58 protein-coding genes are annotated in these 55,403 nt (G+C 65.8%); 35 read left to right on the forward strand and 23 right to left on the reverse strand.

The window, feature by feature from the left end; translation table 11 throughout:
- The 3 genes from ABZ293_RS31680 to ABZ293_RS31690 all read left to right on the forward strand — a co-directional run.
- A partial coding sequence (locus ABZ293_RS31680) for an alpha/beta fold hydrolase (protein WP_355186651.1) occupies window positions 1-822 on the forward strand: 822 nt, incomplete at its 5' end.
- Between the two features lie 483 nt (window positions 823-1,305).
- Entirely contained in the window at window positions 1,306-2,292 is a 987-nt protein-coding gene (locus ABZ293_RS31685; protein ID WP_354957228.1) for an ATP-binding cassette domain-containing protein, read from the forward strand.
- 83 nt (window positions 2,293-2,375) lie between these two features.
- Window positions 2,376-3,158 carry an ABC transporter permease gene (locus tag ABZ293_RS31690; protein ID WP_355186814.1) on the forward strand — a complete coding sequence of 261 codons (783 nt, stop codon included), beginning with the start codon at window positions 2,376-2,378 and terminating at the stop codon, window positions 3,156-3,158.
- A gap of 228 nt (window positions 3,159-3,386) precedes the next feature.
- On the opposite strand, the gene ABZ293_RS31695 is transcribed toward ABZ293_RS31690, so the two are convergent.
- A complete protein-coding gene (locus ABZ293_RS31695) occupies window positions 3,387-3,722 on the reverse strand; it encodes an RNA polymerase-binding protein RbpA (protein ID WP_040691372.1) in 336 nt (111 codons plus the stop codon).
- Between the two features lie 293 nt (window positions 3,723-4,015).
- Here ABZ293_RS31695 and ABZ293_RS31700 point away from each other — a divergent pair, with 293 nt between their 5' ends.
- Window positions 4,016-4,342 (forward strand): hypothetical protein, encoded by a 327-nt coding sequence (locus ABZ293_RS31700; protein WP_354957229.1) that lies wholly within the window; start codon window positions 4,016-4,018, stop codon window positions 4,340-4,342.
- 19 nt (window positions 4,343-4,361) lie between these two features.
- Here ABZ293_RS31700 and ABZ293_RS31705 read toward each other — a convergent pair whose 3' ends face one another.
- The 3 genes from ABZ293_RS31705 to ABZ293_RS31715 all read right to left on the reverse strand — a co-directional run bounded on the left by ABZ293_RS31705 (window position 4,362) and on the right by ABZ293_RS31715 (window position 6,945).
- Window positions 4,362-4,904, reverse strand: a complete 543-nt coding sequence (locus tag ABZ293_RS31705) for a YaeQ family protein (RefSeq protein WP_355186653.1) — start codon at window positions 4,902-4,904, stop codon at window positions 4,362-4,364.
- A gap of 56 nt (window positions 4,905-4,960) precedes the next feature.
- Window positions 4,961-6,040 (reverse strand): hypothetical protein, encoded by a 1,080-nt coding sequence (locus ABZ293_RS31710; RefSeq protein WP_355186655.1) that lies wholly within the window; start codon window positions 6,038-6,040, stop codon window positions 4,961-4,963.
- A gap of 206 nt (window positions 6,041-6,246) precedes the next feature.
- The gene (locus tag ABZ293_RS31715) at window positions 6,247-6,945 is read right to left on the reverse strand and encodes a M23 family metallopeptidase (protein ID WP_355186657.1); all 699 of its coding nucleotides are present in this window, start codon (window positions 6,943-6,945) and stop codon (window positions 6,247-6,249) included.
- Window positions 6,946-7,128: 183 nt separating this feature from the next.
- On the opposite strand from ABZ293_RS31715, the gene ABZ293_RS31720 reads away from it, so the two are divergent.
- Entirely contained in the window at window positions 7,129-7,479 is a 351-nt protein-coding gene (locus ABZ293_RS31720; protein WP_355186659.1) for a metalloregulator ArsR/SmtB family transcription factor, read from the forward strand.
- Window positions 7,480-7,590: 111 nt separating this feature from the next.
- On the opposite strand, the gene ABZ293_RS31725 is transcribed toward ABZ293_RS31720, so the two are convergent.
- Window positions 7,591-8,577 carry a glycosyltransferase family 9 protein gene (locus ABZ293_RS31725; RefSeq protein WP_355186661.1) on the reverse strand — a complete coding sequence of 329 codons (987 nt, stop codon included), beginning with the start codon at window positions 8,575-8,577 and terminating at the stop codon, window positions 7,591-7,593.
- A gap of 200 nt (window positions 8,578-8,777) precedes the next feature.
- Here ABZ293_RS31725 and ABZ293_RS31730 point away from each other — a divergent pair, with 200 nt between their 5' ends.
- From ABZ293_RS31730 to ABZ293_RS31745, 4 genes are all read left to right on the forward strand, one after another.
- Complete coding sequence (locus ABZ293_RS31730; protein WP_354957235.1) at window positions 8,778-9,188, forward strand: VOC family protein; 411 nt, start codon at window positions 8,778-8,780, stop codon at window positions 9,186-9,188.
- 69 nt (window positions 9,189-9,257) lie between these two features.
- On the forward strand, window positions 9,258-9,836 hold the full coding sequence (locus ABZ293_RS31735; protein ID WP_355186663.1) for an HdeD family acid-resistance protein: 579 nt from the start codon (window positions 9,258-9,260) through the stop codon (window positions 9,834-9,836).
- Between the two features lie 126 nt (window positions 9,837-9,962).
- Window positions 9,963-10,322 (forward strand): Rv2640c family ArsR-like transcriptional regulator, encoded by a 360-nt coding sequence (locus ABZ293_RS31740; RefSeq protein ID WP_355186816.1) that lies wholly within the window; start codon window positions 9,963-9,965, stop codon window positions 10,320-10,322.
- Window positions 10,323-10,451: 129 nt separating this feature from the next.
- Complete coding sequence (locus ABZ293_RS31745; protein ID WP_355186665.1) at window positions 10,452-11,402, forward strand: amidohydrolase family protein; 951 nt, start codon at window positions 10,452-10,454, stop codon at window positions 11,400-11,402.
- 73 nt (window positions 11,403-11,475) lie between these two features.
- Here ABZ293_RS31745 and ABZ293_RS31750 read toward each other — a convergent pair whose 3' ends face one another.
- Together ABZ293_RS31750 and ABZ293_RS31755 are read right to left on the reverse strand one after the other, a co-directional pair.
- Window positions 11,476-11,745 (reverse strand): metal-sensitive transcriptional regulator, encoded by a 270-nt coding sequence (locus ABZ293_RS31750; protein ID WP_354957239.1) that lies wholly within the window; start codon window positions 11,743-11,745, stop codon window positions 11,476-11,478.
- A gap of 89 nt (window positions 11,746-11,834) precedes the next feature.
- A complete protein-coding gene (locus tag ABZ293_RS31755) occupies window positions 11,835-13,994 on the reverse strand; it encodes an MMPL family transporter (protein WP_355186667.1) in 2,160 nt (719 codons plus the stop codon).
- Between the two features lie 125 nt (window positions 13,995-14,119).
- On the opposite strand from ABZ293_RS31755, the gene ABZ293_RS31760 reads away from it, so the two are divergent.
- Both ABZ293_RS31760 and ABZ293_RS31765 read left to right on the forward strand, forming a co-directional pair.
- Window positions 14,120-15,748 (forward strand): FAD-dependent oxidoreductase, encoded by a 1,629-nt coding sequence (locus ABZ293_RS31760; protein WP_355186818.1) that lies wholly within the window; start codon window positions 14,120-14,122, stop codon window positions 15,746-15,748.
- Between the two features lie 39 nt (window positions 15,749-15,787).
- The gene (locus ABZ293_RS31765) at window positions 15,788-15,943 is read left to right on the forward strand and encodes a hypothetical protein (RefSeq protein ID WP_355186669.1); all 156 of its coding nucleotides are present in this window, start codon (window positions 15,788-15,790) and stop codon (window positions 15,941-15,943) included.
- 295 nt (window positions 15,944-16,238) lie between these two features.
- Here the strand turns inward: ABZ293_RS31765 and ABZ293_RS31770 are convergent, their stop codons facing one another.
- Complete coding sequence (locus ABZ293_RS31770; RefSeq protein WP_355186671.1) at window positions 16,239-18,185, reverse strand: glycoside hydrolase family 15 protein; 1,947 nt, start codon at window positions 18,183-18,185, stop codon at window positions 16,239-16,241.
- Between the two features lie 381 nt (window positions 18,186-18,566).
- Window positions 18,567-18,836, reverse strand: coding sequence for a hypothetical protein (locus ABZ293_RS31775; protein WP_354960772.1), 270 nt, complete (start codon window positions 18,834-18,836; stop codon window positions 18,567-18,569).
- Window positions 18,837-19,373: 537 nt separating this feature from the next.
- Between ABZ293_RS31775 and ABZ293_RS31780 the strand changes: the two genes are divergently transcribed.
- Window positions 19,374-20,123 (forward strand): GntR family transcriptional regulator, encoded by a 750-nt coding sequence (locus ABZ293_RS31780; RefSeq protein ID WP_355186673.1) that lies wholly within the window; start codon window positions 19,374-19,376, stop codon window positions 20,121-20,123.
- Window positions 20,123-20,854 carry a cache domain-containing protein gene (locus ABZ293_RS31785; protein ID WP_355186675.1) on the forward strand — a complete coding sequence of 244 codons (732 nt, stop codon included), beginning with the start codon at window positions 20,123-20,125 and terminating at the stop codon, window positions 20,852-20,854. The genes ABZ293_RS31780 and ABZ293_RS31785 overlap by 1 nt, the downstream gene beginning before the upstream one ends.
- 66 nt (window positions 20,855-20,920) lie before the next feature.
- Here the strand turns inward: ABZ293_RS31785 and ABZ293_RS31790 are convergent, their stop codons facing one another.
- Both ABZ293_RS31790 and ABZ293_RS31795 read right to left on the reverse strand, forming a co-directional pair.
- On the reverse strand, window positions 20,921-21,574 hold the full coding sequence (locus ABZ293_RS31790; RefSeq protein ID WP_355186677.1) for a nitroreductase: 654 nt from the start codon (window positions 21,572-21,574) through the stop codon (window positions 20,921-20,923).
- 135 nt (window positions 21,575-21,709) lie between these two features.
- Window positions 21,710-22,666 carry a LysR family transcriptional regulator gene (locus tag ABZ293_RS31795; protein WP_355186679.1) on the reverse strand — a complete coding sequence of 319 codons (957 nt, stop codon included), beginning with the start codon at window positions 22,664-22,666 and terminating at the stop codon, window positions 21,710-21,712.
- A 64-nt stretch (window positions 22,667-22,730) separates the two neighbouring features.
- On the opposite strand from ABZ293_RS31795, the gene ABZ293_RS31800 reads away from it, so the two are divergent.
- From ABZ293_RS31800 to ABZ293_RS31855, 12 genes are all read left to right on the forward strand, one after another.
- On the forward strand, window positions 22,731-23,864 hold the full coding sequence (locus ABZ293_RS31800; RefSeq protein WP_355186681.1) for an XdhC/CoxI family protein: 1,134 nt from the start codon (window positions 22,731-22,733) through the stop codon (window positions 23,862-23,864).
- 80 nt (window positions 23,865-23,944) lie between these two features.
- Window positions 23,945-24,835 (forward strand): xanthine dehydrogenase family protein subunit M, encoded by an 891-nt coding sequence (locus tag ABZ293_RS31805; RefSeq protein WP_355186683.1) that lies wholly within the window; start codon window positions 23,945-23,947, stop codon window positions 24,833-24,835.
- 2 nt (window positions 24,836-24,837) lie between these two features.
- Window positions 24,838-25,356, forward strand: coding sequence for a (2Fe-2S)-binding protein (locus ABZ293_RS31810; protein WP_051183382.1), 519 nt, complete (start codon window positions 24,838-24,840; stop codon window positions 25,354-25,356).
- Window positions 25,353-27,743, forward strand: a complete 2,391-nt coding sequence (locus ABZ293_RS31815) for an aerobic carbon-monoxide dehydrogenase large subunit (RefSeq protein ID WP_355186685.1) — start codon at window positions 25,353-25,355, stop codon at window positions 27,741-27,743. The genes ABZ293_RS31810 and ABZ293_RS31815 overlap by 4 nt, the downstream gene beginning before the upstream one ends.
- Before the next feature lie 25 nt (window positions 27,744-27,768).
- On the forward strand, window positions 27,769-28,662 hold the full coding sequence (locus ABZ293_RS31820) for an XdhC family protein (protein WP_355186687.1): 894 nt from the start codon (window positions 27,769-27,771) through the stop codon (window positions 28,660-28,662).
- Window positions 28,659-29,252, forward strand: a complete 594-nt coding sequence (locus tag ABZ293_RS31825) for an NTP transferase domain-containing protein (protein WP_355186689.1) — start codon at window positions 28,659-28,661, stop codon at window positions 29,250-29,252. Before ABZ293_RS31820 ends, ABZ293_RS31825 begins: the two co-directional genes overlap by 4 nt.
- Window positions 29,249-30,136: a MoxR family ATPase gene (locus ABZ293_RS31830; RefSeq protein WP_355186691.1), complete on the forward strand. Its 888-nt coding sequence runs from the start codon at window positions 29,249-29,251 to the stop codon at window positions 30,134-30,136. The genes ABZ293_RS31825 and ABZ293_RS31830 overlap by 4 nt, the downstream gene beginning before the upstream one ends.
- 13 nt (window positions 30,137-30,149) lie before the next feature.
- Window positions 30,150-30,800, forward strand: a complete 651-nt coding sequence (locus tag ABZ293_RS31835) for an SRPBCC family protein (protein ID WP_355186693.1) — start codon at window positions 30,150-30,152, stop codon at window positions 30,798-30,800.
- The gene (locus ABZ293_RS31840) at window positions 30,797-31,996 is read left to right on the forward strand and encodes a VWA domain-containing protein (protein ID WP_355186695.1); all 1,200 of its coding nucleotides are present in this window, start codon (window positions 30,797-30,799) and stop codon (window positions 31,994-31,996) included. The genes ABZ293_RS31835 and ABZ293_RS31840 overlap by 4 nt, the downstream gene beginning before the upstream one ends.
- A gap of 194 nt (window positions 31,997-32,190) precedes the next feature.
- Window positions 32,191-33,204, forward strand: a complete 1,014-nt coding sequence (locus ABZ293_RS31845; protein WP_355186697.1) for an alcohol dehydrogenase catalytic domain-containing protein — start codon at window positions 32,191-32,193, stop codon at window positions 33,202-33,204.
- A gap of 501 nt (window positions 33,205-33,705) precedes the next feature.
- A complete protein-coding gene (locus ABZ293_RS31850) occupies window positions 33,706-35,349 on the forward strand; it encodes an LCP family protein (protein ID WP_355186699.1) in 1,644 nt (547 codons plus the stop codon).
- 41 nt (window positions 35,350-35,390) lie between these two features.
- Window positions 35,391-36,338 carry an undecaprenyl-diphosphate phosphatase gene (locus ABZ293_RS31855; protein ID WP_355186701.1) on the forward strand — a complete coding sequence of 316 codons (948 nt, stop codon included), beginning with the start codon at window positions 35,391-35,393 and terminating at the stop codon, window positions 36,336-36,338.
- A 124-nt stretch (window positions 36,339-36,462) separates the two neighbouring features.
- Here ABZ293_RS31855 and ABZ293_RS31860 read toward each other — a convergent pair whose 3' ends face one another.
- The 3 genes from ABZ293_RS31860 to ABZ293_RS31870 form a co-directional block, all read right to left on the reverse strand.
- Window positions 36,463-37,113, reverse strand: coding sequence for a hypothetical protein (locus ABZ293_RS31860; RefSeq protein ID WP_355186703.1), 651 nt, complete (start codon window positions 37,111-37,113; stop codon window positions 36,463-36,465).
- A 542-nt stretch (window positions 37,114-37,655) separates the two neighbouring features.
- Entirely contained in the window at window positions 37,656-38,705 is a 1,050-nt protein-coding gene (locus ABZ293_RS31865) for an alpha/beta hydrolase (protein WP_355186705.1), read from the reverse strand.
- Window positions 38,706-38,821: 116 nt separating this feature from the next.
- Entirely contained in the window at window positions 38,822-39,706 is an 885-nt protein-coding gene (locus tag ABZ293_RS31870; RefSeq protein ID WP_355186707.1) for a LysR substrate-binding domain-containing protein, read from the reverse strand.
- A gap of 103 nt (window positions 39,707-39,809) precedes the next feature.
- Between ABZ293_RS31870 and ABZ293_RS31875 the strand changes: the two genes are divergently transcribed.
- The gene (locus tag ABZ293_RS31875; RefSeq protein WP_355186709.1) at window positions 39,810-40,526 is read left to right on the forward strand and encodes an SDR family oxidoreductase; all 717 of its coding nucleotides are present in this window, start codon (window positions 39,810-39,812) and stop codon (window positions 40,524-40,526) included.
- Between the two features lie 110 nt (window positions 40,527-40,636).
- Here ABZ293_RS31875 and ABZ293_RS31880 read toward each other — a convergent pair whose 3' ends face one another.
- The 4 genes from ABZ293_RS31880 to ABZ293_RS31895 all read right to left on the reverse strand — a co-directional run bounded on the left by ABZ293_RS31880 (window position 40,637) and on the right by ABZ293_RS31895 (window position 43,968).
- Entirely contained in the window at window positions 40,637-41,503 is an 867-nt protein-coding gene (locus tag ABZ293_RS31880; protein ID WP_355186711.1) for an SGNH/GDSL hydrolase family protein, read from the reverse strand.
- Window positions 41,504-41,505: 2 nt separating this feature from the next.
- Window positions 41,506-42,060: an MFS transporter gene (locus tag ABZ293_RS31885; protein ID WP_355186713.1), complete on the reverse strand. Its 555-nt coding sequence runs from the start codon at window positions 42,058-42,060 to the stop codon at window positions 41,506-41,508.
- A gap of 217 nt (window positions 42,061-42,277) precedes the next feature.
- A complete protein-coding gene (locus tag ABZ293_RS31890; RefSeq protein ID WP_355186715.1) occupies window positions 42,278-42,937 on the reverse strand; it encodes a TetR/AcrR family transcriptional regulator in 660 nt (219 codons plus the stop codon).
- Between the two features lie 302 nt (window positions 42,938-43,239).
- Window positions 43,240-43,968, reverse strand: a complete 729-nt coding sequence (locus ABZ293_RS31895; RefSeq protein ID WP_355186717.1) for a DUF2306 domain-containing protein — start codon at window positions 43,966-43,968, stop codon at window positions 43,240-43,242.
- A 144-nt stretch (window positions 43,969-44,112) separates the two neighbouring features.
- Between ABZ293_RS31895 and ABZ293_RS31900 the strand changes: the two genes are divergently transcribed.
- Entirely contained in the window at window positions 44,113-44,688 is a 576-nt protein-coding gene (locus ABZ293_RS31900) for a TetR/AcrR family transcriptional regulator (protein ID WP_355186719.1), read from the forward strand.
- 39 nt (window positions 44,689-44,727) lie between these two features.
- Here the strand turns inward: ABZ293_RS31900 and ABZ293_RS31905 are convergent, their stop codons facing one another.
- Window positions 44,728-45,327, reverse strand: a complete 600-nt coding sequence (locus tag ABZ293_RS31905; protein WP_355186721.1) for a TetR/AcrR family transcriptional regulator — start codon at window positions 45,325-45,327, stop codon at window positions 44,728-44,730.
- A gap of 91 nt (window positions 45,328-45,418) precedes the next feature.
- On the opposite strand from ABZ293_RS31905, the gene ABZ293_RS31910 reads away from it, so the two are divergent.
- From ABZ293_RS31910 to ABZ293_RS31920, 3 genes are read left to right on the forward strand one after another with little or no spacing between them, the layout of a single operon-like run.
- Window positions 45,419-45,856: a nuclear transport factor 2 family protein gene (locus ABZ293_RS31910; RefSeq protein WP_355186723.1), complete on the forward strand. Its 438-nt coding sequence runs from the start codon at window positions 45,419-45,421 to the stop codon at window positions 45,854-45,856.
- Window positions 45,849-46,670 (forward strand): NmrA family NAD(P)-binding protein, encoded by an 822-nt coding sequence (locus ABZ293_RS31915; RefSeq protein WP_355186725.1) that lies wholly within the window; start codon window positions 45,849-45,851, stop codon window positions 46,668-46,670. The genes ABZ293_RS31910 and ABZ293_RS31915 overlap by 8 nt, the downstream gene beginning before the upstream one ends.
- Window positions 46,670-47,881 carry an alpha/beta hydrolase gene (locus tag ABZ293_RS31920; protein ID WP_355186727.1) on the forward strand — a complete coding sequence of 404 codons (1,212 nt, stop codon included), beginning with the start codon at window positions 46,670-46,672 and terminating at the stop codon, window positions 47,879-47,881. Before ABZ293_RS31915 ends, ABZ293_RS31920 begins: the two co-directional genes overlap by 1 nt.
- Window positions 47,882-47,975: 94 nt before the next feature.
- Here the strand turns inward: ABZ293_RS31920 and ABZ293_RS31925 are convergent, their stop codons facing one another.
- Window positions 47,976-48,722, reverse strand: a complete 747-nt coding sequence (locus ABZ293_RS31925) for an HD domain-containing protein (RefSeq protein ID WP_355186729.1) — start codon at window positions 48,720-48,722, stop codon at window positions 47,976-47,978.
- 1 nt (window position 48,723) lies between these two features.
- On the reverse strand, window positions 48,724-49,515 hold the full coding sequence (locus ABZ293_RS31930) for an SDR family NAD(P)-dependent oxidoreductase (RefSeq protein ID WP_355186731.1): 792 nt from the start codon (window positions 49,513-49,515) through the stop codon (window positions 48,724-48,726).
- A 159-nt stretch (window positions 49,516-49,674) separates the two neighbouring features.
- Here ABZ293_RS31930 and ABZ293_RS31935 point away from each other — a divergent pair, with 159 nt between their 5' ends.
- The gene (locus tag ABZ293_RS31935; protein ID WP_355186733.1) at window positions 49,675-50,373 is read left to right on the forward strand and encodes a TetR/AcrR family transcriptional regulator; all 699 of its coding nucleotides are present in this window, start codon (window positions 49,675-49,677) and stop codon (window positions 50,371-50,373) included.
- On the opposite strand, the gene ABZ293_RS31940 is transcribed toward ABZ293_RS31935, so the two are convergent.
- Window positions 50,370-51,404 carry a hypothetical protein gene (locus ABZ293_RS31940; protein WP_355186735.1) on the reverse strand — a complete coding sequence of 345 codons (1,035 nt, stop codon included), beginning with the start codon at window positions 51,402-51,404 and terminating at the stop codon, window positions 50,370-50,372. The two genes, ABZ293_RS31935 and ABZ293_RS31940, sit on opposite strands and share 4 nt — an antisense overlap.
- A gap of 446 nt (window positions 51,405-51,850) precedes the next feature.
- Between ABZ293_RS31940 and ABZ293_RS31945 the strand changes: the two genes are divergently transcribed.
- Window positions 51,851-52,405 (forward strand): choice-of-anchor K domain-containing protein, encoded by a 555-nt coding sequence (locus ABZ293_RS31945; protein WP_355186737.1) that lies wholly within the window; start codon window positions 51,851-51,853, stop codon window positions 52,403-52,405.
- A 272-nt stretch (window positions 52,406-52,677) separates the two neighbouring features.
- Entirely contained in the window at window positions 52,678-52,839 is a 162-nt protein-coding gene (locus tag ABZ293_RS31950) for a hypothetical protein (RefSeq protein ID WP_355186739.1), read from the forward strand.
- Here ABZ293_RS31950 and ABZ293_RS31955 read toward each other — a convergent pair.
- Entirely contained in the window at window positions 52,833-53,624 is a 792-nt protein-coding gene (locus ABZ293_RS31955) for a GTP-binding protein (RefSeq protein ID WP_355186741.1), read from the reverse strand. The two genes, ABZ293_RS31950 and ABZ293_RS31955, sit on opposite strands and share 7 nt — an antisense overlap.
- A 155-nt stretch (window positions 53,625-53,779) precedes the next feature.
- Here ABZ293_RS31955 and ABZ293_RS31960 point away from each other — a divergent pair, with 155 nt between their 5' ends.
- The gene (locus ABZ293_RS31960; protein ID WP_355186820.1) at window positions 53,780-54,202 is read left to right on the forward strand and encodes an OB-fold domain-containing protein; all 423 of its coding nucleotides are present in this window, start codon (window positions 53,780-53,782) and stop codon (window positions 54,200-54,202) included.
- Entirely contained in the window at window positions 54,195-55,397 is a 1,203-nt protein-coding gene (locus ABZ293_RS31965) for a lipid-transfer protein (RefSeq protein WP_355186743.1), read from the forward strand. The genes ABZ293_RS31960 and ABZ293_RS31965 overlap by 8 nt, the downstream gene beginning before the upstream one ends.
- Window positions 55,398-55,403 lie beyond the last annotated feature (6 nt).

The following is a 55,403-nucleotide window of genomic DNA, read 5'->3' on the forward strand; positions in this document are numbered from 1 at the left end:
CTCGAGCCGATACTGCCCATCCGTGCCCGCACCGCCGCGAGCCGGGCTCCGCTGTTCTGTATCCATCCCGCGATCGGGCTGGCCTGGTGCTACTCGGGTCTGCTGGCGCACCTCGCGCCGAACCGTCCGGTGTACGGACTACAGGCGCCGCATGTCGCGGGTGCGGAAGGATTCGATTCGATCGGCGAGGCCGCGGAAAGCTATGTGGCGCATATCAAGTCGATCCAGCCGCAGGGGCCCTACCACCTGCTCGGCTGGTCACTGGGCGGCCTGATCGCGCACGAGGTCGCGATCCAGTTGCAGCAGGCCGGTGACGAGGTCGCGCTGCTGTCGATGATGGACAGCTACCAGCTCAGCGATGAATGGCTCGAACATGCGATCCCGACCGTCGCCGAGATCATCGGCGAATTCGGCAGCGACGCATTGGGCGACGACGTGGAGTTCGACCAGAGTATGAGCCTGCGCGACGCCGCGGAACTGCTGCGTTCACGCCCCGGCCCGTTCGCCGCGCTGACCGTCGAACACCTGGAGCGCCTCTATGCGGGCTACGCCAATGGCACCGTTCTCGCCCACGGCTTCCGCCCTCGCACCTTCAACGGCGACCTCCTGTTCTTCACCGCGGGTGATGATGAAATCAACCGCACCGATCCCACCCGGCGCGCCGCTGCCTGGCAGCCCTTCATCACCGGCACCATCCAGAATCACGACCTGCGCTGCAAGCATTCGGCCATGACGACACCGGAATCACTTGCCGTCATCGGGCCGGTGCTCAACGAACACCTCGAAGCCGCGGCGGCACGAGCGCGTGAGGCGCGACAGTGACTGTCGAGCGCGCAAGAGCCCACTCGGTACCGGAGGGTACCGAGTGCGGCTTCGGTGGCGTCGTGAAAAGACGCGAGTCGGTCCCGCGCACCGGGACCGGCATCGGCACGTACGGCAGCGCCGGTCATGGCGGCGTCGCGCGTCAGAGGCCGTGGCCGTGTGCGGCGGGTTTCGAACAAAATCCATCCTCCGGGCGTCCGGATGCTCGGACGGAACCCAGTGTTACCGAGGCAGATTCGTGCGAGATATCGCCAGCAATGTGCGGCCTTCGACACCGGCGCCCGGGGTCGGAGAAGGAGACAGCTGTGAGTGAGCGAGGTGAGCAATGCATCGGCCGTGGCGAGCAGCCCACAGTCAGGGCGGCGCTGGTGGAGATGCCGGTGTCGAACATCGAGGGAGAGGCATGAGCGAGCGTCAGCGAGTGAATCGTGCGCACAGCGCGCCATGGCCTACGACGGAGCCGAGCGCGAGCGAGGCGGAGTCGTGAGCCTTGCGGTCGAGGTGCTGGGCCTGGTCAAGAATTACGGTCGGGTGCGGGTGCTGGACGAGATCGACCTGCAGATACCGGCGGGGACGGTAATGGGTCTGCTGGGTCCCAACGGTGCTGGCAAGACGACGACGGTGCGCATCGTGACCACCCTGCTGCGGCCGTGTGCCGGTTCGGTGCGGGTCGCGGGTGTCGACGTCTTGCGTGATCCGGCAGCGGCGCGGCGGCGGATCGGATTGTCCGGTCAGTACGCGGCGGTCGACGCCAATCTGACCGGATATGAGAATCTGCGCATGGTGGCGCGGCTGTACGGAATGTCGCAGCGGCAGGCCACCTCGCGCGCGTCCGAATTGTTGAGCGCCTTCGGTCTGGACCACGCGGCGCATCGCCGCGCTGGCACCTACTCCGGCGGGATGGCGCGGCGCCTCGACCTGGCCGGGGCATTGGTCGCCCGGCCCGCGGTCGTGGTGCTGGACGAGCCGACTACCGGACTGGATCCGCGTGGGCGACTGGATATGTGGCGCGTCATCGGCGATCTCGTCGACGACGGCACCACGGTGCTGCTCACCACCCAGTACCTGGAAGAGGCCGATCTGCTGGCCGACCGCATCACGGTCATCGATCGCGGACGCGTCATCGCCAAGGGGTCGGCCGACGAGCTGAAAACCTCCATCGGCGGCGACCGGCTCACCGTCACCTTGGCCGCGGGTCAGGAGGTGAAGCCAGCGCTGACAATCCTGGCGCAGGTCGGCATCGGTGAGCCGACCCACGATCCAGGCGCGGACGAAGCCTCCATCATGGTCGGCGATGGCTCGCGCACCATGGTCGAGGCGCTGCGCCGGCTCGACGACGCCGGGGTGTGTGTGGTCGACGCCAGCGTGCGTCGGCCCAGTCTCGACGACGTATTCCTGTCCCTCACCGGCACCGCCGCGCGCGAACCCGAGCCGGAAACCGACGATGTACAAGAGGAGATCTTGTCTTGATGAGCACCGCAGTCGCGCGCGCCGAAGCAGAACCGACCGTGAAAACCGAATCCCCCCAGGAGATTCCGTCGCCGCACGCCCGGATCATCCGGGACAGCGCGATCGTCGCCTACCGCAATCTGCTGACCATCCTGCGCGTCCCGACCCTGCTGGTGACCGCGACGATTCAGCCGCTGATGTTCGTATTCCTGTTCGCCTACATCTTCGGCGCCTCACTCGGCGGCGGCCAATATCGGGAATTCCTGCTGGCCGGAATCTTCACCCAGACGGTCGCTTTCAATGCCGCCTTCACCACCGTCGGTCTGGCGGGCGATCTGGAGAAGGGGATTATCGACCGCATGCGCACCCTGCCCATGTCGCGGCTGGCGGTGCTGATGGGGCGCACGCTGTCGGATCTGGTGGTGAACATCCTGAGTCTGGCCGTCATGGTCGGCTGCGGCTATGTGGTCGGCTGGCGGATCAATGGCGGCATCGCCGACGCCGTATTGGCTTTCGCGGTGATCCTGCTGTTCGCCTTCGCCATGTCCTGGGTCGGCGCGCTCACCGGCCTGCTCTCGCCCACCGTCGAAGTGGCGCAGAGCGCGGGCCTGATCTGGTTGTTCCCGCTGACGTTCATCTCCTCGGCCTTCGTTTCCGCCGAGTCCCTCCCCGGCCCCATGCGCGCGGTTGCCGAATGGAACCCGATCACCGCGGTATCCGCCGCGGGCCGCAAACTGTTCGACAATGGCGCGCCCCCCAGCTTCGGCACGCCCACCGGTTGGCCCGCCGAGCACTGCATCGCATACGCCGTAGCCTGCTCGCTCGCCATCCTCATCGTGGTCGTACCGCTGGCCCTGATCCGCTACCGCAAGGTCGCCAGCAAGTAGTACCGCCCACCCGCTGCCGAGGCGACGCTGAGCGCGTCCGGATCGGCGGGACTGCGCTGACCTGGTCGCTGTCGACCGGTTCGGCACTCAGCCAGCGTTCATGGGCACGAGAAAGGCCGCTTGCATCGCTTGATGCAAGCGGCCTTCCTTTTGTCTCGAAAGGCTTCCGTGCGCAGGGCCGCTGGTCCGAACACCGTCCGGCTCGAAGCCCTACACCTGCGAAGGAACCTAGACCCGGCGCCGCGTCTTGAGCAGATCGAGGCGCTCCTTCAGCAGCTCCTCCAGCTCTTCCTTGCTGCGACGCTCGAGCAGCATGTCCCAGTGGGTGCGGGGCGGCTTGACCTTCTTGGTCTCCTGAGTGGTGCCCTCCATGAGGGTGCCCTCCTGGCCGTTGCGGCAGAGCCAGGTCGGGGGGATTTCGGCATCGTCGGCGAACGGGACGTCGAATTCCTCGCCGTTATCGGTCCGGTACCGAGCGATCCGTCGCGGGGCCAGGTCGTGGTCGCGATCGGTTTCGTAGCTCACCGCTCCGAGCCGACTGCCCCGGAGTACGCGATCTGCCATGGTGTGCCTCTCCCTGTGTGCTCGAGTCTTGTTGCGCTGCGGCCGCGTCCGTTCGGCGGACTCAGCCGGACGAGCGCCTGACGCTCGCTGGACCTTAGGTGTAACGACCGTGCCTGCGCCAATAGTTCCCGACGCCCGCTGACCCTTTCGAGTGCGCCGCGCGCCGTCCCTAGCGGCCGTGAACTGTTCCATTGTAGTGCGTGACACGGATGCGATCCGCCACGCCCGCGCCGCGGCGGCAATCCGGGGCCACGAACCCCATCCGGCGGCCGGAACCGTTAATGTTCTGCGTCATGTCGCGCCGCTTGCTGTCCTGCTGCCTGTGGTGTGGGCGGGAGATCGTCGAATCGGAGGCTGGTCGCCGTCGCCGGTACTGCCGTCAGTCCTGCCGCCAACGCGCCTACGAACACCGCAACAGCTTGAAGGGAACCGGGATTCCCGATGATTCGGTGGTACTGAGCGCCCAGGAGGCGGCCGATCTGGCCGACCGCTGGTTCGCCGCCCGCTGCGCCGCCGAGGACGTCGCCACCGCCATCGGCGAGGGTGCGGACACCGAAGAGCTGAGGGCATTGAGCGCCACGTTGCTGACACTGACCCGCGAGGCCGAACGCTTGCGGTGAGCGCGGACCGAGTCGCAGGCTAGGCCAATCGGTGCTCGGCGACCGGTGTGCTCAGGTCCGTACCGTTGAGATCCAGGTACAGCAGTCGTTCGGTGATCGATACGGTGACGGTGTTGCGGCGTTCGATCGCGGCGACGCCCGCATCGATGAAGTCCCGGTCGAAGCTGTAGAGCCGAATCGCTTCGGCGCGATGGATCCGCTTGCCGGTGAGCTGCGCCAGCACCTTGACCGGATCGCGATGGGTGTAGATGGCAACGCGCTCAGCCATTTTGCTGCCGCGGTGCACGCGCTCGGCGTCGGGGGCGCCGACTTCGATCCAGGCGGTGAGGCGTCCGGTGAGATCGCGCACCAACACCGCGGGTTCGTCGGTGGCGGATACTCCGCCGTCGCTGAAGGTGATGCCCTCCTCGTATTCGAGGCAGTAGGCGAGTAGTCGCGTCAGCATGAATTCGGCGGTTTCGGATGGGTGGCGCGCCACCCGCAACTCCAACTCCTGATAGACACCGCGGTCGACGTCGGCCAGATGAACGGTGAAGTTGTGCAGTGTTGCGCTGAGGGCCATAGGAGCAGGAGCTTAAATGACCCTGGCGCGCGTACCCTGCGGCGAGCCCCATCGGATCACCCGCGGGGCCGGGCGCCCGCCGTGAACAACCGCGCGGCGCTCGAGGTTTTGTGCACTGCGGCCCGGGCCCGCCAGTACACGGCGAAGGTCAGCAGGCCGACTACCCACACCAACCCACCGAACGCCAGCAGCGTGCTGCCATCCGGATGCACCAGTGACTGCGCCCGCATCGCCTGCCAGAACACGATCGCGAGCAGCCCGGCATAGCCGAAAGCGAGCACCCCGATCAGCCCGGCGCGGGTACGTTCGGCGCGCAACCACGGATAGCGCGGCGCCAACCAGGCCAGCGCGACTACCGCGAGGAGCAGCACCTGGATGGCGTGTAGCCCCAGGAAATGCGGGATCCGCAGGTCGCCGCCGATGGTGCTCCAGTGTGTGATCGGCATACCGCCGACTCCGTCGCGTGCGTCCAGAGACGGATTGTTCAGCACCGTATGTCCCGCAACCAACTCCACCACATTGCCGTCGGCGTCCCGCACCAACTGCTTGCCGGTGAACCCCATCAGATAGCCGAGTGCCATCCCGACGACGGCGAGTCCGAGTCCGGCGTGAATGGCCCGCGCGGTAGGCCGGTCCACCAGCCGCTGCCACGAAAGGATCAGCACGATAATCAGATTCGCGAAGAACAGCCCGGGCACACCGGAAGCGAACACCAGCTGCCCGATCGAATTCACTGCATCGGTTTCATGATTGAAATGGCTGTAGGTACCGCGTGCGGCCTGCACCACAATGAATCCGACGTCGATGAATCCGGTGATCGCGAACACCGTCCCCATCCACCAGCTGACCCGACTTCCCTTGTGCGGCAACGACAGCAACCAGGCCAGCGTGAATCCGTAGAGTACGAACGCCAGCCCGAACTTGAACGGTTTGAGCCAGACGGATTCACCGAGCAGCATCCGATCGTCGAATGCCATGCCGCCTACGCAGAACAGCACGAGGGTGCCCATCGCGGCCACCATCCACAGCAGCGGGCGATGCAGGCGACCTCCGCGTGGCAGATCGGGTGCAGTGCGGCGACGGTGCCGAGGCGGCGTGGAATGACCAGGGGCAGAAAGGGTATCGATCGTCGGCATGATCCGACGGTAGGAACCGATGGCACGCGACCACGTCCCGCTGCGGCGCCATTCGCGGGTAGTACCGGGGTACTAGAACTCGGCCATCGCGATATCCGCGATCCCCTCATCGAATCGTGAATACCGCGATGGCCGAGTCCGATCCCGCCCGAATCCGAGGCGGGACCTCGAATCGGTGGGCAGGTGTTGCGGGCCGGAGAGTCCGCCTACTCCGCGGCGATACCGACGGCGATACCGCGCGCGCCGAGCCAGGGCATCGGATCGATCGGCGCGCCGTTGCCCTGATGAACCTCGTAGTGCAGGTGCGGGCCGGTGGAGAAGCCGCGGTTGCCCACGGTCGCAATGACGTCGCCCGCGCGCACCTGCTGGCCGACGGTGGCGAGGATGTCGTTGACGTGGCCGTAGACGCCGATGGTGCCATCGTCCTGCTGCACCCGCACCCACAGGCCGAAGCCCGAGGCCGGGCCCGCCTCGATCACGGTGCCGTCGGTGACCGCGGCGATCGGGGTGCCGATGGAGTCGGCGAAGTCGAGGCCCGCGTGCAGTGCGCCCCACCGCATCCCGAAATTGGATGTCAGCACGCCCGCGATGGGGCGAACGGTGCGCGGCCGGGCCTCGGCGGCCAGGCGGTTCGGCTCCCAGACGACGGCATCGGGAACGGTCTGCGGCATCTGCGCTTCAGGCAGCGTGAATGCGGTGAAGGCGACGGCGGCGCTGGCCGAATCGGTGGTCGACTGGTCGGTCTTTCCGGTGTTGACGCCGGGCAGTGCGTTGGGGTCCGCGGCGGCCAGCACGCCGAGCGAGGCGCTGACGACCGCGGCAACGGCAACCGCCCGGGTGGTGCTGCGGTTGCGGCGTGAACGGGTCGCGCCGCGACGGAAAGATAACGGTACGGTCACGAACATGGCTTGAACGTACGGGACCGCCATTCGAGGACCGCTATCGTGTGGCAACCGTCACAGGTCAACAAAAGCGCAGCTGGTATGTAACAGCTGTGTAACGGCACTGCGTGGATGTTATGTCTACCTGGCGAAAGCCCGTAGTGCGCAGAATTGACCAGAAGGATGCCGGTCGATCACACTATTTCAGTGCCGACTAAAGGAGTTCGCGCGCTCGAGGCGCTGGCCGACCCCACCCGCAGGGCCATCTTCGAGGCATTGCCGACCGCGCCGCTGGCCGTCGGCGACCTGGCGAAGCTCGTCGGGGTGACCAGCTCCGCGGTCTCCCAGCATCTGCGTGTGCTGCGCGAGGCCAGGCTGGTCATGATGCGCCCGGACGGCAACCGGCACCTGTATTTCCTCGACCCGCGCGGACTCGGCGATGCGCGTGACTACCTGGAGCAGTTCTGGCCCAGCGCGCTCGCGGCCTATGCCGCCGCGCTGAGCAGCGCTCGCGCCGAGACTGCGCCCGAAACGAATGCTCACGGCCCCAGCGGCTGACTATCTACAGCGGCAGATCTGCCCCGCCAACTGCGACACCTGCCTCCACAATCGCCTGGCGCGACCCTGTCCGGAACCGCGTTCCTTGCGGCCCTGGCGCGGAGTGGGCGATCAGCCCACGCGGCGATACGCCGTTCGCCCGCGATTGCTTCCGCTGCCGGGCCACGCGCGCTTGGCGAGTTGCTTGTCGACGGCGCTGACCACCTCGGTAACGCCGATCCGCAGCAGTCCGGGATCGGGCGTATCGGCCATCGGGTCGCCCACCTGACCGGCCCACAGCACCGCATGCCTGCCGAGCAGATGTGGCGGTGGCCCACCCCAGCGCGGCGGCGTCGGACCGAACAGCAATACGGTGCGGGTCCCGAAGGCGGTAGCCAGATGCGCGACGCCGGTATCACCGGAGATGACCAGTGCGGCCTCGGCGACCGTGGCCGCGAGCTCGATGAGGTTCTGCTCGCCCGCAAGCACCCGGCCCACCGGCAGGCCCGCGCGCGCGGCGATATTCAGTGCGATATCGCGCTCGTATTCGTCGCCGGTGAGTACCACCTCGCGACCGAGCACGAGCAGATGGCGCACGACGGCGGCGAACCGGTCGGGCGGCCAGCGGCGCGCCGGCGCGCCCGCGCCGACATGTACGACGACGCAATCGCGATGGCTGGTGGTGGCGACCGGCGGGACCAGTCCGAGATTGCGCCGGTCGGCGACGATGCCGTCGGATTCGAGCAGATGACACCAGCGCTCGACGTGATGCATATCCGTGTGCCACTCCGGGCCTTCCAATTCGGGAAAGGCCAGGTTGCGGTAGGAGAGGATGCGGCCGGGATCGGTTTTGGTGAGCGCGACGATGCTCTCGGCGCTCGCACCGTGCAGATTTACCGCGAGTGCGGGTGGGGTGGCACCCCAGCGCAGGTCACTGAGTTCTGCCGTCGGCACCATGGTGTCGACGGAAGCGATGAGATCGACGATCGGTTTCAAGCGGTGCGGGGCCGCCAGGACGATCTGATCATGCGGCTTCGCCCGTCGCAACGCGCGCAACGCGGGAACCGCGGTGAGTAGATCACCGAGGCCACGTGCCTGCAGGACGAGAACAACGGCCACCCTCTTCTCCTAGCCACCCGAGATCGCGAACCCGACCCACCCGCTTCACCGCATAGGTGCACACGACGAGAGCCACTTAGGGATGACTACCCGAGCCTGATCGGCGATAAACGTGAGTGAGTAGCCCGTTACCGAGTCCGCTGTCCGGGCCGGAGGACTAACCTCGGCGATGGCAGCACCTACACCGAGGAGCGTTCCAGATGGCCTCCAGGCTCAACCCGTACATCAGTTTCGGAGACACGGCGCGCGCCGCGCTCGAATTCTATCGAGACGTGTTCGACGGCACGCTGTCCATTCAAACCTTCGGGGATATGGGCGATAAGGACGCGCCCGGTGCGGATCTGGTCATGCACGGCATGCTGGAGACGCCGAGCGGTTTCACACTGATGGCTTCGGATACCCCACCCGGCATGGAATACAAACCTGGCAGCAGCATTTCGATCAGTCTCAGCGGTGACGACGCCGATGAGCTGCGCGGCTACTGGGACGAACTCACTGCCGGCGGCACCATAACCGTGCCATTGGAGAAGCAGATGTGGGGTGACGAGTTCGGGATGTGCATGGACCGATTCGGTATCGCCTGGATGGTCAACATCAGCGTCCCAGCCTAGCGCCGGCCGCTCACCGCGTTGTCTAGCAAATGCGCAGAAAACCGCTGACGCAAGGCATAGCATTTCGTTATGACGACAAACAGCGTGCTAGAGGGTCCTCTGCAGTCGCTTGCGCGCAGTGCGTGGCAGACGGTTCTGGTCACCGGCATCCTTGCGGTGATCCTCGGTGTGATGATCCTGGTGTGGCCGGATGTGACGCTGGCGGCCGCGGGCATCATCTTCGGTATCTATCTGGTGGCGAGCGGCTTTCTGCAATTGATGGCCGCGTTCGGCACATTTGCCAGTACCGGAATGCGGGTGCTGGCGTTCATCAGTGGCGTGTTGTCGATCATCATCGGTGTCTTCTGTTTCCGTGACGAGCTGGCCTCGATTCTGTTGCTCGGTCTGTGGATCGGTATCGGCTGGCTGTTCCGCGGGATCGCGGTGCTGGTGGCGGCGATCTCCGAGCCGGCGATGCCCGGCCGGGTTTGGACGGGCATCTTCGGTGTCATCACCGCGATCGGTGGTGTGGTGCTGATCGCGTGGCCGGTCCGGTCGGTAGCGACGCTGGCATTGGTCGCTGGCTGGTGGCTGATCATCCTGGGGATCGCCGAGATCATCACGGCGTTCGGTGTCCGCCGGGATGCGAAGAAGCTCGCCAAGGCCTGAGGTCTTCGATCGCCCGCGGCGGTCGCCGTACGCGGCGGTCGCGGGTGTCGTTTGGGTGGATGTAGTTGAGGCAGTGGTGATTTCGGTTCCTCGAGGCAAGGCTTTCGGTATATGCCAAGATGGGATATGCCCAAGGCGCTGCCCGTGATCGATGTTTCCGCGCCGATCCGTTGTATGCCAGTGGCGGCGGCGCCGGTCGATGACCAGGTCGCCCTCGAGGTGGCATTGCGGTTGAAGGCGCTTGCGGATCCGGTGCGGGTCAGATTGATGTCATTGCTGCTCGCCGAGCCCGGCGGCACGGTCAACACCCGTGATCTGGCCGCGGCGGTAGTGCTCGCGGAATCGACGGTCAGTCATCACCTGGGCCAGCTGCGCGCCGCCGGGCTGGTGGAATCGGTGCGTCGGGGCATGACCGTCCAGCATGCCGCACGTCGAGATGCGTTGTCCGCCTTGTGTTTCGTGCTCGATCCGGAGTGCTGCCGGTAGGTTTTCTCGGTTACCCTGGTCGGCACCCCTTGACCGACCGGCTCTAGATAACTGATGATTACATCAGTAGCGCGAATAGTCTCACCTTGATGGTGTGGTTTGTGCAGCCCGAGCCGGAGGAGAAGGCCGATGACCGCCGCCCGCATCGATGTGCACCAGCACCTCGTTCCGCGTGACTATGCCGACTGGCTGCGCACGAAAGGCGTCGTCGCTCCCGGTGGCCGCGAGCTGCCCGACTGGAGTCCGGACAGCGCGCTCGCGCTGATGGATCGGTATTCGATCGCCACGGCGATCCTGTCGCTGTCCACGCCCGGCACTCATCTCGGCGATGCTGCCGAGGCGCGGGGGTGGGCCCGCAGGGTCAATGAGACCGGCGCGGATCTGGTGCGCGCTCACCCCGATCGGTTCGGGTTGTTCGCCACCGTGCCGCTGCCCGATGTGGCGGGGTCGGTCGAGGAGATCGCGCACGCATATGACGAACTGAACGCCGATGGTGTCGTGCTGCTGGCAAACGCACATGGCCGCTACCTCGGCGACGCGGCATTCGATCCGGTCATGGCCGAGCTGGATCGGCGGGCCGCCGTGGTTCTGGTGCACCCCTCGGAACTGCCGGGTCCGGCGGTGGCGGGGATTCCGCCGTTCGCGGCCGACTTCCTGCTCGACACCGCGCGCGCAGCAACGAATTTGGTGCTGCGCGGCGTGCTGCGGCGCTATCCGAACATTCGGTTCATTCTGTCGCATGCGGGCGGGTTCGTACCCTATGCATCGCATCGCATTGCCGCCGCGATCACGGCCGAAACCGGCCGCAACGCCCTCGAAATCCTGGAAGAGCTCAGCGGCTTCTACTTCGATACCGCGCTGTCGGGCAGCCCGGCGGCGCTGCCGAGTCTGCTCGCCTTCGCCCGCCCCGGCCATGTGCTCTTCGGCAGCGACTGGCCGTTCGCGCCCGAACTCGGCGTCGCGTACTTCACCGGCCAGTTCGATGCCTATCCCGGTCTCGATGAAACCGGCCGCGCCGCGATCAACCGAGGAAACGCTCTCGAGCTGTTTCCCCGCCTCGCGAAGGGGGCCCGACAATAGGATCCTCCTCGCGAGTCGTGGGTGGTGTGCGGTTCGGTGACCGAGATCTGTTGCGTTCCTGTGCTTTCCGCGGTCAGGCCAGGGCGAGGAAGAGCTTCTCGAGTTCGGCCTCGGTCATCGGTTCAGAACCGTCGGCGGTGTCTCCGGCGAGGCATTCGCGCAGTCCGGTCGCGACGATCTTGAAGCCGGCGCGGTCCAGTGCGCGGGAGACGGCGGCAAGTTGGGTGACCACATCCTTGCAGTCGCGGCCCTGCTCGATCATGGAGATCACCCCGGCGAGCTGGCCGTGCGCACGGCGCAGCCGGTTGAGCACCAGGGCGATGGTCTCTTCGTTGCCGACCATGGGATATTCCTTTCATCGAGTAGACCACTAATCATACCCCTGGGGGTATCAAGGGAGTCCCGGTGTGTGCCGAGCCCCTGGCGGTGATTTCAGTGGTGGGCGAAGCTGATCGAGGGCAGTAGCCTACGCAGCCAGGCCGGGGACCACCAGGCGGCGTGTCCGGTGAGGCGCAGCAGCACCGGCAGCAGCACTAGGCGCACCGCGAACGCGTCCAGCAGTACGGCAACCCCGAGGATGATGCCCATTTCCTTCGGCGGCAGCGGGTCGGCGAGCGCGAAGGTGAAGAACACTGCGACCATGACCGCGGCGGCGGCGAAGATCACCCGTCCGGAATGCGACAGGCCGTCGACCTGTGCGGCCTTCGGGTCGCCGGAATGCTCGTAGTGTTCCTTGGCGGTGGCCAACAGGAACACGGTGTAGTCCATGGCGATGGCGAAGATCATGGCGAAGAAGAACACCGGTCCCCAGCCGTCCAGGAAGCCCTGCGGGGTGAACCCGAGCAGGCTGGCGCCGTGTCCGTCCTGGAAGATCAGTTTCGCGACGCCGAAGGCGGCGGCCGTGGACAGCAGGCTGACCATGGTGCCGAGGGCGGCGATCAACGGTGCCTGCAGTGCGATCAGCAGCAGCGCGAATCCCAGTACCAGGATGATCCCGACGATGATCGGCAGATAGTCATTGAGCGCCTGCTGCAGGTCCAAGTTCTCCGCGGGTGCGCCGCCGACCGATGCGGCCGAAGGCAATTCGTCGCGCAACCGGTCGAGGATTTCGCCCATGTGCTCGTCGGACGGATCGACGTCGGGGATGGCCTGCATCATCACCAGGCCGCTGTCGTCGCGGGCGGGTTGGGCCGGGGTAACCATGCTGATCCCATCGACCGCCTTCGCGGACGCCGCGACCTGCGCGGACTCGTCGGCAGGGGCGATGATCTGCAGCATGCCCGGAGTCCCTTTGCCCATCTGCGCCTGTACCAGTTCGTAGCCCTGACGTACGGGTGCGTCCGATGGCACGACCTGGATGGACGGCATGGCCACCTGCAGCCCGAATACCGGAGTCGACAAGGCGATCAGCAGGATGCCCGCGCCGATCGCGAACGGCCACGGCTTATCGTGCAGCAGTCGGCCCCAAGCGGCGAACCGCGGAGAATGGTGCTGTTGTCGTTTGGCGTGCGGCAGTGCACCGGCATTGACCTTGTCGCCCAATGCGCCCAACGCCGCCGGTAGCAGGGTTATGGTCGCCGCGAGTACGAAGGCCACCGCGAACATGATTCCGACCGCCATGGTCCGCACGGCGGGTGCGGGCACGATCAGTACGGCCGACAGGCTGACCAGAACCGTAAGTCCGGACAGCACAACGGCTTTGCCGGCGGTGTTCATTGTTTCGGCGACCGCGACCCTGGTATTCGACGTGGTGGTGAGCGCGTCGCGGAAGCGGGCGACGATGAACAGCGCGTAGTCGATACCCAATGCGAGGGCGAACATCATCGCGAAGTTCATGGCCCACACCGAGATCGGCGTGAAATGGTTGAGCAGCACCAGACCACCAGCCGAGGTCACCAGCCCGGCCAAGGTGAGCAGGAGCGGCAGTCCGGCGGCGACCAGCGATCCGAAGGCCAGCACCATGATCGCCAAGGTGAGCGGCCAGGAGAACATTTCGGCCTTGATCATGGCGTTGTGATTGGCCTCGTTGAAGTCGCTCCACAGCGCCGAAGCGCCGGTGGGGTAGACCTCGATGCCGTTGCCGGACAAGGCGGTCAGCGCTGCCTTGTGCTCATCGACGGCCTTGACCATCTCGTCGGTGGTGGCATTCGCGCCCGCGATGAGGATGCCGGTGTGCCCGTCCGGACTGATCGACATGCCCGGCTGCGGCGCGATCACTTCGCCGAAGCGGCCATCGCCACTGAAAACGCCGGTGATTTCGCCGAGTAGTTGGGCCACCTGTGGGCTCTCGATTGTCGCGGTGTCCGAATGGACGACCACCTGCACCGCGGCAGAGGAGTTTCCGCCGAAATGTTGCTGTGCCAGCTCACGCACACGCACCGATTCCGAGCCGTTGGCCTGCCAGCCCGCCCCGGCCAATGCGGTGAAGACGCTCGGAGCGGCGGCGCCGAGCGCGATCAGCACCACTAACCAGATACCGAACACGATCCGGGCGCGACCGGCCATCGCTGCCCCGAGGCGGCTCAGCGCGCCGCTGGATCGGTGCGGTGGCGAGATGTCGCGAGCTGGGGAAACCGCCAACGAGTCGGTCATCACAATTCTCCTTTCATACCCCCATGGGTATATTGGGCCTTGAAAGAAAGATACCCCCAGGGGTATTTAATTGTGAAGAGTGGCATCCGGCACAGGCGGTGCCATGGCCCGCTGGGAGGAGCGAGATGAAGGTTGTGATCGTCGGTGGAGTGGCCGGTGGTATGTCGGCCGCCACCCGTCTGCGGCGACTGTACGAATCGGCGGAAATCGTCGTGCTGGAGCGCGGCGATCATGTGTCGTTCGCGAATTGCGGTCTGCCCTATTACGTCGGCGGGGTGATCCCGAAACGCGAATCACTGCTGTTGCAGACGCCCGAGTCGCTAGCGGCGAGGTTCCGACTGGACGTGCGAGTCCGGCACGAAGTGGTGGCCATCGACCCGGACGGGCGCACGGTCACGGTGCGTGCGCTGGACTCGGGCCGTGAATATGTCGAAGCCTTCGACGAATTGGTGCTGAGCACCGGTGCCGCGGCGATTGTGCCGCCGCTGCCCGGTGTCGAGCGCGCACTGGTCCTGCGTGATGTCGCCGATGTGGACCGCCTGGTGCAAGCGGTGGCCGGGGTGCGGTCCGCGGTGGTGGTGGGGGCCGGGTTCATCGGTGTGGAGATGGCCGAAAATCTTGTGCGGCGCGGTATTTCGACTACCGTGGTCGAGCGTGCTCCGCAAGTGCTCGCACCACTGGACATCGAGATGGCCGCGCCGGTCGCCGCCGAAATGCGCGATCACGGAATCCGATTGGAGTTGGGTGCGGAGTTGATTCGCGTAGACGGCGATACGGTGACGCTTTCGGATGGGCGGGTGGTCGCGGCCGAGCTGGTGGTCATGGCGATCGGGGTGCGCCCGGAGAGCGCGCTGGCCCACGCGGCCGGATTGGCGGTCGGCCCGGGTGGCGGCATCGTGGTCGACGATCGCATGCGTACATCGGCACCGCATATCCACGCGGTCGGTGATGTGGTGGAGAAACGGGACGCGGTCACCGGGCAGTCGGCGCTCGTTCCGCTGGCCAATGCCGCGAATCGGCAGGGGCGGCTGGTCGCGGATGCGATCTCCGGACTGCCGGTCACGGATCCGCCCGCCCAGGGCACCGCCATCGTCGGCGTCTTCGACCTGACCGTGGCGATGACCGGATGGAGCGAGAAGCGGCTGCGAGCCGCCGACCGCCCGTTCCGTGTGCTGCATTCCCATCCGCTCGCCCATGCCGGGTACTACCCGGATGCACGCGCGATGTCGGTGAAGCTGCTCGTCGATCCGGATACGGACGCGATACTCGGCGCGCAGGCGGTAGGTGGGGAAGGTGTCGACAAGCGCATCGACGTGCTGGCCACTGCGATGGCGGGAGGTATTGCGGCCTCGCGGTTGATGGACCTCGAGCTGGCCTACGCACCGCAGTTCGGTTCGGCCAAGGATCCGGTGAACATGCTGGGCTATATGGCCGACAATCTCCGCGTCGGCGCGATCCGCACGGTGCAGTGGCATGAAATCGGCGAGGCTATCGTGGCGGGGGCACAGCTGGTCGACGTGCGATCGCGGGAGGAGTTCATCGCTGGTTCCATTCCGTGTGCAGTCAATATCCCCCTGGACGAGCTACGCGAACGGGTGGCCGAGATCCCGGCCGGCCCGGTTGTGGTGTTCTGTCAGGTGGGACAGCGCGGCAACACTGCGACGCGGTTGCTGACCCAGCTCGGCCGGGACGCCGTCAATCTCGACGGTGGGTACCGGACCTGGCGTGACGCAGTCGCGGATCAGAACAGGTAACCCGCGAGGGAATCCGTATCACCGAAAGGAAACAGCACAATGTGTCAACGAATTGTCTGCCGGACTTGCGGTAAGCCCGGCTATACCGGGTGCGGTGAGCATGTGGAGGAGGTGCTCGGCGATGTGCCGCAGGCGCAACGGTGTGCGTGCGCCGATCAGCCGCCGACCCGCAAGCGGTGGTTCTCGGGCGCGTAGATGTGGTGCGGCGATCCGGTCGTGGTCCTTCGATGATCTCGGCATCTGACATCGCACAGTTGCCCAACTTCATGGCGACCCGACCGGTCCTCGGCCCGGGCACGTGGCTCTGACCGACGAGCGCGGCGGCGCCCGGACATCCGCACCGCGGTGTGTTCGGGCGCCGCCGCCGTTGCGGGGTCAGTCGAGCTGGGACTGGTTGGCCGAGGTGGTCTTATGTTGCGCGGGCAGGAGGAGACGGACGAAATCGCGCACACGGCAGCCGAATTGGCGGCAAACGGCTGAACCGTCGAGGTCAGCGGTGCATGTATCCCAGTGTGATCGACGCGTCGTCCAGTCGTGGGGCGATGGATTCCCCGCCGAGTGCCTGCCGCAGTGTGGTCTGTTCGTCCTGGATGACGTGCATTACGGCGTTGATCAGCGCGAGGTGGGTGAACGCCTGGGGGAAGTTGCCCCAGTGCCGCCCGCTTCGGGGGTCGATCTCCTCGGCGTAGAGGCCGAGCGGGCTGGCGTAGGCGAGCAGTTTCTCGCACAGCTGTCTGGCTCGCTTCTTTTCGCCGATCTCCGACAGCGCCGAGACCAGCCAGAACGAGCAGATCGTGAAGGCGCCCTCTTCCCCTGTGCAGCCATCGTCGGTTTCGCCGACGCGGTAGCGCAATACGAGGTCGTCCTCGGTCAATTCGTCGGCGATGGCAAACACGGTATTGCGTACCCGGTCGTCGTCGGGGGGCAGGAAACGAACCAGCGGGATGAGCAGGGTCGAAGCATCCAGCGCCGTGCTGCCGTAGTACTGGGTGAACACCTGCCGGGAGTCGACCGCATGAGCGCATATGTCGGCATGGATTTCGTCTGCGGCCTCCTGCCAGCGATGCGCGCGTTCGAAGTCTTGGTGGATGCGGGCCAGCCGGGCACCGCGATCGGCGGCGACCCAACACATCACCTTGCTGGAGGTGAAGTGTTGGGGCTCCCCGCGTACTTCCCAGATGCCATGATCGGGCTTTCGCCAGTAGGTGAGGGCGCTTTTGACCGCCCGGCCCAGCACCGGCCAGGCTCGCGCGTCGATTTGGTCTTGGTTGCGCGCGTAGAGATAGACCGCGTCCAGCGCTGCGCCCCACACATCGTGCTGGCGTTGCCGGTACGCGTCGTTGCCGATGCGCACGGGTCCGGCATTTTCGTAGCCGCGCAGGTGCGTGAGGATCTGCTCGGTGAGGTCGCTTTCGCCGCCGATGCCGTAGACGATCTGCATGTCCCGGACGTTTTCGGTCAAGTTCATGATGTAGGAGAAGAAGTCGTTCGCCTCCCAGCTGAAGCCCAGCGTGTACAGGCCCCACAGTGCGAAGGCGGAGTCGCGCATCCACGAGTAGCGATAGTCCCAATTGCGTTGTCCGCCTGGGGTTTCGGGTAATGAGGTGGTTGCCGCGGCGCTGATGGCGCCGGTGGGCGCGAAGGTCAGCCCCTTGAGGGTCAGCGCGCTGCGGGTGAGCTGGGCGGCCCACGGATGGTCCGGAAACCGCCCCCCGGCCAGCCAGTGCCGCCAGTGGTGGATTGTCTGCAGCAGCCGTTCATCGGCCTCGTCGATGGCGCGGGGCGCGTCGCGACTGCCCCAGGCGAGCGCGCAAAAGCGTGTGTCGCCCGCCTTCAGCAGGGTCCGCGCAAGCGCGTGTGTACCCTCCAGCCCCAAGCGCATATCGGTGCTGAGCGTCAGCTGCAGATCGATCCCGTCGGCACTGGCCTGCGCGAGATGGTAACTGTCGAGGTACTCCCAGCGGGCAAGATGTCTGCCGTAGTCGAAGGACGGCTGGCAGTCGAGCCCGAACTGGATCTGCCCGGTCTCACAGCGCACCGTCCGCAGCAGAATGTGCTGGGCGTCGTAGTCGGTGGGGGTTCGACGATGAGCGCTACGGCCGGGTACCTGGTGCCGCCACGGCCCGACTAGCAGCACATCGCGAACCGTCGCCCACCCTTCGCCACTGCGCCAACTCGTCTCCATGACCATCGTGCCGGGGACGTAGCGGCGATCGGTGGGCACCATAAAGTCGGCTGGGGCGAACCGAAACGAACCGGCGGAACGATCGAGTATCGCTGCGAAGACACTGGGGGAGTCCATGCGGGGCAGACACATCCACTCGATGGCTCCGCTGGGAGCGATAAGCGCGGTGACCTCGCAGTCGGAGATGAAGCCGTAGTCGTCGATGCGCGGGAACGCCGTGAGCTGCGGCGTGCGTTCGGTCTCGTCGTCCATGTGCTGCTCCCTCGAAATCTCGGCGCTGAGATCTGGCTGGCTACTCCACGCGATTGCCTGGTGAACCGCCTTCCTTCTCGACCGAACGGCGAGCGGAATCGGGGACGTGAGTGTTATGGCGCTTCCGAATAGCCCACCACCTCGTCGGCCATATCGGCAAGCCCGGAATTTGCTGAAACGTGACGAGGGAGGGGAGAGTCGTCCCGGATCCGATGAAGACCCTGCCCTCCCGCTTAGTGGAGAACGTCCCGGTTCACCGAAACCGGGATCCGCAAGTTCATCGACTCGGTCGGCGACAGATGTCGTCGCTGCAGATGCGCGATCCGACAAGGCAGATCTGTATCAGGAACTCCGCCTACGAACAGTCCGCCCTCGGCGACGTTATGCCAATACCTGCTTTCTGGCCGACAGCGGCAGCGGCGGAATGAGTTTCGTCCAGAATTCGCGGCGGACCGCATCCCATAGCTTCGCCAGCTCCGGAAAGAGTTCTCGCGCCCGCGCGAGATCCGGGTAGTTGCTCGGGCAGAAGGAAGCGACCGGCGAAGCGTTGGATGCATTGTCCACGGCGATAATTGCGATCAGATGATGCTGAACCAAGCGCCACGTCACACAGAATCCGTCGACCTCTGTTCGGCGAAGATCCTCATCCATCTTCGATGCCCTTCCGTCGTCGGCTCCCCTCGTGCATTTGGCGACCGCTATGAACCGGCCGCAGTTGGCTATGCGCCGCCATCTCGGCTGGCGACTCAGCACGGCCGCGGGTGCACCACCGGAGGTGCTCCGAAGGCCGGGTCGGATTCTCGGACATAGGGGAATTCCTGCTTCGATCGTGACGTCGGCGCGTCAAGGTGTCGGGTGGGGCAATTCACATGGCTTTTAACATAAGATATTAGAGGTCATAGTTCAAGCGGTCATCGTAAGGATCGCGTTACGGTTCGAGTCCAGCCAGGTCGCGCCTCGTCGGCTGACGGTTCGGCGGGTGGGTGTCGAAGTGGACGTGCGGCGGTGTGCGGGGTATTCCGCGCTCGTGGTGGTGCGGTCAGCGCTGGCTGCATCCACCGCCCCGGCCGATACGGCCAGGTGACCCCGGGTGCGGCGTATGGCCAGCGTACATCTAACTTTATAGTTCATATTTCAAGTGTTAGTTGGCTAGAATTGTGTTACGTCCCCGCCACCCGAGGAGTCGTGTTGTCCCAGCAGAAGAGGGTCGGATTGACCGCACTCGGTGCCGTGCTGTCACCGCTCGAGGGTGGCGGTCCGAAAACCGAGGCCGTGGTGCAGCGACTGTCTGCGGCGATCAGCCTCGGGGTGATGGTCGACGGCCAGCAGTTGCCGAGCGAGGTCGATCTCGCCAACCAGTTGGGTGTCTCGACCATGACTTTGCGGGAGGCGCTGGTCGTACTTCGGCAGCAGGGCATCGTCCACACCAAGCGCGGGCGCGGCGGCGGCAGCTTCATCAGCGCTTCGGCGGAGGTCTTCGAGAGCACCTCGCTGGCGCGGTTGCAACAGATGAGCATCCAGGAACTGCGCGATCTGGGGGACGAGCATTTCGCCGTTGCCGGAGCGGTCGCTGTATTTGCCGCGCGCCGCGGGTTGCAGGCCGATATAGCCCGGCTCCGTGCCCTGGCCGACCGGCTGAAGGACAGCACCGATCTCGTCTCGGCACGCCGGGCCGACAGCCGCTTTCATATCGAGATGGCGGTGTGCGCGCAGTCCACCCGGCTGACCCGCGCCGAGGTCGGTCTGCAGGCCGAGCTGTCCGCTCTGCTCTGGCTGCCGCGGCTGGAACTGGACCCAGCAGCCGAGGCGACCGTCCATTGTGATCTGGTGGACGCGATCGAACAAGAAGACGATGCTCGGGCGAGAGAACTGGCAGAATCGCAGGCGGAATCACGTATCCGCCGCCTCGTCGCCTTACGCTTGGAGCTCAGTGATTGATGAGGGATATCGATAACATTCCGGTCCGGGCGACCATCGAGTCGCTCGCTGATTCCGTCACAAAACTGGCCGACGAGGTCTACGTGTCGCTGAAAATCATCGGGACCGCGCTGACAAGCCTCTGGGATGGTCTCACCGAGAAGCCGCCCTTCGCTCCTCGGTCGACTGATCTGGCATCGCTGCGCGAGACCATTCTCGGCGAGCTGGAGCGGCGCGGAAGACTGTTCAACGGCGCAGGCGTCGTGATGGCCGACGGCGTTCTCGCCGATCGCCCTCGACACCTGGATTGGTGGCTTCCGGACGGGCACCGCCTGAACCTGGAAATGAATCCCGATAGTGAATACTTCTACGACTACACCAAAATGGACTGGTTCACGGTTCCCCGCGACCAGGGTCGGGGATGGGTACAGGGGCCCCACCTCGATTACGCGTGCACCGACGAGTACGTGTGCACATTTGCGATACCGGTGACGATGACGTCGGGAACTTTCCTCGGAATCGCCGGTGCCGATGTGCCGGTTGCCGCGATCGAGGAGGTCTTGCTACCGCGATTCCAGGCGTTCGACCAGCGGGTTGTGCTGGTCAATAGCGAAGGCCGCGTCATCATCGGGACCGATCCCGAATTCACGACCGGATCCAAGACGAGCCGGATGGACAGATCCGCTGCTGCAGTCCCGCTCGAGGTGGTGCCTTGGTCATTGCATGCGGTGGGACCCACCACATCCCACTGAGCCTTGCCGGATAGGGATCCTGCTTCGCGATCCCGGTATGCGCGGGCACCGAGCGGCGTCCATCGATCAGGCGTCGTGGAACACCACATTCTCACCGATGGCGCGGCGGCCGATGTGGAGACCGTTTGCGGGGAAGGACGGGTCGGGGTAGCCGACCGCCAGCCCACACAGCACCGAAAGCTCCGGTGGGATGGCGAGCTGTGCATGGACGATCTCGGGATACCCCGCGATCGAGACCTGAACGCATGTTCCCAGGCCCCGTGCCGTCAGGGCCAGGAGCAATGTTTGCAGAAACATCCCTACCCCAAGGGCATCGACGCTGCCGAGGTCGCGGTGCATGCAGACGATGCCGGCCAATGGTGCGCGGAAGAACTCCCAGTTGCGCAGTACCGCCTTCCGTCTGGCCTCGGTGTCTTCGCGAGCGATGCCCATCGACCCATAGACCTGGGCGCCCAGTTCCCGGCGCATGTGCGCGAAAGCATGGGGCAGGGGCGGGATTTTGGGCGGCCGACTGCGAGCCTCGTGCAGCAGGGCGGCCACGAGACGGTCGCGGACAGCTCCCGACGCGAATACCATCTGCCACGGCTGGATATTGGAGTTCGACGGCGCACGCACAGCAAGGGCGAGCGCTTCATCCACCAAACTTCTCGGCACCGGTCGATCAGGTAGGAACATCCGCGTCGAATGGCGCTCCCGGATCGCTTTCTCGAGGTCGAACATGGACTCCTCCCAACCTGGGCGCGGATAGCGGTCAGTTCGTCGATGAACTCCGTTGGGCCCGGTAGGTACTTCGGAACACACCGTGGTGAGTTCCTCGGTGTGGTTCCCGGCCGATGGGCCGCGCGGTGCCCGCGTTCAACTCCACAGCGTCACATGCACTTTCGGGCGGAACCGAGTGACGCCGACTCCGGATCCACGGATCATCGCCTGGATGCACCGCGGGGTGGTGATGAAGCGCAGTAGTTCCGACACCGCGGGCTGGCGGGTGTCGGGTGGCAGGGTGGTCGCGCACCACTCATCGGATACCTGCAGGCCCGCTCCCCTGATGTGGCTCAACCGACCGGCCGCGAGGTCGGAGGAGACGGCGAAGCCGATCGTCAGGGTGATGCCCCCGACCCGGCGGACCTCTTCCAGGGCGGCAGCGTCGCTCTGGAAGATCCGCTGGTGTGATTCGGGGATGGCCAACTCGCGCAGCATCGTCGCGATATGTCCGTCGACACTGCCGGCGCCGGGGCCCAGCATCCACTGCTGCTCCCGCAGCAGCGCCGGATGCGGCGCGGTGTCCGCAAGCGGGCTGTCGGGGCGGGCGACCGAAATGATCTGATACTTCAGGAACGGCCGGGTGGTGATGGTCGTGTCGGTGTCGTTCTGCCCAGGGCCCAGCGCGATATCCACCGCACGGGTCTCGATCAGGCTGCGGAACTGGCTGGTGGGATGAACGCTCAGCTCGACCGACAGATCCTTCGCCCGCGCCGCGAACAGGTCGATGAGGCCGGGCGCGGCATGTTCGGCGAACCCGCTCGATGCCGCGATGCGCAGCAGCCGTCGGCCGTGCGCAGCCTCGCTCACCTCGATGGCGGTCTGGCGCTGCAGTCCGAGAATCTCGATCGCCCGGCTGGCCAGGCGCAACCCACCGGGCGTGAAGGCCAGACCGGCCGCCGTGCGGGTGAACAGCGGGTCATCGAGCTCTTTACGCAGCTGGGCGATATGCGTCGAAACACCGGCGTCGGACATCCCCAGCTCTCTGGCCGCCGCATGGACGGAGCCGAGCCGCACCACGGTCGAGTAGGCCCGAAGCTGGGCGGGCGTCACAATCCGAGTCTAGTTTGGAGGTGGATGCGGCGCCCACAGCCGCATCGCGCCCAGAGGACGCGCCATGCAGGACGTGCTCACGGATCTGATGACAACCTGGAACACCGGGGGTACGGCTGGTGTCGCGACGGTCGTGCGGACCTTCCGCTCGGCGCCGCGACCGCCTGGCGCGGCCATGGTCGTCGCCCCGGATGGGACAGTCGGCGGTTCGGTTTCCGGTGGCTGCGTCGAAGGCGCGGTCTACGAACTCGCCGCCGACGTCATCCGGAGCGGTCGCCCGGTGCTGGAGCGGTTCGGCTTCTCCGACGACGACGCCTTCGCCGTCGGCCTCACTTGCGGCGGCATCATCGATATCTTCGTCGAGGCGATCTCGCGGGAAACGTTTCCAGAACTCGGCGCGGTCGCCGCGGATATTGCCGCCGACCGGCCGGTCGCGATTGCGACCGTCATCGAGCACCCCGACGCCGACTGGGTAGGGCGACGGCTGCTGATCCGGCCGGGCACCGCGCACGGCACCTTGGGGTCGGCGCGCGCCGACGATGCGGTGATCGATGACGCACGCGGGCTGCTCGCGGCGGGCCGCAGTGAGGTGCTGTCCTACGGTCCGGACGGGCAGCGTCGCGGCGAGGGGATGGCGGTTTTTGTCGCCAGCTATGCCCGGCAGCCGCGGATGCTGGTGTTCGGGGCGATCGATTTCGCCGCCGCCGTCGCACAGCAGGGATCGTTCCTCGGGTACCGGGTGACGGTGTGCGACGCGCGGCCGGTCTTCGCCACCTCCGCCCGGTTCCCGACGGCCGACGAGGTCGTCGTCGACTGGCCGCACCGCTACCTGGCCGCGCAGATTGCGGCGGGCGCGATCGATTCGCAGACCGTCGTCTGCGTGCTGACCCACGATCCCAAGTTCGACGTTCCGCTGCTCGAGGTGGCCCTGCGCGCGCCGGAGATCGGCTATGTCGGCGCCATGGGGTCGCGCCGTACGCACGACGAGCGCCTGACCCGGCTGCGACAGGCGGGCCTCACCGACGAACAACTCGCCCGACTGGCCAGCCCGATCGGGCTGGATCTGGGCGGCCGGACACCCGAAGAGACGGCGGTGTCCATCGCGGCCGAGATCATCGCGCGACGCTGGGGCGGACACGGCCACTCGCTGACCCGGACCGGCGGTCGCATCCACCACAAGGCGCAAACAGCCAGTTAAGTGATTGCTTAATTCGGTCTTGACGATCGCATCAGCGGAGCAGAGGCTGAGCTTCTTCCCATTGATGTGAGGTAGATCACATGCAAGTTCCTGGGCCATTCGAATATGAGCGCGCAACTGGCGTGGATCACGCCATCGGACTACTGGACCGGCTCGGCGAGGAGGCGCGCATTGTCGCGGGTGGGCACAGCCTGCTACCGATGATGAAGCTGCGTCTGGCCAATCCGGAATATCTCATCGACATCAACGACCTGGCTGCCGAACTCGGATACATCGTCACCGATCCGACCCTGGTTCGCATCGGTGCGATGGTCCGGCATCGGCATTTGCTCGAGTCCGACGATCTCGCCGCGGTGTGCCCGATCTTCCGTGACGCCGAGCGCGTGATCGCCGATCCGGTCGTGCGCAACCGCGGCACCATCGGCGGCTCGCTGTGCCAGGCCGATCCCGCCGAAGATCTCTGCACGGTCTGCGCGGTGCTCGGCGCTACCTGCCTGGTGCGTGGACCGACCGGCGACCGGGAGATCGCGATGGACCAGTTCCTTGTCGGTCCGTACGAAACCGCGATGTCGCACAACGAACTTCTGATCGAGATCCGAATTCCCCTGCGGCATCAGACCTCGAGTGCCTACGTGAAGGTGGAGCGCCGGGTCGGCGACTGGGCGATCGCGGCGTCAGGCGCGACCGTGACACTGCACGGCGAGGCGATAGCGGCCGCGCGGATCGGCCTGACGGCGGTCAACCCCGATCCGGCGGCGCTCGCCGCCGCGGTGGACGCACTCATCGGTGAGCCGCCCACCGAAGACGTTTTCGCCGAGGCGGGCCGCCGGGCGAGCGCAGCGTGCTCACCTGTCTCCGATGCGCGCGGCAGCGCGGACTACAAGCGCCATCTCGCGTCCGAACTGACGATTCGCGCGCTGCGCACCGCGGTCGAGCGCGTACTCAACGAATCTGCGCTGGAAGGGAATTAGCCATGCAGGTAACCATGACCGTCAATGGCGAGCCGGTGACCGCAGAGGTCGAACCACGCACCCTGCTCGTGCACTTCCTGCGAGATCAGTTGCGGCTCACCGGAACCCATTGGGGCTGTGACACCAGCAACTGCGGCACGTGTGTGGTGGAGGTCGACGGCGAACCGGTGAAGTCGTGCACGATGCTGGCCGTGATGGCCGGTGGTCGTTCGGTGCGCACCGTCGAGGGGCTCGAGGTGGACGGCCAACTCGATCCCGTGCAGGAGGGCTTCATGCAGTGTCACGGGTTGCAGTGCGGATTCTGCACGCCAGGAATGATGATCACCGCCCGTGCCCTGCTCGACCGCAACCCCAATCCCGACGAGCAGACCATCCGGGAGGCGATCTCGGGCCAGATCTGCCGCTGCACCGGATATACCACCATCGTGCGGTCGATTCAGTGGGCCGCGGCCAAGCAACGAGGCGAAGCTGTGGAGCCCGAACCCGCCGCCACACCGACGCCGGTGGGGAGCACGTCATGACCACCGTCGAGTCCAGGCCCGAAGACCGAGTCGACAACGACCACAAGCCATGCGGTCACGGCAGGATGCTCCGCAAAGAGGATCCGCGGTTCATTCGCGGACGCGGCAACTACGTCGACGATGTCCAGCTGCCCGGCATGCTGCATATGGCGATACTGCGTTCCCCGTTCGCGCACGCGCGGATCGTGAGCGTCGATATCTCCGCGGCACAGGCACATCCGAAGGTCAAGGCGGTCGTCACCGGTGCGGACCTCGCGGCGAAGGGACTGGCCTGGATGCCGACGCTGTCCAACGATGTGCAGGCGGTGCTGGCGACGGACAAGGTCCGGTTCCAGGGCCAGGAGGTGGCCTTCGTGGTCGCCGAGGATCGCTACTCCGCGCGTGATGCGTTGGAGCTGATCAACGTCGAGTACGAGATGCTCGATCCGGTGATCGACGCCCGGACCGCACTGGCGCCCGAGATGCCGGTGATCCGCGATGATCTCGACGGCAAGCGGGACAACCGGTGCTTCGACTGGGAGACCGGCGACGCCGCGGCGACCGCGGCGGTGTTTGCGCGCGCCGACGTCGTCGTCAAGCAGGAGATGGTCTATCCGCGAGTGCATCCCGCCCCGATGGAGACCTGTGGCGCCGTCGCGGATCTCGACCCTGTGACGGGGAAGCTCACGCTGTGGTCGACGAGCCAGGCGCCGCATGCCCACCGCACGCTCTACGCGTTGGTGGCAGGACTGCCCGAGCACAAGATCCGGGTGATCTCACCCGATATCGGCGGCGGGTTCGGCAACAAGGTGCCCATCTATCCGGGATACGTCTGCGCCATCGTCGGGTCGCTGTTGCTGGGGAAACCGGTGAAGTGGATGGAGGATCGCAGCGAGAATCTCACCAGCACCGGATTCGCCCGCGACTACATCATGGTGGGCGAGATCGCCGCCGACGCCGACGGCAAGATTCTCGCCATTCGGTCGACCGTGCTCGCCGATCACGGCGCCTTCAACGGACAGGCCGCGCCGTTGAAGTATCCGGCCGGCTTCTACGGCGTCTTCACCGGTAGCTACGACATCGAGGCCGCCTACTGCAAGATGACCGCGGTCTATACGAACAAGGCCCCCGGCGGCGTTGCCTACGCGTGCTCGTTCCGGATCACCGAGGCCGTGTACTTTGTCGAGCGATTGGTGGATTGCCTCGCCTACGAACTGAAGATGGATCCGGCCGAGCTACGGCTGCGGAATCTCCTTCGCCCCGAGCAGTTCCCTTACACGAGCAAGACCGGCTGGGTCTACGACTCCGGCGACTACGAGAAGACCATGCGCCTGGCGATGGATATGATCGGCTACGACGCCTTGCGAAAAGAACAGCAGGACAAGCGCGCCCGCGGTGAGTTGATGGGCATCGGGATGTCCTTCTTCACCGAGGCGGTCGGCGCGGGTCCGCGCAAGGATATGGACATCCTCGGACTCGGGATGGCCGACGGGTGCGAGCTGCGTGTCCATCCGACCGGCAAGGCCGTTGTGCGCCTATCGGTTCAGACCCAGGGGCAAGGGCACGAGACGACGTTTGCCCAGATCGTCGCCGAGGAACTGGGCATACCACCCGACGACATCGACGTCGTGCACGGCGACACCGATCAGACTCCGTTCGGCCTCGGCACCTACGGCACCCGGTCGACACCGGTCTCGGGCGCCGCTGCCGCACTGGTGGCGCGGAAGGTGCGCGACAAGGCGCGGATCATCGCGTCCGGCATGCTCGAGGTTTCCGTCGCCGATCTCGAGTGGGAGAAGGGGTCGTTCCACGTCAAGGGCGATCCGTCCGCGGCCGTGACGATCCAGCAGATCGCGATGCGTGCACACGGCACCGGTGATCTGCCCGAGGGCATCGAGGGCGGACTCGATGCGCAGATCTGTTACAACCCAGAGAATCTCACCTACCCGTATGGTGCGTACTTCTGCGTCGTCGATATCGACCCGGGGACGGCCGTGGTAAAGGTCCGGCGCTTCCTAGCTGTCGACGACTGCGGCACCCGGATCAATCCGATGATCATCGAGGGCCAGGTGCACGGCGGACTCACCGACGGCATCGGCATGGCGCTGATGGAGATCATGGCCTTCGATGAGGACGGCAACTGCCTCGGCGGATCCCTGATGGACTACCTCATTCCAACGGCGCTCGAGGTTCCGCATTTCGAGACCGGGTATACGGTCACCCCGTCGCCGCACCACCCGATCGGCGCGAAAGGCGTCGGCGAGTCGGCCACGGTCGGATCACCGCCCGCGGTGGTCAATGCGGTGGTGGATGCGTTGGCGCCGTTCGGGGTTCGGCACGCCGACATGCCGCTGACGCCGTCGCGGGTGTGGGAGGCGATGCAGGGCCGGGCCACACCGCCCATCTGAGTGGGTGCGAGCGATGGGATCACCGATGAAGATGACCGAGCGTGCACAGCAGTTGGTCCGCACCCGGACGCCGTTCGTGCACGCGACCGTCGTGCGCGCGCAGCAGCCGACCTCGGCGCACGCCGGGGACGAGGCGATCCTGTTGCAGGACGGGACGATCGAAGGATTCGTCGGCGGCCAGTGCGCCCAGAACTCGGTCCGCAAGGCGGCGCTGGGTGCCCTGCAGTCGCACGAGAGTGTGCTGCTGCGCGTGCTGCCCGACGGCGATCTGCATTTTCCCGAAGCGCCCGGCGCGGCGGTGGTGGTGAATCCCTGTCTGTCCGGGGGAGCGCTGGAGATATTCCTCGAGCCGCAGATCCCGGCGCCGCTGATGCGGATCTGCGGCGCGACACCCATCGCCGACGCCCTGGCCGACGCGTGCGAACTGGTGGGCTTCGGGGTGCAGCGCAGTGCTGCCGAAGCCGACTCGCTGGATGCGCTTGCCGATACCACGGCGGTGGTGATCGCCAGTCATGGTGGCCCGGAAGCCGAAATGATCCGCGTCGCGCTCGACGCGGGTGTGGGGTATGTCGGGTTGGTGGCCAGCAGGATTCGGGGCGCGTCGATCCTCGACGAACTCGAATTGACCGACGCCGAACGGGCTCGCGTGCACACCCCGGTGGGTTTGCCCATCGGCGCAAAGACGTCCGCGGAGATAGCCGTCTCGATTGTCGCGGAAGTGATCCAGGCGGTCCGCAAGGGTGGTTTGGCCGTCACGCCCCGCGCGGGGAATGTCGCGGTCGAGGCGCTCGATCCAGTGTGCGGCATGACCGTGGCGGTCGGGCCGGACACACCGCATCTGACCGTCGACGATATCGACTACTGGTTCTGCAGTTCCGGCTGCCGCGATTCCTTCGCAGCGACGAAGACGGGCCCATGACGAGCGGGGTCGTCACCGGAGTGGTACTCGCCGCGGGCACCTCACGGCGTCTCGGTACTGCGAAACAGTTACTGCCGTACCGGAATACAACGGTTCTCGGCGCCACCCTCGACGTGGTTCGATCGTGCGCCTTCGATCAGATCATCGTCACGCTCGGCGGCGCGGCGGTGGCGGTGCGCCAACAGGTCGATCTCACCGGGGTGGAGGTTGTCATGGCCGATGACTTCGATTCGGGCTGTTCGTCGTCGCTGCGTTCGGCACTGACCGCGGTGCATCCCCGGGCCGCTGGAATCGTGCTGATGCTCGGTGATCAACCGGGTCTGTCGGCGGCGACCGTCGACCGGCTGATCGCCGAGGGAATCTCCGCCGCGATCACGGTCTGCCGCTATCACGACGGTATCGGGCATCCATTCTGGCTGAGTCGCAGCGTATTCGGCGAGTTGGCCCGATTGCACGGCGACAAGGCCGTATGGAAGATCGTCGAGTCGGGCCGCGTCCCGGTGTCTCGACTCGACGTCGACGCACCGATGCCCCTGGACGTGGACACCTGGGACGACTACGAGCGCCTGCGCGCCGCGACGTCGCCATGATGTCGCCGTTCGACGATATCGAGGACGTGGTGCGACGCTTCGACGCCGACGACTACCTGCTCGATACCGGCACCGCCGCCGCCTTCTATCTGGCCACCACGCTGGGGCGGCCACTGCTGCTGGAAGGCGAACCGGGCGTGGGCAAGACGACGGCGGCGAAGACTCTGGCCACCGTGCTCGGCGCACCGCTGATCCGCCTGCAGTGCTACGAGGGCCTTACCGTGAGCGAATCGCTGTACGACTGGAATTACCAGCGTCAGCTGCTCAGCATCCGCCTCGCCGAGGCGCGCGGCGCCGCCCTCACCGAAGCTGACCTGTTCACCGAGGCATACCTGGTCGACCGCCCGATCCTGCGCTGTGTGCGATATCGCGGCCCGACGCCCCCGGTGCTGTTGATCGACGAAATCGACCGTGCCGATGACGAATTCGAAGCCCTACTGCTCGAATTTCTCGGTGAGGCCACGGTGACCGTTCCCGAGCTCGGGACCTTTGTTGCCGAGCACCCTCCGCTGGCGGTATTGACCTCGAATCGCAGTCGCGATCTGCACGACGCGCTTCGGCGGCGCTGCCTCTACCACTGGATCGACTACCCGGAACCGGCCCGTGCGGTGGCGATCGTGCGACGCACCGTGCCCGGGGCAACCGATGCGTTGATCGAGCACGCCACCCAATTCGTCGGTCGCGCCCGCGATCTCGATCTCGACAAGCCCCCCGGCGTCGCCGAAACCATCGACTGGATTGCCGCGCTGGTGACGCTCGGCGTCGCCGATCTCACCGCGCCGGAGGCGGTCGCGGCGCTGAGCGCACTCGCGAAGACACCCGACGACCGCGCCACCGTCCGCGGGGCATTCGTCGAATTCACCCAGAGCCTGGCTACCGGATGAGAGGGATACTCCGATGAAGATCGCCAATGAGTTCACCGTCCACGCACCGGTCGAGCAGGCATGGGCGGTACTGACCGATCTCGAACAGGTGGTTCCGCTCATGCCCGGCGCGCAGATGGTCGGCTGGGAGGGCGAGGACTTCCTCGGCAAACTGAAGGTCAAAGTCGGCCCGGTGACCAGTGAATTCACCGGGAAGGCGAATTTCGTCGAGCGCGACGAACACGACCATCGCGCCGTCATCAACGGCAGCGGCCGGGATTCACGCGGATCCGGAAACGCGGCGGCGACCATCACCACGCAATTGCGCGAGGACGGCGACCAGACGCGCGTCACCGTGGACACCGACCTCAAGATCGTCGGCAAGCTCGCCCAGTTCGGCAGCGGGATGTTGCAGCAGGTGTCGGAGAAGATGATCGGTCAATTCGTGGCATCTCTGGAAGCGAAACTCGCAGCGGGCGATTCGGCCGCCGCAGCAGCGGCAGCCGGGCCGGACAGCCGAGCAGCGCGGCCGCAACCGGTTGCGCAAACCGAGCCCGAGCCGCTCGATCTCGTCGAGCTCGTCGGGCCCGCGATGATCAAGAAGTATGCGCCCGCGATCGCGGTTGTACTCGCGGCCGTGCTCGGAATCATCCTGGTGCGCAGGCAGATGCGCGGGAAGCGATGACGCGAGCGGTATTGCTGCGCGGCGTCGATCTGGCGGCATTCGCTGTCGCGGTGGTCGCGCGGCTGCGCCGTGGTGGCGTCGCGGTGGCGCCGAGCGGGCCCGCGCTCTTCGTGCAGGCCTTGCGTCGCATGGCGCCGCGCTCGCGCACCGAACTCTACTGGGCTGCACGACTCACGCTCGTCGATCGCATGCAGGATCTCGGCGCCTTCGACGCGGTCTTCGCGGCGGTGTTCGCCGATGCGGTGCTGGGTGTGGACCCGCCGAGCCGAACCCATGGACTGCCGGCCGAACGCGGGTCGGCGCCGGGTCCGGGCGGTCGGGGACAGTCTCGGCAGGGCGGTGAAGTCCCTTGGGCGACGCTGCAATCAGCGATTGGTGCCGACCACTCGACCGACCAGGGGGTGGCGCTGCCCGACGTGCTGCCGAGCCGGTTCGCGGCACGCGCACAGGAACCGTTCGCTCGCTTCGATCCGGACGATCTGCGCACGGTCGGCGCCTGGCTGGAGCAGGCGTCGGCGCGCTGGCCGCAGCGCCGCAGTAGGCGTTACGCGAACCATCCGCACGGTAAGCGGATCGACTTCCGGGCCACGATGAACAACTCCCGCCGCACCGGCTGGGAGTCGGCGGTGCTGGTCCGCACCCGTCCCCGCCGCCGCCCACGCCGAATCGTCATGATCTGCGACGTCAGCCGCTCGATGCAGCCATATTCGACGATTTACCTGCACCTGATGCGCGCCGCAATGCAGCGCCGTTCGCCCGATCACCCCGAGGTGTTCGCCTTTTCCACCTCGCTGACCAGGCTGACCTCGGTGCTGGCACACCGTTCCCCGGATGTCGCGGTGGCCCGGGCCGACGACAAGGTTGTCGACCGCTACGGCGGCACGCATATCGGCCGATGCCTGGGCACGCTGCTTGCAACTCCGTCCGGCAACGCGGTGCGCGGCGCCGTCGTCGTCATCGCATCCGACGGCTGGGACAGCGATGCGCCCGATGTCCTCGCCCGTGCGATGGCCCGGATCCGACGCCGGGCTTGGCGGGTCATCTGGCTCAATCCCCGTGCCGGCGACTCCCGATTCCAGCCGACCACCGGTGCAATGGCGGCGGCCCTGCCGTACTGCGACATCATGATGCCCGCACACACGCTGGCGGGTATGCACGCGTTCATGCAAGCCCTGGCATCGACGATTGTCACCTGATGCAAGACCGACCCGTCGACAGTATCGCTCGGCTTATGATTCTCACGGCATCGTTTTGGACCGGTGCCTGTGCACTGGGGCGTGCGACGCCGCTGGTGCCCGATACCCGTTCGAGAATTCCCGGCGCGGCTGCCTCGATCCTGCTGCGGTGAGGTTGCCAACGCCGCCGCTTCCCAGGGAAAGCGAGGATACCGATGTCTACTCATCAGGCTGTTCACGTGGAGTCCGCCGGTGCGGCGTTGAAACTGGTCGATGTCGAAACCACGTCACCGCCTCGCGACCACGTGCGCCTCGCGGTCTCCGCATGCGGGATCTGCGGCACCGACCGTGCGTTCGTCGGCGGCGCGTTCCCGAACTTGTCGTGGCCGCTGACGCCGGGGCATGAGATCGCGGGCACGATCGCCGAACTTGGTCCAGGTGTCGACAACTACGCCGTTGGAGACCGTGTCGCAGTGGGCTGGTTCGGTGGGCATTGCGGTAAGTGCGTCCCATGCCGGAAGGGTGACTTCATCAACTGCCGGAACATTCAGGTCCCCAGCTGGCAGTACCCCGGCGGATACGCCGAGTCGGTGACCGTTCCGGCCAATGCGCTGGCCCGCATCCCTGATGAGCTCTCCCTGGGCGAGGCCGCGCCGATGGGTTGTGCCGGAGTGACCACATACCACGCGCTTCGCGAAACCAGGGCGATGCCCGGCGACCGCGTCGCCATTCTGGGGATCGGTGGCCTGGGCCACCTCGGCGTGCAGTTCGCCCGCGCGATGGGCTTCGAGACGATTGCGATCGCCCGCGGCGCGGACAAGGCTGAGGACGCCCGCGCGCTCGGCGCCCACCACTACATCGACTCGACCGCAGGCGACGTCGGTAAAGCGATGCGCAGACTCGGCGGTGCGTCGGTCGTGCTGGGGGCCGTGGGCAGCGCCACGGCGATGGCCGAAACGGTCGGTGGACTGCTACCGCGCGGTGAGCTGATCGCCATCGGCATCAGCGCCGAGCCATTGCCGATCAGCCCGACGCAGCTGATCACGACCGGACTCAGCGTCACCGGGCACGCCTCCGGCACTGCCCGCGATATCGAGGAAACGATGCAATTCGCGGTCCTATCCGGCGTGCGCACGCGAATCCAGGAACGGTCACTGGATCAAGCCGCCGAGGCATATGCCGCCATGGAACAGGGACGGGCCCGATACCGCATGGTCCTCACGGTCTGACCGATCAGGGTTGAGCGGCGATCGCTTGATGGGCATCCGGTCGAAGCCGCCACCCAACCGGACCCGTACTTCTGACCACCACGACAGTAGAAGGCTGCTGCGGGATCGATTCCGCAGCCGCTGAACTTCACGTTTCAACCCGCCGTGCCGCGCGGGGTGTGATGTGCTCGTGTCGGAGACGTCGTGCAGGATGGTTCAACCTGGTGAAGTGTGCCGGTGGGTTCCGCGCGGCACGGTGATGTGAGGCTTGACGGCGAGATGAGTGACGAAACCGAACCGATCCCGGTCGTGGTTCCCCGATCTGGTGGTCGTCATGCTCGGCCGGAAAGGCCTGTCGAAGGGGTTGGCGAGGTGTCCGCCCGCGCCGGGGGCACTCGGAGTTCGCACCGTGCGGCAGACCGCGACGACTCTCGGGCGGAGCATGGGAGATCGGGCGCGGGGCGTGCGCGCGTCGGGCGGGAAGGCTCGGGAACGCTGACCCGCGGTGCCGGTGCGCGGGCGGTGGGTTCGGGTGCTGGGCGGGTGCCGCTCGCGGAGGCGTCCGAAACCGCCGCGGGCCCAACCGACCGGTATGTGCCGGTGCGGCCCAACCGTCGCCCCCGGTCCGCGCAATCGTCGTCATGGCAGGTCAGGGTCGCACGGACCGCCGTGCGCCTGGTGGTGGCCGCCACCGCTGTGGTAGTCGTCTCGGGCACCGGATTCGCCTACTACACCGAGCGCGCCGTCGATGACGGGTTCGCCAGGTCCGGGGCCATCAGTTCCGAGGACGCCGCTGCGCTCGACGGCGATATGAACATCCTGCTCATCGGACTGGACACACGCAAAGACCGCAATGGCAACGATCTACCCAAAGACGTCATGGACCAGTTGCACGCCGGTGACGGCAGCGAGGGCGGCTACAACGCCAATTCGCTGATCCTGATACACATTCCGAAGGATCTGAAGAAGATCACCGCCTTCTCCATTCCCCGCGACGACTACGTCGCGGTCACCGGGATCCCCGGCTACGACCACGCCAAGATCAAGGAAGCCTACGGGCTGAAGAAGGTGACAGTCGAGCAGAAGCTCGCCAACCAGGGCGTCAAAGACAAGGTCGAACTGGAACGCCAGGGCCGAGAGGCCGGCCGCGAATCCATCGTGCAGACCGTGAAGGCACTGACCGGAGTACCGATCAACCGGTTCGCCGAGGTTTCCCTCATCGGTTTCTACGACCTGGCCAACATTCTCGGCGGCGTAGATGTGTGTCTCAACCACGCCGTCAATGACGAGTACTACTCCGGCGCGGTGTTCCCGGCCGGACCCCAGCATCTCGATGCCGCCAACGCGCTGTCGTTCGTGCGACAGCGCCACGAACTCGATAACGGCGACCTCGACCGCACCCACCGCCAGCAGGCGTTCCTCACCTCGGTCGCCAAGCAACTCAAGGAGTCCGGCACACTCACCAACGTCGGCAAAATTCAGCAACTGATCAACGCCGCACAGAACGATGTGGTGCTCTCCCAAGGCTGGGACGTACTCGACTTCGCGCGGACCATGGGCAAGGCCGGTTCGATTCCTATCGAATTTCAGACTCTGCCGGTGCAGGGATACCAGACCGTCGACGGCCAGGACGTGAACGTCATCGACCCGGCCGCCATCAAAAAGGCGGTGCGCACGGCGTTCGGTGTGCAGGCCGCTGCGCCCAGCGCTCCCAAGACCACACCCGCCAGCACCGTCGACGTCGTCAACGCGGGCGGCGCGACGGGTATGGCCGCCAAAGTGTCGACCGCGTTGGCCGACAGGGGATTCCAGAAGGGCACCATCGGCAACGCCGCCTATACCGATGGTTCCAGTTCGGTCGTCTACTACGGCACCGGCGCCGATACCGATGCCACCCAGGCCGCGGACCTACTCGGTGGGCTACCGACGGCCGCCTCCAAGAACCTCGACCCCGGCTACATCAAGATCGTGATCGGCAGCGACTTCACCATGCCCGACGAATTGAGTTCCGGCACCTCATCATCGAGCACTACCACCCCGACCGGCGCAGGCTCGCCCACGACCTCGTCCACCGGCGCCACCACCGCCACACCCGCCGACGGGGCGCCCGACTCCGGCAAACCCGTCACCACCAGCATCGGATCCAACATCCCCTGTGTGGACTGACCAGCCAGGCATTCACGCCCCGACCTTCGACAGGAAAGCGCATGGCCATCACGTATCTGGAATCGATCGTCGTCGGGGCGCTACAAGGGGTGAGCGAACTGTTCCCGGTGTCCAGTCTCGGGCACAGCATTCTGTTGCCGGCCTGGATCGGCGGGCAGTGGGGCAGGGATCTCGACATGTCCGCCAAGGACTCCCCATACCTGGCGCTGCTGGTGGCCATGCATGTAGCCACCGCGCTGGCGCTGGTCATTTTCTTCTGGCGGGACTGGGTGCGCATCGTCACGGGCCTGTGGGACGCGGTGCGGATGCGCGAAATCCGCACGCCCGAAGCCAGATTGGGTGTTCTGCTGGTCATCGCCACCATCCCGGTCGGCCTGGCCGGACTGCTGCTCGAGAAGGCCGTCCGCAACTATCTCGGCACCCCGATACCGACCTCGGTGTTCCTAGCGGTCAACGGATTCGTGTTGCTCTCGGCCGAACTGCTGCGCACTCGCGCGAAGAGCGAGCGGGTGCTGACCCCGGCCGGTCGGCCCGCCGACCTCTCCATGCAGGACACCGTCGTGCTGCCCATCACCGATCCGGACCGCGCCTCCGATGTGCGGCTGTCCCGACTCGGCGTAAAGGATGCCCTGCTCATCGGATCCGCCCAGATAGCAGCGCTTTTCCCGGGCATCAGCCGCTCCGGCAGCACCATCGTGGCGGGTCTGTTCAAGGGCCTGCGGCACGAGGACGCCGCCCGTTTCGCCTTCCTGCTGGCCACCCCGGTCATCCTCGCCGCTGGCGTGCTCAAGACGCCCGAACTGTTCAAGCCCGAGAACCATGACATTCTCGGTCCGGCGCTGGCGGGCTCGGTGGTCGCCGGCGTGCTGTCCTATGTTTCGGTCATGTTCCTCACCTCGTACTTCGAGACCAAGAAGCTGACCCCGTTCGCCGTCTACTGCCTGGTTGCGGGCATCGGCAGCGCGGCGTTCTTCACCCTGCACGGCTGATACCCCGCACGCCGCACCTCCGACACCAGAGACGCGGCGTGCGAGGTCAACGGTGTGACTCGAAGCAGTGACCAGCAGCCCAAACCGGAAACCCCGCTACACCCCGACCAATACGGCAGGTGGCCTACTTGCCGTCGGGGTGGCCGACGACGACCAGGGCCGTGGTCCAGTCGGCGGCTATGGCGTTCTGCGCGTCGGTCAAGGCGACCTTGCCGGAGCACACGAGCGCGTGCAACGTGTTCTCGACGGCGTCCTTCGGATTGTTCGGCCCTGCGCCCGGCTTGTGATCGGGTGACGGTGGCTCCACCCACAGGTTGCGCGGATCGTTCGGGTCGCCGCCGAGCTCGAGCGACACCAGGTGGTCGTACTCGGCGTCGTGCAGTGGGCCGGTGTAGTCGTAGGACTTCGCGTCGGCGTCCTTCTCCCGGTTGGTGATGTTGGCCGGTGGGCGGATCGAGGAAGTGTATCCGCCCTTGCAGATGGTGTCGCCGAGGTTGTCCGCGGCAACCTTCGGATTGATCGCTCCCGGGGTGCACGCGGGATCGGGCAGTGGCTGCCCATCGCCGGACTTGCGGTAGTGGCAGCTGCCCGGGGCCGGTTGCGCCTGTACCGTGTACGTGCCGGAGGGGCCGGGACCGACCGGCACCTGCAAGGTCTGTCTCGCGGCCGGGGGTTGAATCACCGCGTTCGCGACGGTTTTCGCGCCCTCATGTGCGCAGCCGGCAACCAACAACGGTGCCAGCACTGAAACCAGCAGCGTCTTGCGAATATTCATGACTTACCTCTGGCCGAACCTTCATCCGCGTCCAATTGTGCGGCATAGCAGGCATACCGCTGGTATTCGGTGCGAAAACATCGCGAGGTGTGGGGTCCGGGATTCGAACTCGGCGCACCGACCACCGGCAGGCTCTCAACCCCGACCCCACACCGCCGCCTGTCGGCCGGCGGGTCCATGTTCCGTTCGCGATCCGGAAGCCATCAAACTAAAGCTCTCAAATATATTGTGCTGCAGGGATTTACAGCTTCTACTCGCGATTGACTTCGGTACTACGGCGATTTTGTAGAGGTTGGCTTCGACGTAGGTGCCTGTGGGGTGGTGCCGGGATCCGGAAGTTGAAAATCCTTGCTCACCAACGTACTTCCGACGGCTCCTATCGGTCGCCGCGGATCACCACCCTACAGGCCACCGGTTTTTCAGTCGGCGTTGGTGATGGTGACCGGCTTGTGCGAGCCGCCCATCGGCATGTTCATGGTGGCGGCGTTGGACGTGGTGCTGTCGGCTTGCCGGGGTGTTGGTGCCGCCACCTGTTCGGGTTGCTACCGAGTGAACCGGGCGATGTCTTCGGCAACGCGGGCTGGCGCTTCGAAGGGGAAGGCGTGGCTGAGCGCGGGATAGATCCGCAATTCCGAATCTTTGATGTAGTGAGACAGCACGGTCGAGTTGTCAGCGGGCTCTTGTTCGTCGTTTTCGGCGCCCAGGATAAGTGTGGGCAGACGCAGCGTCGGGAGGCTACTGACGACATTGGCAGTGGGGTTCATCAGCCAGTCGGTCATTGCGGCGCGTTGACGGTTGAGGCCGGTCAGGCCTACCTCGGCCCTGTTGGGGCGCAGGGCTGTTCGTGCACGCCACGCAGCTAGAGCGTCGGGGTGACCGCTGAAGTACAGCGGAATGACCTGGTCGGCCGGTACGAGCGGGTCGAACGCCGCGCTGCCCCGAACCAGAGTGGGCAGATCGGGCAGCACTTGCTGTGCTCCGCCGGGGCCGGTACCCATCAGGATCAGGGCGCCAACGTCATCGGGGTGGTCTACAGCCATGCGTTGCGCAACGAATCCGCCGAGGGAGTAGCCCACGACGGTGGGGCGGTTCAGGTGGAGAACCTGGATCAGACCAGCGGCCTGATCGGAGAGTTGCGCGACGGTCAAGATCGCCGAGGAACTGGCTGGGGTCCGTCCCACACCGTCGGAGTCGAAGACGACGACATGATTGGTCGCGGCTAGGCGGTCGAGCAGTTCCGGGTCCCAGTCGTCCATGCTCAATCCGAGGCACGGGGTCAATAGCAGGGTTGGTCCATGTCCGAAGCTGCGGTAGGCGACAGGCAGTCCCGCGACGGTGACGACCTGGGTTGGAGCCGTCAACGACGGTGACCGGTCGAAGTCATCAGCCGTTGTTGATGCGAGGTCGGCGGTGGGGGCGATCTGATTGGCCGGGGTATCGGCGCTGGCGACGCCGGGAGCAATCAACAGCGTGCTGGTGGCCAGTACCGCCATGACGGCCCTGGCGGGCACCCGGCCTCGCGAGCCGGGCCAGCGACGGCAGGGCAACGGCCCGCAGTCGGGCGTCGCCGAGGTTGGATGGAGAGTGGACACCTGGGCTCCTTGTGGTTGCATCTTTCCGTCCGAATGGTCGTTCACGCGTACAAGAGACGTCGGTGGCCCGAAAGGATTCACTTGGTAGCGGAAGCCCTGCCTCCACAAGGTCGCCGTCAGCAACTCTCCTGCGTAACGGATGGTGTGAGTTCGGCGGCGAGGTCGGCGAACTCCTCGATCAGTGGGCTGTGCCGGTCGGCGTCCCAGGCGAGGCTCACTTGGTTGGGCGCAATATCGGGCACCGCAAGGTAGACGATGTCGGCACGCGTATAGAAGGTCGCGACCGACAATGGGAGGAAAATGATGCCGCGGCCCGCGGCGACGTGTTCCAGCTTCTCCTCGACGCTGTGAAAGGCAGGCACGTCCGGTCGCGGGATCCGCAGCTCGGTGGCGATGTCGCGCCATTCGGGCACCAGGTCGGGTTCCTGCAACAGATGTTCGTCGGCGAGGTCGGCGACTTCGACGGTTTGTTTGCCGGCCAGACGGTGCTCGGCGGAGACCACCACGACCCGCGGTTCGGTGTACAGCGGCCGCACGGACAGGCCCTGCGCGTCGATAGGGAGACGCACGAAGCTGACGTCGGCACGGCCGTCATGGACCACTGTCGTCTGGTCGTTCCACGTCGTGCGGACCAGTTCGAGGGTGAGCGCGGGATGCCGGTCGGTCATGGCCCGCACCGGGGCGGTCACGATGAGGCCGGGCATGAAGCCGACAGTGAAGGTGTCGACTCCGCGGGCCGCGCGTATCACTCTGCGGCGCAATGCCTGCGCGCCGGCCAGCAACGAGCGGGCGTCGGCCAGCAATTGCTCTCCGGCCGGGGTGAGCACAGTCGAGCGGCGATCCCGGACGAAAAGCTGCACGCCCAACTCGTCCTCCAGTGCGCGGATCTGCCGCGACAGCACTGGTTGGGCAATGTACAGCTGTTCGGCCGCACGGCCGAAGTGCAACTGTTCGGCTACCGCGACGAAATAGCGCAGCTTCCGGAGATCGACGTCGGTCATGATGCCTTCAGGGTATTACAGCGGCGGAGATAGGTCTTGGACCCGACTGGATCCCGAGATCCACAGTGGAGAGGCCAGTTTCGAATGAAAAGGAATTCAGCCCATGTCCCTCGCAGGTCAACACGTCGTCGTGCTCGGTGGCACTTCCGGTATCGGGTTCACGGTCGCGTCCGCTGCCGCCGAAAAGGGTGCGAAAGTCACCGTTGTCTCCAGCCACCGCGTCAATGTCGACCGCGCGCTGGCCGCATTGCCCGCCGGCAGCACCGGACTGGTCGCCGACCTGACCGACAGCGACCAGGTCCGTGCGGTGTTCGGGGAGCTCGGCGAGCTCGATCATCTGGTGTACACGGCCGGGGAGGCGTTGCTGTTGTCACCGCTGGCCGATCTCGACGTGGTCGCAGCTCGAAAGTTCTTCGAACTCCGCTACTTCAGTGTCTTGACCGCTGTCCAGGCTGCAGCGCGCGGGCTGCGGCTGGGCGGTTCGATCACCCTGACGACCGGCACGGCGGGTCCGCGCCCGGTTTCCGGTTCCGCAGTGACGTCCAGCCTCTGCGGTGCCATCGAGGCGCTGACTCGGGCCCTCGCCGTCGAACTCGCTCCCATTCGGGTGAACGCCGTTCAGCCAGGTGTGGTCCGGTCGCCTTTGTGGACCTTCCCTGAGGATGTCCGCGAGCAGTTCTATCGCGACACTGCGGCGAGCACGCCGTTGCGCCGTATCGGCGAGGTCGATGACATCGCCCAGGCATACCTGTTCTTCCTGACCCAGCCGCATGCCACCGGCACTGTGCTCACCCTGGACGGCGGCGCGGTGCTGAGTTGAGCTGTTGAGGCTTCCCTGAACCGAGTTCGCCACGGCCTCGTCCGCCGCGGCCAACCAGGACGACTTCGACCGCGCGGGGGCCTCGGACTGCGCACCGCGCGGGACGAAGGTTATTGCAACTGCTGGGCCGCGTATTCGCCGATCGACTGCATGCCGAGCGTGGTCGGATGCAGCGGGACAGCGATCGCGTTTGGGATCAGGCCGGTGTAGTAGGCCTGGTCCGATGGCGCGCACACGTCGTGGCCGACGCTGACCGTTGCGATATCGATGAATTGGTCGCCGCGGCGCTGGGTTTCGGCGGCCAACGCGGCGTTCTGGGTCGCGACCACGCTGCCCAGGTAGTCGGCGTCACCAGGCCAGAGGGGTTGGGATGCACATCCGCCGGGACGGAAATAGGTTCCGTAGCCGATGACCGCGATGTGCGCCCGCGGTGCGCGAGCGCGGACGGTGTCCAGCACGCGCCCCCATGTCGGCGCCCAGTCGTCGATGGCGTTGCGCATGGTGTCGACACCATTGGTGACGTACTTGTCCCGGCAGGATTTGCCCGTGGGCTCGGGCAGCGGATTGACACAGGCCAGAGCCGTGGTGAACAGGTTGAGGTCGTTCAATCCGATCGTCAGGGTGACCAGGTCCACTCCGGCGTCGAGACTGTCCACCTGGGGTGGCACCGATCCGGCGAGCGTGGATTGTGTGGTGGTGGTGACGTTTTGCGACTTGGCAGAACTGCAGGTGACATCGGTGAGTGTCGCGCCGAGTTTCGCGGCCAATACCGACGGATAGTTCAGATGCGAGCGAAGACAGCCGGGGCTGGTGGTGTCCTGATTCGGCAGCAGCGGGCCGGCGGCGGCGGAATCGCCAAGGGCCACATACCGAATCATCGGCGTCGACGCCGCGGCGCCTGTCAATGCCGGAACCAGCGTGGCGGGCAGCGCGACAACTGCCAACAGTCTTGCGAGAACGGCGCTGTTCACTTTCATGGTTACATTCCTTTTCTCTCCGGCGATGCCGAGGTGGGTGCGACGACGGCCAGGTCTCGTCCTCGGGTTTCCGTGGCGACGAGCAGTGTGGCGACGGTGACGACGGCGGCCACGCTGAGGTAGAGCGAAATCGGGGTGGCGTGGTGATAAGCCTCGAGCAGCGCGACCGCGATGATCAGCAGGAGGGGCGCGGCGATGCCGATGGAACTGTAGGTGGGCAGGCAGCCGATCAGTACGGTGGCGGCGCCCATCATGAGCAGGCTGATGATGAGCAGCTGCTTGCGACCGATCCGATCGCCGAAGTGGCCGAAGACGAGGGCGCCGATCGGGCGGGCGGCGAATCCGATCGCGTAGGTGAGAAAGGAAAGCGAAGTACCGGTGAGCGGATCGGTCTGTGGGAAGAACAATGCGGCGAATAGCGTCGCCGACGCGAGACTGTAGAGAAAGAAGTCGTACCACTCGATCGTTGTGCCGATCAGACTGGCGACGATTACGCGGGTGAGACCGACAGGCCTGTCGGTGGTGGACGAAACCTCTGGGATAACGGTGTCGGACACGGAGGTGTCACCTTCTTGATTCAAAACAAAGCGGAACCCTCCCAACCGATCGATCGGTTGGGAGGGTTCCGACATCTTCGCGCGCCTGCATCGCCGATGTCAACCAATCGATTGGTTGGATTTGGTGGGGCCTCGCCCATGCCTCGTCGATCGACGGAATTCGACGGCTATCCGCAGCCGGAACCACCTCGGGGTGGCACCGCCTGCGGTTCGGAGGTCATTTCCGCTCGGCGTCGCGGGTGTCGGCCCCGGCGATGCGCAGCGCGAGCCGGGCATACTCGTCGGCGACGGCTTCGGCTGTGTACGGCTGGTCCGGGCCGAACCATTGGCCGACGCGCATGCCCATCGAGCTGATGGCCAGTGCGGTGAGAATCGGATCGGCGATATCGAAGACATGTGCCTCGATGCCGGCGCGGAGTGTGTCCAGCAGCATGGTTCGGCAGGCTGCGCGAAGTTTCAGGGCGCCGTCGATGAGGTCGGCAGGAACCGCGTGCAGCTCGGTGTTGGCCACCACGGTCAACAGTGGATATTCGGCGTGGGCGAGGACGTGCGCGCGCACCAGCGCGGCAAGGCGCTCGGGTGGTTCGGTGGCAGCGGCGGCCGCGGTCGCAAGCCGGGTGTACAGCTCCTGATGGCCCAGTTGAATCAACTCGGTCAGTACGTTTTCCTTGGACGTGTAGTGCGCGTACAACGTCGCGGAGTTGATGCCGACCCGTTTGCCGATGTCACGGATCGAGGTGCCCGCGTATCCGTGCTCGGCGAACAACTCCAGGGAGGCTTCCAGGATTCGCCCTCGGGTCCCCGACGGTGTCACACCGGGCGGCAGGTCGGCTCGGACCGCCGCGACACGCCGAGGTTCCCATATCATTTCGCTCATCCGGCCTCCTCGTCCGATCCTCGGCCTCCATTGGCCGTAGCACACCGCCATCTTCGGCCAGGCTACCAACCGATTGGTAGCCGCCAGTGGCTATGCAATCGGTTCGCAGCGTCGAGGGCGACATCGCCCATGCAATGGTGTCCGTGTTGGTCACACCTGGCGGCGCAGGGTGCGGGAGTGCGCGACACGGGCTCGCCGGAGAGGGCATCTCCGGCCTGAATGCTGTTGTCCGGCAACAGAACACACACCGAGCCCGGTAGCGGTGATGGTTTGGTCGATCTGACGCGACGTCGCATGGGTCCTTATGGCGCGGTCGGGGTGATGCGCAGCCCGGGTAGGCCGCGGCGGCGGATAATGAGTTCGGCGATAATGATGTTGGGCAGCCAGCACAGAAATGGCAGCGGTGCGTAGGCTTCGCGCAGGATCGTGGCGAACGGGTCGTCGCCGTGCACGAATGGAATCTGGGCGAAGATCAGCACGCCGAACCATGACCGCAGAGTGACCGCCGCGTAGGTGAGCGCGAAGCTGCGGATCATCCACGCCTGGTGGTCGGCGAAGTCGCGCTGCCGGACGGCGCGGTAGCCGCGCCACGAAGTCCAAGCCCATAACAGGGCCAGTGAGCCGAAGCCGAAGAAGCCGTTCAGTCCCGCCGAACTGAACATCGACATCACCAGTGCCGCAGTCGAACCGACCGCGATGCTGATCAGGTAGGCCCGCCCGATGGCGCGGTGGATTCTGGGCTGTCGAGTGCGCAGCCGTGTGGCGAACTGCCATGGACCCAACGCCAGTGCGATTCCGGCAAAGATGATGTGCAGGTAGAAGGCCACCTGGATCGGCCACGCCCGGAAGCCGTAGTTGGCTGCGAGCCCTACTTCTCGGTGTGCGAGGTAATCGAGGGTGCCTTGGGCGTATTGGCCGACGAAGTATCCGGCGATCGCCAGCGAGGACAGGGTGATCCAGGCCCAGCTCCAGCGCGCGCGCCGCTGGCGTGGGCGCTGTTGGTCGTGGATGCGAGGTTCGGTGGAAACCATTGACGCTCCTGATGTTTCGGTGCCCCCGAATGTAAGTAGTTCTAACATAGCAGAATGTTAGAATTACTTACATAGAGTTTTCGGCCGCGTCGGGCATCGCATTCGCCGGTGGTGTCGCGCGCCGGCAAGAGCGGACGGAGCAACGTGGTACGCACGACCTACCATCACGGCGCACTCCGGCAGGCGCTGATCGACGGCGCCAGGGAGATTCTCGCCGAGCAGGGGCACGAGCACTTCAGCCTCAACGAAGTTGCCCGCCGAGCAGGGGTGAGCACCGCCGCGCCCTATCGGCACTTTGCCGGTAAGGAAGAACTGCTCGCCGCAGTGGCGGAGCAAGGCTATGAAACGCTGCGGCGAGACCTCGAGCAGGTGGTCGCCGCTGTACCCGAGGTCGGCGCGCGACTGCTGAGCCTGGGTGGGGCCTACGTACGTTTCGCGCGCGAACATCCCGACCTGTTCGCGACAATGTTCCGCAGCCGTCCGGGCTCGGACCCGGTGGGCCTGGAATCCTTCGAGATACTCCTGAATACCGTTGCCGAGGCTCAGCAATCCGGCGTCATCTCCACTCGGCCCTCGCCCGAACTCATGGCCCGATCGATCTGGTCGACCCTGCATGGTCTCTCCGTCCTGAGTCACCGGCGACCATATGAACGGTTCGGCTTCGATGTGCCAGCGGAAGACCTTGCGGCCGAAACCCTTTCGGCATTGCTCGGGCTCTAGCGTCATCGAACGCACAACAGGAGGTCGGCTGCTACGGCGTCAGGTGTCCGATGTCGCGCCGAGTGCGCGCAAGAGCAGGCCGGTGAGGGAATCGAGGTAGCCGGGTTCGAGGTGGCCGCGGCGGACGGACAGGCGCCAATAGATGGGGGCGGCGATGACGTCGAGTGCGAGTTCGAGGTCCAGGTCGGCGGGCAGTTCGCCGCGCGCGATGGCACGTTGGAGGATTTCTGCGCCGCGCGTGCGCCGCGGGATGCCGATCATGGTCTCGACGACCGCGCCGAGTTCGGGGTTGCGCGCCATCTCGGCGGCCAGGTCGGGCAATATGCGGGAAAAGCGCGGGTGGTTGAGCCATTCCAGCAGCGCGTCGAGGGTTTCCCGGAGGTCGCCGCGCAGTGATCCGGTGTCCGGATCGATGGCTCGCGGCACGCTGAACTCGGAGACGACGGCGATCACCATGTCCTGCTTGGACGGCCAGCGACGGTAGAGCGCGCTCTTGCCGACGCCGGCCCGCTTGGCGACGGCCTCCATGGACAGTCGGCCGTAGCCCTGTTCGGCAAGCTCGTCGAGGACGGCCTCGGTAATCGACTTGGTGGTCTCGGGCTGCAGCACGGCTGCGCCAGTGGGCGTGCGACGTGTCATACGGGTGAGTGTAGCGGGTGGACGGGACGGTATCGTCTCGCGTAAACTCATGACGGGACGGGACCGTCTCGTCCTAACGTTAGGAGCCTTAATGACCCCCAGTGAACTCGTCGACCGCGCACTCGCACTGCTCCTCGCCAAGGACATGGCCGGCTTTGCCGGACTCTGGGCCGAGTCGGGTGTGCTGGAATTCCCGTTCGCGCCACCTGGCTATCCGACGCGACTGGACGGGCGCGCGGCGATCGAGGAATACATGCGCGGTTACCCCGACATCGTGGATATGCGCGAGATCACCGAGAAGTCCCTCCACCGCAGCGTCGATCCGGAGGTCGTCATCGTCGAGTTCGCGGCGGCGGGCCGCATCGTCGCCACCGATGCGCCCTACCAGATGCGCTACATCGCCGTGATCACCGTTCGCGACAACGCAATACAGCTCTATCGCGACTATTGGAGCCCGCATGCCGCAGCCGAGACGCTCGGTGGCACAGACCATCTGGTGACCGCGTTCGCCGGCGGCACCGATGAATGAGATTCTGGTTATCGGTGCGACCGGGACAACCGGCACCCGGATCAGCACCTTCCTGCGCGAGCGCGGCATCGGGGTGCGCGAAGCCACGCGTACCCCAGGACCGGATGCCGCGCAGGTGCGCTTCGACTGGGCCGATTCCGAAACGCACGCACCAGCGCTCGAGGGAGTTTCGGCCGTCTACCTGATCGCCCCGATCGGCGTTGCCGACCCGGCGCCCCTGGTACGACCGTTCCTCGACGAGGCTGTCCGGCGCGGTGTGCGACGCGCTGTCGTACTCGGCTCCTCCGCTATCCAGGAAGCCGACCACGGTATGGGAGCGCTGTATCGACTCGTGCGGACAACCATGCCCGAATGGGCGGTGCTGCGGCCGTCGTGGTTCATGCAGAACTTCACGGGCGAGCTACCGCTGGCCCGGGATGTTCGCGCCGGGGAGATCGTTACGGCGACCGGAACGGGCCGGGTCGCGTTTATTGATGCCGATGACATCGCCGCCGTCGGCGGGCATGCGTTGATCGACCCCATCGCACACAACACCGAACACATCCTCACCGGACCGCAGGCGCTCAGCTACGCCGAGGCCGCCGCGATTATCGCCGCTCGGACCGGGAAATCCGTTACGCACCAGACTATTACGCCGGATGAGCTGGCCGCACGCTTGGTCGCCTACGGCATCCCCGAGGATTTCGCCGCCATGCTTGCCGCTCTCGACGACGACATCCGCGCGGGCACGCAGGACCACGTTACCGACACCGTGCTACGGGTCACCGGCCGCGCGCCGCGCAGTTTCGGTGAGTTTATCGACAAGGAGCTGTAATGCGGCAGTTGATGTTTCATGATGACGTCCAATTCTGGTTCGAGACAATGCGACTGTTCGGCCACGCGAGCTACGGCGGCTCGGATTTCGGCGAGGTGGTAGCCACAGCATCTCGGATCACGGCGGGCGACTACGACAGCTGGCATGACAACTGGCTGCACACCGCCGAGCGGATCGCCACCGAAGCCGCTGCGGCACCGCCGATCAGCGCACGCGACGGGTTCCTGCGCGCCTCAACCTACTACCGTGCGGCCGAATTCTTCCTGCACGGCAACCCCGACGACCCGCGTATCGGCTACGCCGACGCGCGTAGCGTCGAGTGCTTCCGCGCCGCCATCATGCGAATGCGGGATATCGAGCCGATCGAAATCCCTTACGAGGGAACAGTTCTACACGGCTATCTATATCGAGCGCCGGGGCCGGGCCCCAAGCCGACCGTGGGGATGCACAACGGGTTCGACGGCAGCTGCGAGGAATTGCACTTCCTCGGTGCGCCGGCCGGGCAGGAACGCGGCTATCACATACTCACCTTCGACGGCCCGGGACAGCCGAGCGCGATCCATCGTGAGAAGCTGATATTCCGGCCGGACTGGGAGCATGTGGTCGGCCCAGTGCTCGATTATCTGAGCAAGGTCCCCGGTGTCGATCCGGCACGGATCGCGCTGCTCGGCGTCAGCCTCGGTGGCATGCTCGCGCCGCGCGCGGCCGCATTCGAGCCACGCTTGGCCGCGGTCGTCGCCGTCGACGGCGTCTATGACGCGAGCACGGCCCTGGCCCAATTCCTGCCGATCGCAGCCGATGAACTCCCGGACCGGGTGCGCGCAGAGCACGACCCGGAGCTCGACGCGTTGATCGCCGCGGCGCGGGCGGCCAACCCGACCATGCGTTGGGCCTGCGACCACGGCAGGTACGTTATGGGCGCTCGCACCGATCGCGAATTCCTGGCCGCGTACCTCGACTACAACCTGAAAGATGGTGTAGCCGAACAGATCACCTGTCCGGTGCTGGTATGTGAAGCGGCCGACGACATGTATTTCGCGGGCACCGGCGTGCGCGAAGCCGAACCGCGCAGGCTGCACAGTCGGCTGACCGCACCGAAGGCACTGCTGACCTTTACCGAGGAGGAGGGAGCGGACGCGCACTGCCACAGCGGCGCGCAAAGACTTGCGGTGGCAAGGATTTTCGACTGGCTCGACGAAACAATCTCGTAGGAACCACGCACCGACCTGCTGCTTCGAGCGGCGTTGACACGGAGCCTGATCCGGGGGAGCTTGCGATGGTGCGGTCGATAGCGGCCATACCGGTTCAGCGTTGGAAGAATGCGGGGACGAACAGGGCTGGAAATCGGCCGTTGGGCATGTTTTTCAGCTCGCGACGCAGCACGACGAGCAACTCGCGGTTGAACTCGCCGCGCGGGTGGGCGCGCCGGATGTAGCGCCGGTTTCCCGGGGTGATGTCCCAGGCTCGGAGCGCGAAGGCGTCGGAGAGTGCGCCCCATTGCGTGTACGCGGTGAGCGGGCCGTCCTTGGCGAGCGTGACACCTGCTGTGGTGTGTGCGCAGACCGCATCGGCGAGTAGTTCACCTTCCACGGTGGTCCGTCCCGCTGCGGCGCAGACCTGCATCACCTTGTCCGCACTGGCCAGGGTGAAATCCCGGCCGGGTCCGGAGGCGGTGATGCCGTAGTCGTGCAGCAGTGCTGTGCAATAGAACAACTCGGGATCTAGTGCCGCGCCGTCGACGGCCGCCAGCGCCGACCCGTAGAGCCAGGTCCGGTAGGAGTGCGCCAACAGTGCAGGTGAGAGTTCGGCCGCCGCCTCCTCGGTCTGTCTTGTCAGTGCCGAGTCGGGTGGCTGGAAGGTCGCGACATCGATACCACGGGCGGCGGCCGGAACCCGACCGATGATCGTCCTGACGCTACCGGCCAGGAATGCCGCGAACTCACGGGCAGCCTGCGCGCGCAGCAGCCGCCGCTCGGCGGGACTCAGCGCTCCACCCGTGCGACGTCCCCAGGCCAGTCCGCCCAATCGTTCCGGGTCTGGACGCATGGTCATTTCAGCGGATGGTCCGCTGACTGACAGCCATCTCCGCGGAGAGCTTGTCGTTGCCGGTTCGGCGCTGCACGTTCGCGGCGAACGACGGGGCGATGTTCGCGATCATCGTTCCGATCCGCAATGGAAGCGGGGCGACGTCGATCTCCGCGGGGTTGTGTTCGACGGCGCGGGCCACCGCCCCGGCGACGTCTTCTGGTGCGCGGGTACCGATCCCGCGTGGCAGGGTGATCCCGGTCTTGGCGAACATTCCGGCATCTCGGATGAACCCGGGAAAGATGGTGGTCACGCCTACTCCGTACGGCCGAAGGTCCGCCCGCAGCGCCAGGCCGAAGCCGCGCAGCCCGAACTTGGTCGCGTTGTAGAGAGCGGCGTCCGGTGACGCGGTTTTACCCAGCAGTGAGGAGATGAAGACCAGATGCCCTTGCTTCCTGCTGATCATCTGTTCGGCGGCCAGCCTCGCCAGCACGATCGGGGCGCGGAGATTGACGTCGAGCATGGTGTCGATATCGGCGATCGATAGGTCGGGCACCGCGCCGGTCGCGGGCAGCGCGGCGTTGGCGACCACGATATCGACCCGGCCTGCCTGGTCGAGCAGGTGTTGTGCAGCGTCTGGTTCGGCCAGGTCGGCGGCGATCGTCCGGCCGCCCACGGTTGCGGCCAACTCCGCCAGGACCTCGGCGCGGCGGCCGGTCAGTATCAGATTCGCGCCGCGGGCGCCGAGTTCCCTCGCGATGGCGGCCCCGATGCCACCCGTGGCACCAGTCAGCAGAACATGGGCTCCGTGCAGGTTCATGGGGATCCTCCCGGTTGACATTGTGTCGCGGAGTTCGACAGACACTCCATAAACTAGCGATTGGTCGATAAGTTACCACTGTCCTGTGAACTTAGCGACTGATCACTCGTATGACGTCGGGCGGGGCAATACGATGGCCAGATGTGCAAAAGACAGCGGATGAGTGCAGACGCACGTCGGGAGATCGTCGTGCAGGCCGCGATCGCCGAGTTCGCCAAGGGCGGGCTCAATGGCACCTCGACCGCGTCGATCGCCCGTCGCGCCGGTGTCTCCCAGCCATATCTGTTCCAGCTCTACCCTGATAAGAAGGCACTGTTCCAGGCGGCCGCTGCACACTGCTTCGCCACCATCCGTCAGGCCATCGACACGGCTACCCGAGACCGGACCGGCGACGCCGCGATCGACGGTGTGGAACAGGCCTGGCGCGGCCTGGTCGCCGATCGCGATTTTCTGCTCATGCAGATGCAGGTCTACGTCGCGGCTGTCGACTCCGCAGAGATCCGCGAGTCCGTGCAGCCGCTCTGGCTCGACCTGTGGGACCTCGTCCGCCGACGTACCGGTGCCTCCGACGAAGAGGTCACCCAGGTCTTCGGCCTCGGTATGCTGATCAATGTCCTTGTCGCCCTGGGTATCCCGGTCGAGGACCACTGTTGGACGACCATCAAGCCGACCACCCCATCGGGGACGCTGGAGCAGACCGATTCGCGCGTCGTCGGGGATCGCGAATTCTCATCCGCCATCGAAGATGGGTCACGCCGCGACCACGCTCCCGCCGATCATGCGCCCAGGGCTTCCCACAACGCCGAGTTGGGAGACGGAGCCGTGCCGATCGGCGGTTGGCATGGTGGTGGCTCCTAGTCGAGTGGAATGGAAACGGCGGGCAGCAGTGGCCGTGGATCGTCCACGAGGAACTCCAGCGCCCCTTCGTGGGCGCTGCGCAAGACGAAGCCGTCGCCGATATGCGGTTCGATCCGCAATTCCACCTGGGCGAGTTTGGTGTTGAGGCAATAGCGGGTCGGGGCGGCGGGGTTCTGGTAGGGCAGGATCACGAACTGCTCGGGTCCTGCCTCCATCGTCAGCACCGCCGTTCCCGCGGCACCACGCATGCGCAGCTCCCAACGGGGGAAGGATGCGTCCACGTGCTGGCGGTGCAGGTCGAACAGCCGGTCGAAGCGGTAGATCTCATCACCGCGCCGGACGGTCATGACCGAGAAATAGGGACTCATGCGGTTGCCGATGGCCAAGCGCGCGCTGGCGGCCTCGACATACGCGAACGGTTGCCGGCCAGCTCGATCGGAAAATACGGCCTGGCCCCAGACGTACTGTCGGCTGTGCGCGGGACCCCAGTTGTGACCCTGCATCCCGGTCCATCCGTCCAGCGCCCACACCTCACTACCGAGGGTCACGGTCCCGCGGCAGTGCACGACCGGAAAGGGGGACACGACCTTGTTGGCAGGGAATCGCGAGTGGCGTACCTTCGCCGCGGTCCCGATCAGGACCAAGGGGTCGGCCAGTTCCTTTTCGTCGCGAGAGAAACTGATGTCCCAGCGAATATCCCGCCCGTCCCGGTCCAGGTGTCCGCGCAGCGCACCACCCGCACCGCCAAAGGCGAAGGAGGTTTCGCCGATGGTGACCCGCTGGTCACCGTCGGCAGAGATCGCTTTCGCGTCGCCGTAGTCGACGGTCCGCCAGATCGCGGTGGTGGTGTCGCGGTCGAACACCGACACCCACGCCTGGGCGAGATTACGTCCAGTGGCCGAGGTCAGGAAGGTGGCTTTGATCCAGATCGCGCGCGGCGTGGTCGGCGAGTTGGCGCGAAAGAACCACGACTCGACCTGGTCGGTCCCCGGCACAGCAATCGGGTCGTTCAATGTGAAGGTTGTCTGCATGGGAGATTCCTAGTTCTTGGAGAAGTGCGCGAACATCCGCGCGGCGGCCAGCGACAGCAACGGTTTTCGCCAGGCCTGAATCCATGTCGGTCAACTCTCATGTCATTCCACCCGGATCTCTGGAACGCCGACTACTCGCCACCGAGACCGGATGGACAGGTGGTCAAATGGTCAGACCAATACTTTCATGCGGCTCCCCGAGGATCAATGCTCGATCCGAAACTTCATGCGATACCGCCCCAGCCCGGCGGGTTCGCAGGTCGAGGCCTTTCTCGCGCAACAGGATCAGGCAGTTATGAGCGGATTCGGCTATGTGGTGCCGTGACCGGAGTCGTTTGGCGCGCAATCGATTTCGATGACAGAACGCCGATGCGGAGGGGATGATGGAGTCTCGCGATAGATAGGCAGTTCGTTCGGTCAGTCCAGAACAAGGGGGTACATCTGTCATGGGGAAAGTTGACACCAGGGGCGTTTGGACGCGCGTCAGCGTAGAGGAGTCGCAGTTCGAAGGTCTGAGGCAGCCCGGCACCAGATCGAGCACGGGCATCAGATCCAGCATCAGGTGGGGCGGGGACGAAGAGAAGAGCGGTTATGACTTCACGGGCCTCACTGACGTCGACGCGCGCCTCGACGGTCGGGATTTCAATCTGGGCATCTTCGCGCACTACAACCGCCGAGTTCACCTGAAACACAGTCAGTTCTCGGTGTTCCTGAAGGTTACTGTGGATTTCCAGGACGAGGGGTTCGACCACACGTTCACCCTCCGTTTCCGCCATGACGAGACGCCCAACCAGCCTGGGGACGTGGCCGATGTGGTCAAACTGCCGATAGTTCACGAGAACGACATCGTGTATGTCGATGATGTCGAATACAAGGTGACGATCAGCGGTTTCTTGGATGACAAGGGGCAGGTGAGGTCGCAGTTCGAAAACCCCGAGGGGGGAATCAAAAGAGTCTGGCTCGTTGCCCGGTTCGAGCCGACGACTGATCCGGGCTCCTGAACTGCGGCAGCGAAATAGCCTTCGCTGTAGTCATATTCGCGCGGTGCGTGGACAACTGGTCCAGCCTCCGTCGTTGATGGCGGGGTGCACGGCCTCGACCTGGAACTGACAGTGCATCCCGCCTCAGGGCCGGACTAGCTATGGGGCGTCGGCCTCGAGAGCAGCTGTCATGAGGCTGCGTGCGGCTCGGTCTTCGAGCATCCCAATGCCTTCGACTCGAGCCGGGAGTTCAACCCACACTTGGCCTTCGGCGGAGGCGGCCGCACTACTGCATGGGCAACATGCTGGCGAAGGCCCAACTGCGCACCATCTTCAAGGAACTGCTGCTCGGTGTTCCGAATCTGCGGGTCGGCGAATCCAACTACCTCGTCAGCAGCTTCGTGCACACGGTCAAGCGGCAGCCCTGCACACTCCGGAGCAGCGTGCCTCAATAGTCGAGGGCGTGTTCCGGTTGGCAGACATCCATGGGGGAGGGCAGATAGCGGGCGATGGCGTCCAGGAGCGTGGTGATGGCATCGCTCGTGGGCGCTGCACCGCATAGGACGGGTACGACCTCACCGATGCGGGTCAGGTAGCGGATGCGGTGATGCACCTGGTCGAGCGGGATGTCGCCCAGCACGGGGGAGCAGTTCGGATCCGAGGGGGCTAGTTCCGTGAGCGTTTTCACGAGGGTGCCGTACCACCGCTCGGCGACTTCCCAATGGCTGCCGTACAGTTCGGCGGCCAGCGGTTCGAGTGCCCACAGCGGGAGCAGGTCGATGACGCCTTCGAACGTGCGGTCGGCGCCGATGGGGATCTGCAGTGTCAGTGGGACCGCGCCGCGGGTATCGGCGATCGTGCGGACGCAGCGGTCGAAATCGGCGGCGGGGTGGTCGAGTCCGTAGATCAGGCACAGGCGGGCGACCTGGTAGTCGTCGGCGACCCGGAACATCGTCTGGAGGCGCGGGGTGGGGTTGGCGGCGGCGTTCACGACCGCTATCACACCGTCGGCTACGCGGATGGACCGCTCCAGGTCCGCAATGGGCGCGTGGCTCGTCAGCTCGGCGATACGAATCGTGTGCTCGACGCGGCCCGTCGTCCAATCGACGGTGGCCCGGGTGCCGGAGCCGCGCTGGCCGGAGCGGCGGCGGAGCAGGTGGGCCAGTCGGGTCGTCTCATCGGGGTCGCCGATGATGGTGACGTTGCGGATTGTCTGTGGATCAATGGCTTTGGCGCCCATCGCGTTGTGGTACTCCAGATCGACTCGAGGGTGTCGGGACGTCCTCGATCCGGACTCACCGTACCTCCGCCCGCGGATTGCTGGAGCGGAATTCGGCCCCAAAGTAGAACGTGTTCCTATACCGTCGGGCTGTGCAGAAAGAACAACGGCCCGCCGTGGCAGACTGGTTCACTGCGGACGACGGTGTGGTGCGTCTGAAGGGAAGTCGCTGCAAGGATTGCGCCACACCGTATTTCCCGCGGAATACGCTGGCCTGTCGAAATCCACAGTGTTCCGGTCCGAAGGATGGCTCCGAGCTCGTCGAGTATCTGTTTTCCACACGTGGGCGGATCTGGTCGTATGCGGATGCCCGGTACAAACCTCCGGCGCCCTATGTCTCGCCCGATCCATTCGAGCCGTATGTCGTTGCGGCAGTGGAGCTCGAGGTCGAGCAGATGGTGATTCTCGGGCAGGTCGTGCGCGGTCTCACGGTGGACGACCTGGCCGTCGGCATGCCGGTCGAATTGACTCTCGGCACGTTGTACGCCGACGAGGAAGCGGAGCACACGGTGTGGATGTGGAGGCCGGTCAATGACTGACACGAATGATCGCGACATTGCCGTGCTCGGTGCGGGTATGCACCAGTGGGGCAAGTGGGGGCGCAATTTCGTCGAATACGGGCTGGTCGCCGCCCGTGCGGCGCTGGCCGATGCGGGGGTGAACCACCTCGACGTCGGCTATATCGCCGGCGCGGACACCATCCGCAATGGATACCCCGGTTTCGTCTCGGGCGCGACTTTCGCTCAGGCGCTGGGTTGGTCGGGTGCGCAGATCTCGAGCAGCTATGCCGCCTGCGCCTCCGGTGCACAGGCCATCGCCAACGCACGCGCCCAGATCCTGGCGGGGTTGTGTGACGTGGCGCTGGTGGTGGGTGCGGATGCCGCCCCGAAGGGCTTCTTCCAGCCGGTCGGCGGTGAGCGCCGCGATGATCCGGACTGGTTGCGTTTCCACCTGCTCGGCGCTACCAATCCCATCTATTTCGCGCTGTATGCCCGCCGCCGGATGGCGCTGCACGGTGCCACGCTCGACGATTTCGCCGCGGTCAAGGTGAAGAACGCCAGGCACGGCCTGAACAACCCATATGCCCGCTATCGCAAGGAGGTTTCGGTCGAGGAGGTCGCCGCCTCGGCGATCGTCTCGGACCCGCTGCGGCTGCTCGACATCTGCGCGACCAGCGACGGCGGGGCCGCACTGGTGTTGACGTCGATGGAGTACGCGCGTCGGCACGGCGTCGCCGACCCGGTCCGCATCCGGGCGCTGTCGACGGTCACGCCGACATTCCCGAAAACCGTTCTCGACCTGCCGGATTTTGCGACCGATTCCGCTGTGGCCGTCGAGGCCCCGCCCCGCGCGTTCCGTTCCGCCATCGCGCACGCCGCGTACGAGGAGGCCGGGCTCGGTCCCGCCGACCTGTCCTTCGCGGAGGTCTACGACCTGTCCACCGCGCTGGAGTTGGACTGGTACGAGGACATCGGGCTCTGCGAGACGGGCGGCGCGGAGGAACTGCTGCGCAGCGGCGCAACAACATTGGGCGGACGCGTGCCGGTGAACCCCAGCGGCGGCCTGGCCTGTTTCGGTGAGGCGATCCCCGCGCAGGCCATCGCCCAGATCTGCGAGCTCACGTGGCAGCTGCGCGGCCAGGCCGACGGCCGCCAAGTGGACAACGCCCGCGCGGGTATCGCGGTGAACCAGGGCCTCTTCGGCCACGGCTCGGCCGTCATCGCCACCCGCTGACATCGC

It is taken from the genome of Nocardia sp. NPDC005998 (assembly GCF_040614395.1).
Lineage (GTDB): Bacteria > Actinomycetota > Actinomycetes > Mycobacteriales > Mycobacteriaceae > Nocardia.

Bases quoted from the DNA above. Each gene is read 5' to 3' on its own strand.
- ABZ293_RS31770 (WP_355186671.1), bottom strand. From the start codon at position 18,185: ATGGACGACGAGACCGAACGCACGCCGCAGCTCACGGCGTTCCCGCGC.
- ABZ293_RS31830 (WP_355186691.1), top strand. From the start codon at position 29,249: ATGATGTCGCCGTTCGACGATATCGAGGACGTGGTGCGACGCTTCGAC.
- ABZ293_RS31930 (WP_355186731.1), bottom strand. From the start codon at position 49,515: ATGAACCTGCACGGAGCCCATGTTCTGCTGACTGGTGCCACGGGTGGC.
- ABZ293_RS31745 (WP_355186665.1), top strand. From the start codon at position 10,452: ATGACCGCCGCCCGCATCGATGTGCACCAGCACCTCGTTCCGCGTGAC.
- ABZ293_RS31775 (WP_354960772.1), bottom strand. From the start codon at position 18,836: ATGGATGAGGATCTTCGCCGAACAGAGGTCGACGGATTCTGTGTGACG.
- ABZ293_RS31870 (WP_355186707.1), bottom strand. From the start codon at position 39,706: ATGACCGACGTCGATCTCCGGAAGCTGCGCTATTTCGTCGCGGTAGCC.
- ABZ293_RS31760 (WP_355186818.1), top strand. From the start codon at position 14,120: ATGAAGGTTGTGATCGTCGGTGGAGTGGCCGGTGGTATGTCGGCCGCC.
- ABZ293_RS31710 (WP_355186655.1), bottom strand. From the start codon at position 6,040: ATGCCGACGATCGATACCCTTTCTGCCCCTGGTCATTCCACGCCGCCT.
- ABZ293_RS31965 (WP_355186743.1), top strand. From the start codon at position 54,195: ATGACTGACACGAATGATCGCGACATTGCCGTGCTCGGTGCGGGTATG.
- ABZ293_RS31730 (WP_354957235.1), top strand. From the start codon at position 8,778: ATGGCCTCCAGGCTCAACCCGTACATCAGTTTCGGAGACACGGCGCGC.
- ABZ293_RS31880 (WP_355186711.1), bottom strand. From the start codon at position 41,503: ATGAAAGTGAACAGCGCCGTTCTCGCAAGACTGTTGGCAGTTGTCGCG.
- ABZ293_RS31785 (WP_355186675.1), top strand. From the start codon at position 20,123: ATGAGGGATATCGATAACATTCCGGTCCGGGCGACCATCGAGTCGCTC.
- ABZ293_RS31705 (WP_355186653.1), bottom strand. From the start codon at position 4,904: ATGGCCCTCAGCGCAACACTGCACAACTTCACCGTTCATCTGGCCGAC.
- ABZ293_RS31895 (WP_355186717.1), bottom strand. From the start codon at position 43,968: ATGGTTTCCACCGAACCTCGCATCCACGACCAACAGCGCCCACGCCAG.
- ABZ293_RS31910 (WP_355186723.1), top strand. From the start codon at position 45,419: ATGACCCCCAGTGAACTCGTCGACCGCGCACTCGCACTGCTCCTCGCC.
- ABZ293_RS31765 (WP_355186669.1), top strand. From the start codon at position 15,788: ATGTGTCAACGAATTGTCTGCCGGACTTGCGGTAAGCCCGGCTATACC.
- ABZ293_RS31750 (WP_354957239.1), bottom strand. From the start codon at position 11,745: ATGGTCGGCAACGAAGAGACCATCGCCCTGGTGCTCAACCGGCTGCGC.
- ABZ293_RS31695 (WP_040691372.1), bottom strand. From the start codon at position 3,722: ATGGCAGATCGCGTACTCCGGGGCAGTCGGCTCGGAGCGGTGAGCTAC.
- ABZ293_RS31935 (WP_355186733.1), top strand. From the start codon at position 49,675: ATGAGTGCAGACGCACGTCGGGAGATCGTCGTGCAGGCCGCGATCGCC.
- ABZ293_RS31940 (WP_355186735.1), bottom strand. From the start codon at position 51,404: ATGCAGACAACCTTCACATTGAACGACCCGATTGCTGTGCCGGGGACC.
- ABZ293_RS31820 (WP_355186687.1), top strand. From the start codon at position 27,769: ATGAAGATGACCGAGCGTGCACAGCAGTTGGTCCGCACCCGGACGCCG.
- ABZ293_RS31700 (WP_354957229.1), top strand. From the start codon at position 4,016: ATGTCGCGCCGCTTGCTGTCCTGCTGCCTGTGGTGTGGGCGGGAGATC.
- ABZ293_RS31715 (WP_355186657.1), bottom strand. From the start codon at position 6,945: ATGTTCGTGACCGTACCGTTATCTTTCCGTCGCGGCGCGACCCGTTCA.
- ABZ293_RS31860 (WP_355186703.1), bottom strand. From the start codon at position 37,113: ATGAATATTCGCAAGACGCTGCTGGTTTCAGTGCTGGCACCGTTGTTG.
- ABZ293_RS31835 (WP_355186693.1), top strand. From the start codon at position 30,150: ATGAAGATCGCCAATGAGTTCACCGTCCACGCACCGGTCGAGCAGGCA.
- ABZ293_RS31845 (WP_355186697.1), top strand. From the start codon at position 32,191: ATGTCTACTCATCAGGCTGTTCACGTGGAGTCCGCCGGTGCGGCGTTG.
- ABZ293_RS31855 (WP_355186701.1), top strand. From the start codon at position 35,391: ATGGCCATCACGTATCTGGAATCGATCGTCGTCGGGGCGCTACAAGGG.
- ABZ293_RS31805 (WP_355186683.1), top strand. From the start codon at position 23,945: ATGCAAGTTCCTGGGCCATTCGAATATGAGCGCGCAACTGGCGTGGAT.
- ABZ293_RS31890 (WP_355186715.1), bottom strand. From the start codon at position 42,937: ATGAGCGAAATGATATGGGAACCTCGGCGTGTCGCGGCGGTCCGAGCC.
- ABZ293_RS31840 (WP_355186695.1), top strand. From the start codon at position 30,797: ATGACGCGAGCGGTATTGCTGCGCGGCGTCGATCTGGCGGCATTCGCT.
- ABZ293_RS31825 (WP_355186689.1), top strand. From the start codon at position 28,659: ATGACGAGCGGGGTCGTCACCGGAGTGGTACTCGCCGCGGGCACCTCA.
- ABZ293_RS31875 (WP_355186709.1), top strand. From the start codon at position 39,810: ATGTCCCTCGCAGGTCAACACGTCGTCGTGCTCGGTGGCACTTCCGGT.
- ABZ293_RS31815 (WP_355186685.1), top strand. From the start codon at position 25,353: ATGACCACCGTCGAGTCCAGGCCCGAAGACCGAGTCGACAACGACCAC.
- ABZ293_RS31740 (WP_355186816.1), top strand. From the start codon at position 9,963: ATGCCCAAGGCGCTGCCCGTGATCGATGTTTCCGCGCCGATCCGTTGT.
- ABZ293_RS31790 (WP_355186677.1), bottom strand. From the start codon at position 21,574: ATGTTCGACCTCGAGAAAGCGATCCGGGAGCGCCATTCGACGCGGATG.
- ABZ293_RS31905 (WP_355186721.1), bottom strand. From the start codon at position 45,327: ATGACACGTCGCACGCCCACTGGCGCAGCCGTGCTGCAGCCCGAGACC.
- ABZ293_RS31800 (WP_355186681.1), top strand. From the start codon at position 22,731: ATGCAGGACGTGCTCACGGATCTGATGACAACCTGGAACACCGGGGGT.
- ABZ293_RS31945 (WP_355186737.1), top strand. From the start codon at position 51,851: ATGGGGAAAGTTGACACCAGGGGCGTTTGGACGCGCGTCAGCGTAGAG.
- ABZ293_RS31925 (WP_355186729.1), bottom strand. From the start codon at position 48,722: ATGACCATGCGTCCAGACCCGGAACGATTGGGCGGACTGGCCTGGGGA.
- ABZ293_RS31950 (WP_355186739.1), top strand. From the start codon at position 52,678: ATGGGCAACATGCTGGCGAAGGCCCAACTGCGCACCATCTTCAAGGAA.
- ABZ293_RS31755 (WP_355186667.1), bottom strand. From the start codon at position 13,994: ATGACCGACTCGTTGGCGGTTTCCCCAGCTCGCGACATCTCGCCACCG.
- ABZ293_RS31915 (WP_355186725.1), top strand. From the start codon at position 45,849: ATGAATGAGATTCTGGTTATCGGTGCGACCGGGACAACCGGCACCCGG.
- ABZ293_RS31810 (WP_051183382.1), top strand. From the start codon at position 24,838: ATGCAGGTAACCATGACCGTCAATGGCGAGCCGGTGACCGCAGAGGTC.
- ABZ293_RS31920 (WP_355186727.1), top strand. From the start codon at position 46,670: ATGCGGCAGTTGATGTTTCATGATGACGTCCAATTCTGGTTCGAGACA.
- ABZ293_RS31735 (WP_355186663.1), top strand. From the start codon at position 9,258: ATGACGACAAACAGCGTGCTAGAGGGTCCTCTGCAGTCGCTTGCGCGC.
- ABZ293_RS31955 (WP_355186741.1), bottom strand. From the start codon at position 53,624: ATGGGCGCCAAAGCCATTGATCCACAGACAATCCGCAACGTCACCATC.